This is a genomic window from Methanolobus psychrotolerans (assembly GCF_002243045.1).
GTDB classification, from domain to species: Archaea; Halobacteriota; Methanosarcinia; order Methanosarcinales; family Methanosarcinaceae; genus Methanolobus; species Methanolobus psychrotolerans.
This window is the reverse complement of record NZ_MBKP01000045.1, coordinates 1-57,046: the sequence shown is the minus strand read 5'-3', so window position 1 is coordinate 57,046 and position 57,046 is coordinate 1. Positions and strand designations below refer to the sequence as shown.

Sequence of the window (57,046 nt, the reverse complement as noted above, 5' to 3'; positions counted from 1 at the left end):
AATTGACATATACAGCTATCGGTCTTCCTGCCGGTTCAAACTTTAATGTGAATACCCGCAAATTCTTCTGGACACCCGGTTATGACGATGCCGGCACCTATATTGTCACCTTTAGAGTAAGTGATGGTTCACTCACAGATTCCGAGACTATCTCTATAAGTGTTGGCTCTGTTAACAGGGCCCCTGAAATTTATCCGATAGGTGATCGAACCGTTGATGAAGGCTCAATTCTGAGCTTCATAGTAAGCGCCAGTGATCCGGACCTTGATCAGCTTAGTTATTCTGCCACCGGCATGCCCGCAGGCTCCAGTTTTAATGCTAACACCCGGGAATTCACCTGGGCCCCGGGATATGATGATTCCGGCATTTTCAGTATTACCTTAACAGTAAGCGATGGCAGCCTGTCAGATTCTGAGACCATAAGTATAAACGTGGTGCATGTCAACCGTCCTCCGGTGCTGATGGTAATAGGCTCCCGTATCATCGATGAGAATGAAGCTCTCACAATTACCATGATCGCAAGCGATGACGATGATGACACACTCTATTATTCAGTGTATGACCTGCCGGAAGGCTCACAAATAGACGAATCCGCTGGCGTATTTACCTGGACTCCTACTTATGAACAGACTGGCAGCTATCAGGTAAAATTCATAGTTTCGGACGGATTAGCGGAAGATACTGAAGATGTAAAGGTCACTGTGAATGACGTCAACCGGCCTCCGGTGTTTGACCTGCCTGCCCAGATCAATGTAGCTGAAAACACAGCTCTGTTTCTCCGTTTGAACGCTTCTGATCCGGATGGTGATTATCTCTCATACTCAACGGGTGTTTCCTTTGGTTCATTGCAGGGAGATGTCTTTACATGGACCCCGGGTTATGAGGATGAAGGTATCTACACGGTACTCTTCACGGTAGATGATGGTGAATTTGAGATTAGTAAAACGTCGATCATCAATGTCACAAACTCGAATTCAGCACCCGTGCTTTACTCCATTTCAGATACACTTGTCAATGAACTTGAAACGGTAATAATTGAACTGGAGGCAGTAGATATTGATGGTGATGAACTGATATTTTTCAAGGATGTTGACTACGGTAACCTTGATGACAAAGTTTTCACCTGGATCCCCGATATAAACGACAGTGGCTTCCATCGGATCACCTTCACGGTATCTGATGGTGAGCTTAGTGACTCAAAAATTGCTACCATTGCGGTTGGTAATACCAATATCCCACCGGTCATAATGCCTATGAAGACCCAACATGTACGGGAAAATGAGGCCATAACATTCATTGTGAATGCTTCTGATCGGGATAATGAACCACTGACGTATAATGCGTCCGGACTTCCACTGGGATCACATCTTGAAAGTACCACTGGTATTTTCACTTGGACTCCCACATATGATCAGTCAGGTACATATACGGTCGAGTTCAGGGTCTCTGATAAGATATACACCGCAATAGATACTGTTATCATTAATGTGGAAAATGTAAATCGTGCACCGGTATTCGATAGTATTCCCATACATGCTGTAAATGAGACAGAGACATTGAGAATAAATCTAAGTGCAGCAGATCAGGATGGCGACTGGGTTTCTTTCTCGACCACATTCGGTTCTGGAAAGGTCACAGGTAATGTATTCACCTGGACTCCGGGTTATTATGACAGTGGTGACTATTATATTGAGTTCAATGTTACCGATGGCTCCCTCACAGACACCACTACGGTTCATGTGAAGGTAGCCCAGACCAATATGCCTCCCGAGATTGAAGCAATAGGTTCCTATTCTCTGTATGAGAATGAGACTCTGCAGTTCTTTGTAAATGCAACGGACGGCGATAATGACTCACTGGCCTACTCTGCCCTTGGAGTGCCAAAAGGTGCCTCTTTTGATCCTTCTACAAGACAGTTCACATGGAAACCGGATTACACTCAGTCAGGTACATATTCTATAGAATTCCGGGTAAGCGATGGGGAATTGAATGTATCAGAGGCAGTTTCTATAAGGGTATATAATGTAGACATGAGTCCAAATACCGATCTAAGCGGTTTCCCAACATCCGACAGTAGTAGTGGATCGGGTGGTGGTGCTTCAAGCGGAGCTGAAGATTACAATAATGTTGCCTTCAAGGATTACTCTATTAAATATGTGACAATGGGAAAGGATATTGTGTTCGAGTTTCCCAATGCGGATAATGACATTGAGTACGTGAAGTTCTCTCCACTAAAGGCAGCAGCTCAGGTAAAAGCAATAATTGAGATCCTGAAGGACCGTTCAACTCTTGTCAGCAGCAATCCTCCTGAAAATGTTTACCGGCATATCAATATATGGGTAGGTGATACCAAATTCAATTCAGGTGGCTATATATCATCGGCAGAGATTAGTTTTAAGGTCAAGAAAAAATGGCTTACTGAAAATAATGCAGATCCTTTGTCCACAAAGCTATACAGATATTCGGATGGTTCCTGGAAAGAGCTGCAAACTTCACGGATAGGATCAGATGTCAATTATTATTACTACAAGGCTCAGACGCCAGGATTCTCTCCGTTTGCAATCGTAAGCACAGGTAGTACCCCGGTTGCCGTGAGCACAGAAGTATCTACGAGCACTGCAGCTGAACGTTTAAAATTCAGTTCTGACAGTGAATCAACATTGAATTCGATAAACACTGATCCCGATGCATTTGCACGGAATGCAGCTTTGCAGCCCTCTCCGGCAGAACCGTTCAATGCCACTATCTTCTTTATAGGTATTATCGGGATTCTTGCAATTGGTTCTGTGCTGGGTTACAGATCAAGACATGAATCTGTAGTACTTTCCAGATATTATAATATCACAAATGTGTTTTTAGTCGGTATTAAAAATGCAGCGGAGTGGGTAAAATATAAGTTTAGCTCAGACTCAATACATAAGGATTATGCAGTTCTCTCTGAAAAATGGCAAGAGGTCAAAACAGCTGATTACAGGTCAATCTATGAAAAGAAAGTTGCTGAGATAAAGGAAAGGCAGAAATACTAAATTCAACAGTGAATTTTCACCATTTCCTGTTTTTCTATTTCCCTTAATTATATCTATTATTGGACAGTATTAATAAAAAGGGAAAAAATCTCAGGGAGAAATCATGCTGGAAAAAATGTTCAATCCGGATTCTGTAGCTGTGATCGGTGCTTCCAGAACAAAAGGCAAGGTGGGAAGGGCTGTACTTGAAAACCTGATGCAGAACCCCAAACTTAAGATCATACCTATAAATCCCAATGTTGATGAGATACTAGGACTTCCATGTTATCCTAATATTATGGATGTGCCGGAGGAATCCAAAGCTGATCTTGCAGTAATAGTGGTTCCGGCAAAGATGGTGCCTAACGCAATTAATGAATGTGGCAGGGCAGGTGTTGGGAATGTAATTGTAATATCTGCAGGTTTTAAAGAGGCTGGCATTGAAGGTGCACGCCTTGAGCGTGAATGCATTTCCGTCTGTGAGAAGTATGGCATAAATCTGATAGGTCCAAACTGCCTGGGCATTATTGACACTGCTTCCGGTCTGAACGCTTCTTTTGCAGCCAACATGGCTTATGAAGGAAACATTGCAATGATGTCCCAGTCCGGTGCGATATGTACTGTCACCCTTGACTGGGCGGAAAGGATAGGTGTCGGTTTTTCAAAGTTCATAAGTCTGGGCAACAAGGCAGTACTTGCAGAGAACGATTTTTTGCAGTTGTTCGAAAATGATCCTTCAACAGCAGTTATCGTAGCTTATCTTGAGGGTGTCAAGAATGGATCGGAATTCATAAAAATTGCACAGCGTGTGTCCCGCATAAAACCCATTATAATTGTCAAGTCAGGAAGAACTTCTGTTGGTTCCAGGGCGGTGTCTTCACATACCGGTACGCTGGCAGGTTCTGATGCTGCCTATAATGCCGCCTTTAAGCAGGGTGGTGTCATACGCGCAGATTCGCTGGAAGAGATGCTTGATTACAGCCGTGCCTTTTCCGTGTGTCCATTGCCGATGGGCAGGAATATTGCTATAATTACCAATGCTGGCGGGTTGGGTATCCTCACTGCTGATGCATGTTACAATGCAGGTCTCTCGATAGCTTCCTTTGAAGAGACCACAGTTGCACGTTTAAGGGAAAAACTGCCAGCTGCAGCTAACTTCTATGATCCGGTGGATGTCCTCGGAGATGCAGGTGCAGACCTGTATGAACATGCTCTGGATGTCGTTCTGGAAGATCTCAATGTCAATGGTGTCATTGTTCTTGTATCACCACAGGCAATGACAGATGTCCCGGGTATCGCCGAAAAGGTGGCAGAGAAGATAAAACAGTCGAAAAAACCCATACTTTGTAACTTTGCAGGTGGCAGCAGGATAGCCGCAGGTGAGGAAGTTCTCAACAGATATGGCATTCCCAATTACTCATCTTCCGAAAGGGCAGTTGCAAGTATGAATGCCCTATGTAATTATCATACTATAAAGAACCGAGAGCAAGAGCTACCGGATATGTTAAGTCACAACATCGGTTCTGCCCGCTTGTTCATAGACAATGCTTCATTAGAAAAGAGAAGGACACACGGTCTTGAGTCAATGGATATACTGAAAGCCTATGATATTCCGGTTGTGGACTCGAGAATTGCAAAAACTCTCCCGGAGGCAATAAATGCAGCAGATGATATGGGCTATCCGGTTGTCATGAAAATACTGTCTCCTGATATTTCACATAAAACCGACGTTGGGGGTATCCGCCTGAACCTTAAACATGCGGATGATGTAGAGCGTTCATATAATTCAATGATGTCTGATGTGAGGCATTACATGCCCGATGCTGTGATTACGGGTGTACAGCTCCAGAAGATGATAAGCGGAGGCAAAGAGGTGATCATAGGTATGGACAGGGATCCACAGTTTGGTCCTCTGTTAATGTTTGGCCTTGGCGGAACATATGTCGAATTCCTGAAGGATGTTTCGTTTGCAGTTGCTCCTATAAGTACGGCAGAGGCAAAGCACATGGTATCATCTATTAAGACGTATCCCCTGATAGCCGGGGTTAGGGGTGAGGTTGCATCAGATATTGATTCGATAATCCAGACCTTGCTTAAAGTCTCACAACTGGTCACGGATTTTCCGGAGATGCTGGAGTTTGAAATTAATCCTTTAATGGTCATGCCCGAAGGTCAGGGATGTGTTGCAATGGATATCAGGTTCACCCTGAAAAGTTAAATGAGTTTACTTATAAGGAAATGATAATATGGCTTCAATATTGATCAGTTCATCAGAAGAGTTCTCAGGTAAGAGTTCTATATGTATGGGTCTGGGGAAAATATTCCAGGCCAGCGGTCTGAAAGTAGGTTACATGAAACCCGTGGGGAACCTCCTTATCGATGTCCACGGCTCTCTCACGGATGAGGATTCCGAAGGTATCAGGAAACTGCTTGGAATAGATGATCCGGCCAAGTACATAACTCCTATTCATCTCACAGACAGCCTCATAGATGATGCTCTCAAAGGTGTGGAAAAGGACCTTGATGAGCGGCTTACTGAGGCTTATTCGATAATATCAAAGGATAAGGACATTGTCTTTATAGAAGGTACAGGGGGCATTGGCGGAGGTTCCATGTATGGTCTTTCTGATCCCGAAATAACCTCCAAACTTGGAACTAAAATACTTCTGGTGACACGCTTTGATTCCATTTCTGCAGTCGACCGAATATTGTGTGACATACGTATCATCGGAAACAACGATATGCTCACAGGCCTCATACTCAATGAAGTTCCGATCAGTATGATGGATAGAGTGTCCGAACTTGTGGTTCCTTTCCTTGAAAAAAAGGGTATAAAGGTCTTTGGCATCATCCCTGAAGATGATACCCTGCGTTCTGTCTTTATTTCTGAGATCGTTGAGGACCTTCGTGCAGAGGTTCTGGTGTCACCGGACAAACTTGACCAACTTGTGGAACACTATCTGGTGGGTGCGATGGAAGTCGGTTCTGCGATAAAGTACTTCAGGCGTCAGCCCAACAGTGCTGTAATTACCGGTGGTGACAGGGCAGACATACAGATGGCTGCCATCGACTCAAGGGTCAAATGTCTCATACTCACAGGTAACATGCGTCCAAGTGGTGCTGTCCTTGCAAGTGCCGAGGAAGCAGAGATACCTGTAATCCTTGTACGTGGTGATACTATGAATACCATTGAGAGAATGGAACACCTGATTGGGCATGCAAATATTAAACAGCAGGTCAAGTTGGACAGGGTTATCGAACTTATAAAAAATCATCTTGATATTCCCTCAATTGCTGAAAATATCGGTGTTAAGCTGAAAAGTTAAAATGAAAAGTTACAAGGAGATCTTCAAAATCTCCTTTCATGCCGATTCCAGCATCCTGGTTTTCTCTTTTAGCATTTCCACAACAGCAGGGTCCTGCAGTGTGCTTACATCCCCTGGGTCCTTTTCATTGGCAATAGCTTTGAGCACTCTTCTCATGATCTTGCCACTTCTTGTTTTTGGCAGGTCATCTGAGAATATTATCTGTCTGGGACGTGCAAAAGGACCTATGTTCTTCTCAGCATAGGCAGTGAGTTCTTTTTTAAGCTCATTGCTTTCCTCAATGCCTGATTTGAGGGTTACATAAGAGTATATAACTTCGCCTCTGAGCTCATCTTCTTTACCAACAACACCAGCTTCTGCAACCGAAGGATGCGATACAAGGATACTTTCAAATTCGGCACTTCCGATGCGATGTCCTGAAACCTTGATAACATCATCAACACGTCCTATTATCCAGAAATATCCATCTTCATCCTTTTTGGCCCCGTCACCAGCGAAGTAGGTCTTGTTGTCCCACTTGATCCAGTAGGTCTCTATGAAGCGTTCCTCATTTCCGAATACTGTACGGACCATACTTGGCCATGGATCCAGGATTGCCAGATAGCCATCCTGGCCTGGGGCTACTTCATTACCTTTATCATCCAGAACAGCAGCTTTTATACCAGGGATTGGTAGTGTGGCACTTCCTGGTTTTGTTGTTGTTATCCCAGGTAGTGGTGAGATCATTATCATTCCGGTCTCGGTTTGCCACCAGGTGTCAACAACTGGACACCTGCCCATCCCAATGTTTTCATGATACCACAACCATGCACCCGGATTGATAGGTTCTCCCACAGAACCGATGAGTCTGAGGGTGGATATGTCATGCATTTGAGGCCAGGATGCTCCCCATTTCATAAATGTTCTGATAGCCGTAGGTGCAGTGTAAAGTATCGTTACCTTATGTCTTTCGATTATGTCCCAGTATCTGTCCTTATCAGGATAATCCGGAGCACCTTCATATATTACGAGGGTGGTTCCATTGGACAGTGGTCCGTAGACCAGGTAGGAATGTCCGGTGATCCATCCACAGTCTGCAGTACACCAGTATATGTCCTCGTTCTTAAGGTCGAAAACGAACTTCGTTGTCGTTTGGGTTGTCACCATGTAACCACCGGTTGTGTGTACGATTCCCTTTGGTTTGCCTGTGGTGCCGCTGGTATACATCAAAAAGAGCATGTCTTCCGAGTCCATGACCTCCGGTTCACATGAACTGTCCGAATTCTCCATAGCTTCATGCCACCAGATGTCTCTTCCATCTTTCATGGTAATTTCATTTCCCATATGTCTGACAACTATGACCTGATCGATAAGCCCACAGGAACGGATGCCATCATCGACCTTGTTCTTTTGTTCTATGATTTTTCCCCTGCGTGAGTAGCCGTCACATGTTATTAGTACCCGGCTGTTTGCATTTCCTATGCGTGTGGCAAGCGAATCTCCTGAAAATGCCGCAAAAACAACACTATGCGGTGCTCCGATACGTGCACATGCAAGCATGGAGATGACAACTTCAGGTATCATGGGAAGATATATGGTTACGATATCGCCTTTTTTGACTCCCATACCTTTAAGTACATTTGCAAAACGGCAAACCTCTTCAAGCAGTTCCTTATAAGTATAGTTGCGAATGTCACCGTTCTCTCCTTCCCATATAATAGCGGTCTTGTCAGCATGCTGATCAAGGTTCACGTCAAGGCAGTTGTAGCAGGCATTGAGTTTACCCCCGATGAACCATTTAGAATGAGGTGGTTCCCATTCCAGTACCCTGTCCCATTTTCGGTACCATTCAATTCCACCAGCGTTCTCTTCCCAGAAGCTTTCCGGGTCTTCTTCGGCTCTCCTGTATATATCAGGGTCGTTGACGATGGCATTCCTGACAAAATCTTCCGGTGGTCTGAATCCGGTTATGTCCTTTTGAGATTGGTTTGCTTTTTCTCCCATAATAGCACCCACATAAAGGAAAAATGTCTCTTAAACAGAATTGTACCAATTTGTTTATATGGTTTATCATAGGGTAGAAAAAAGAAAGGGCTTTAAAACCCTAAAAGAAGGCTGAAAAATAGTAATTTATCTCTTCATTAGTTCAAGGACATCACAAACCTTGTTTATGGTATCAACTGCGGTCTTCATGCCTTCTTCATCTTCAGCAGCCGGTTTTTTGAGTATCCCTCCAAAGTGCCCGCCATCTCCGATCACTATCATTCCGTGTATGTGCATCCATTCATGTATTGACTGGATAGTTTTCTCCTGCCCTCCGTTCCTTGACCCGCCAATAGCCATGGCAGCGCCCACCTTGTTGCTAAGTTTGAAGCCATGCCTTCTATGTACGACACTCCTGTCACAAAGAGCTTTTAGCTGGGCTGTCATGGTTCCGAAATAAACAGGTGATGAAACTACAATTGCATCAGCATCTACCAGTTTATCATACACTGGTTGCATATCGTCATCTATAGGGCATCTCTTTCCTGTTGCACAAACCCCGCATGCAATGCATGGCGCGATTTTGGATGAGGATATGAATACAGTATCAGTTTCAAAACCTCTCTCATTTGCGATATCCATTACTTTCCCTATTAACATGTCATTGTTCCCGCCGGCTTTAGGGCTTCCTGATATTCCAAGTATTTTCATATGATCACCCTTGTGAAATAGGGACCAATAGATATTAGTTTTTGGTGAGGTAGTTCACGGAAAAGGTATAATAAGATTAGTTCGTTTAGACAAAAAAATTAAATTACAATTGCCTTTTATACTCTTACTAATAATTCTATATTGATCAATGGTCATTCAGGTTAAAAGAAGCGGTGATGGAATTTTGACTACCAGGGACTATCTTACGATTGATGATTTTGACGTGGACGGTAAAACCGTACTTGTGAGGGTGGATCTTAACACTCCTATGGATACTGAAGGCAATATTCTCGATGACATGAGGATAAAGAGCCATATACCTACTATAATGGATCTTGAAGATGCAAAGGTTGTACTGGTCGCTCACCAGAGCAGGGCAGGTAAAAAGGATTTTACGACCATGTTTCCTCATTCCCAGCGCATGTCCCAGTATCTTGGAAAAGAAGTGAAATATGTCGATGATATCTTTGGTACATATGCAAGATCTGCTATTTCCTCTATGGAGAAAGGTGACGTAATATTACTTGAGAATGTGAGGTTCTATTCTGAAGAAAGTATAGAACGACCTGCCAAGGACCACGCAACCACTCACATGATACGCAAACTTTTTCCGCTTATTGATATTTTTCTCAATGATGCATTTGCGGTTTCCCACAGAAGCCACCTTTCTATAATGGGTTTTACTGAGATCCTGCCAACAGGTGCCGGAAGGGTCATGGAGAAAGAAATCAGTTCACTTGATAGGGGCATCAAAGGCGGTGCAAGGCCTTGCATCTTTGTTCTTGGAGGTGTAAAGGTTGATGACTCCCTCAAAGTTGCGGAAAACGTCCTGACCAATGGCGGTGCTGACCGAGTGCTTGTTACTGGTGTTGTTGCAAATGTCATGCTTGCAGCGGCAGGCGTAGATATTGGAGAAGTGAATCTTGATTTTATCGAGTCACAGGGTTATACGAACCAGATAGAAAAGGGAAAACAGGTTCTTGAGAAGTTTGAAGGGAAAATTGGTCTTCCTCAGGATGTTGCTTTTAATGATGGCGGGAAAAGGGTTGAAGTTCACGTGAGTGAACTGCCGGATGGAAACCTGCCAATAAACGATATTGGTCTTGAGACTATTGTTACTTTTTCCGAAGAGATCAAGAATGCAAAGACTGTTGTCCTGAATGGTCCGGCAGGTCTTTCTGAGATGGAACCGTTTGCACTTGGTACACATGAGATAATCAAGGCAGCTGTCAATTCCGAGTACTCGATCGCAGGTGGTGGACATATCTCTGCGGAGGTCCGAAACCTTGGTTATGAAGACAAATTCTCACATTTAAGCACAGGTGGTGGCGCATGTATCGATTATCTTGCAGGCGAAGTTCTGCCGGGAATCGAAGCCCTGAGGGCTGCAGCCACACGATACAATCTTAACAGATGAGATACTAAATTCCTGTAAGGATAACAGGAGCGTTGTTCATGAGTGAAGGAGTAAAATTGCTTTCAGGTGCCGAAGGTCAGTCAGCTGTTCAGCTTGCCAGAGATGCTATTGAAACTTATCTTAGGACCGGGGAGATGATGGATGGTTCAGAGATCCAGCTTCCCGGGATATTTGATGAGGTAAGAGGTGTCTTTGTTACACTTACAAAAAACGGAGACCTGCGTGGCTGTATCGGTCATCCTTATGCCGATTTCCGGCTCAGGTACTCAATCACTGATTCTGCTCTCTCCGCCGCCCTGCGGGATCCCAGATTCCCTCCCGTGCGTGTTGATGAGATGAGTTGTATAAAAGTAGAGGTGACCATTCTTACCAAACCAGAACTGGTCGATGTTCCGCCAAAAGATCTCCCATCATTGATAAAGATAGGAAGGCACGGACTCATAGTCAAGAGTGGTTACAGGCAGGGCCTGCTTTTACCACAGGTGGCACCTGAAAATGATTTAGATGAAATAGAGTTTCTCAATCACACATGCATGAAGGCAGGTCTGCCCCACGATGCCTGGGTGACAGGTGCAGAAGTATACTTTTTTGAAGGGCAGATATTCTCTGAAAAAGAACCAAATGGGGAAGTCGTTGAAAAGGATTTCAACGATAAGGCATGTTCCGGGAAGTAATCCCTTCAATGCCTTTTGCCTTTTCTAATTCCCTGTTTCTTCTCAATTTAAAGATAGTTTTCAAGTAGTTTGAGAATACCTTCAATGTTTCTCTCAAGTGCATCTACCGACATCTCCATCATGAGATTGACAATACCTTCATCCCCGAATGTCCTGAAATCCGTTTTCAGTCCAATGACAGGCATCCCTTTCGCATAGGCGTATCCCATTTCCCAAGCAGTTCCCGAGTCCACATCGCTGCCACCATCCAGTACTGCCAGTACAATGTCAGATTCATCGAGTCCCCGGATATCGTTCTCAAAGATTATTCTTTGCCTGTCCTCAAGCCGGCTTGATTCAGTATCGTTCCCGTCCTCCTGAGGAAGGAACACAGAGAAACCCATTTCCGCCAGCATGTCTCTGAGAAGTACGTTAAAATCCCTCTCTGCCTGTGAAAAAAGCGGCCCAGCTAAATAGATCTGTTTTTTATCATCCATTATTATCCCGTCCTTTGATTAAGAGAAATGTATATTGTCAGTCTGCTTAATAATCGTGTTGTAAGCGGGGTGAAAATAATCTAAATATAAGACTCATCAAGGTGCCATATGATATCGATTTAAATTGCATGATGATGAAATGTAATTTATCAATTTCCGATAGGATTTATCGTGACCTCTAAAGTAAAAGTGCTACCTTTTCCAGGTTCACTATCGACACATATGTTGCCACCACGCAGAGTTACAAATTATTTTGTCAGTGCCGGGTCTATTCCCGTACCTCTGTGCTTCCAGGCAATAAAACTATCTATCTGTGAAATGGTTTGAATATATTAGTGAGATTCTGTTTCTCAATTCCAGTGTCAATTACAGAGATTTGAAGCATTTGGTTATGGGTTGATGTTTCAATTGTTATTGAATCGCCTTGTTGGTGAACTTTACAGCATTATCCAGAAGATTATGTATAATCGGGGTTAATTTTGTCTTCATCTGCATAGAATTTTTCAATGGATTCTGTTCTTTTAAAAGACATGTTAATGTTCCTTGTTTGAAGCCCTCTGAGTCATCAACTTCATAATTTCAGTGATTTTCAGTGATTAGTGTATTCAATAAAAGCATTTTGAGGGTAATTATATCCAGGTCCTCTATAATACTTTGAGAAATCAAGTATCTTGTTTACCAGTTCCAGAAGATTTTTTCTGCTATTATGGATATATTTGATGTAGGTACTTTGTGATTTGCTCAGATCTTCTGAATCCTGTTCCATCAAAACATCCGAAAATCAGATTACTGCTGTCAAAGGCGTTTTGAGTTCATGAAGAGATATTGTTAATTAAATATGGCTAACTCTTTATTTCTGTATTTCATCAAAATAAGGCCAGGGTACTTCAGCATTTCAATACTTTTCGTGTAACACTTTGACTTTCTTCTCCATCTTGCCAGAAATGCTTAACTATGTTATTGTATCCTTCTAATGTATATGTTTCAGCTTTAGATTGAGTACGAATAGCCTCTGGAAGAAACTCTGTATATCCCTCCAGTGACCGACCATGAATTCTTTAATCTCCTTCTCCTTTAATTTTCCCAGAGTTGTTGTCCAGTTTCTGTCCCTTTTCTACTAAAAGAGCAGTCGATGAATTTGTTCCCAACTCTATCAACAGCAATCCATATCCAGCAATATTATTTTTGTTACCCATATAAGTGTGCATCTCATCTAATTCAACAATATCTATCTCACTTTCGCTTTTTAGGGCCTCTACCTCGTGGCCAGATCCCTTAATCCAATTTTGAACAGAAACATGACATACTCTCAAAAATCTTCCAATTGAGCGAAATCCTAATCCTTCGAGATAGAGTTGCAAAGCTCGTCTTTTAACAAAAGTGGAACTAGCAGTTGATTTTACCTACACTGTCTAGTTCTATCCGCAATCATGGCATTTGTAACGTTGCAGTTCACTTATTTTACCATTCTTTTTGTGGTTGGAACTCTTACACCTGGGACAGTTCATACTGAAATATAGTCCCTCTTAATATAGGACTACACATGTTTACCAATGCCTTATGTATGTCCTCTCTAAAAAGGGTTCATCGATGAATGCTAAATCTTAATCACCAAACCCTTTTATCCTTCCCCCTCCAACAATTAGCAGGGGTTGCACATGTCAAGATTATCGATAGGTCTGAGAGTGTGGTGGATATTAGTCGTATTTATAGTCCTGATTCTTCTTGTGGTATTCGCATCGAATTATCTTGGGGTACGACCTACTGTAACGGGACCGGGAGTTGAGAATATAATTCTTCCCCCGGGTTTTGTCATTGATGTCTATGCCGCAGATCTTGGAAGTACCCTGCTTTCATTCGGTGGCCCGTCTCCCGGTCCCCGTATGATGATGATAAAAGACGGTCTTCTTTTTGTCACAATTCCCAACAAGGGACTTGTGGCTGCACTGCCGGACCTGGATGGGGATAATGTGGCGGATGAGGTACAGGTCTTTATCTCGGATCTGGATTATCCTCATGGGATCGACTATTATGACGGCTGGTTCTACATAGCAGAAGAGAGCAGGGTTATAAGGGTAAGGGATAATGATGGTGACGTTGTTGCGGACGAAGGCAGTATGGAAGTGATAATAGATAATCTTCCCACAGGCGGTCATTATACAAGGACTGTGAAGACCCACGATGGTGAACTTTACCTGAGCATGGGTTCTTCATGCAATGTCTGCTATGAATCCAATGCAAGAAGGGCTGCCATATCAAAGAGTGATCTTGATGGAAGCAATCTCACAGTATTTGCAAAAGGGCTTCGCAATTCAGTGGGACTGGCATTCCATCCGCTTACCGGGCAGTTATATGCCACCGAGAACGGGAGAGACTGGCTTGGTGATGACCTGCCGCCTGATGAGACCAATCTTATAAAAGAAGGCGGGGATTATGGCTGGCCGGATTGCTATGGCCAGAACATCTACGACACAGATTTCAATAATAATGAATACACTGGCAATCCATGTAACGATACAGGCAGGATACCGAGTTTTGTAAATCTTCAGGCACATTCGGCACCACTTGGGCTTACTTTCTATGATGGTGGTATGTTTCCTGAAGAATATCAGTGGGACATGTTTGTATGTTTCCACGGATCATGGAACCGGCAAGAGCCTACTGGTTACAAAATAGTCAACATTGATATGGATACCCGTACTGTTAATGATTTCGCAACTGGATGGCTCAGGGATGCGACGATCAGCGGCAGGCCAGTTGATGTGATTGTTGCGGATGATGGCTCACTTTTTGTAAGCGATGACAATTCTGGAAAAATATACCGGATATACTATACGGGTTAGCCGCTATCAAAGTAATTAATTAAGTATAAGAGTTTAATACTCTTATTATTAAGTATCTATTGAGTATCTATTGAGTATCTATTGAGTATCTATTGAGTATCTATTGAGTATCTATTGAGTATCTATTGAGTATCTATTGAGTATCTATTGAGTATCTATTGAGTATCTATTGAGTAGGATCGTTAGTAGGATTGTTACTCGCTCGTAATTATCACATATACGGGGTTATAATATCAGCATCCAGACAATCAAATCGGACATTGATTTTATAGGGGACATGACACAAGGGAGTTATTTTTCCCTGCTCTACAAGAGCACTGAAGAGTTTGTCGATATAGTAGCCTCTTTCTTTGATGCGGGTTTCAGGAACAACGAGTGTTGCATCTGGGGAGTTTCAGGACAGCTTGATACTAATGATGCGAAGACCTTGCTAAAAGAAGCTGGTCTGGATGTAGATACGTATCTTGAAAGCGGGCAGCTTATGCTTGCATCCTGCAATGAGTGTTATATTGCCGGAGAGGATGCTGTCTCTGAAATGGACCTTAAAAAATGGGAAGAAATGCATAGTATTGCAATAGCTGAAGGTTATGCAGGTCTGAGGATCGTCGATAAGTTCACCATTGTCGGAGAAGATGCCTGGCAACAGTTCGTTGAATACGAAAAAAAAGCCACAGAACTCATCAAAATGAAGGGTATAGTCGGGTTGTTCGCTTTTTTGCTAGAAGCTCGCACAAGGTCTGAGATACTTGAGATTATCGGCATGCACGATGGGACTATCATTAAGCAGAACGACAGGTGGACACTGCTCCAAAGTTCCTCCTCCTGTAAAACCATTCAAAAAGAGACCCATTTTCCCGATGATATGCTTGAGAATGTATGGACCGGCGTCTGGGCTGTGGATAAGCATGACAATATCGTTTACTTTAACAAAGGCATGGAATCCATTTCTGGTCTGTCAAAAGGTGACGTGTTCGGGAAAAAGCTTGTCAGTTTCATACCTCACCACGCCGGCGAGGGCGAATTAGCTTTTATTGATGTTTTTCAGATGGTAAAGGAGAGTCTTGAATCAAGAAGTTATGATATTTTCCCTTTCATCAAACCCGACGGCCAGTTCATATATCACAGCGGTTTTCTGCTTCCTCTGACAGATGATGAAGGCAATTATGGCGGTATGCTCGGGACCATTGGTAAGCTTGTGGAACAAAAGATCGACCATAAGACCATGCAAGATAAGTTCAAATCGATCCAAAAGCTGGAGGATATTTACCGAAAAAGTCCGGTTGTTGCTTTCCTCTGGATTTCTGAAGATGATTGGCCAGTAGTTTTTGTTTCCGAGAATATTTCTCAGTTCGGTTACAGTGCTGATGATCTGATATCTGGTGAAATAAAATATGGTGACATCATTCATCCGGATGATCTGAATTATGTCCGAACAGATGTTTCTCAGCTTGAAGTTCAGGGTAAGATGTTCTTTTCAAAAGAGTACCGTTTGATAACGAAATCAGGTGAAGTCAGATGGGTCACTGAGAGGTCGTATCTTATCAGGGATGAAAAAGGAAATCCTGCATATTATCAAGGTATTATAATTGACATAACCGAAAGGAAAAAGGCCGAAGAGGCCGCCCTTGAGTCTGAGATGAAATACCGCCTTATCTTTGAGAACTCTCCCCTGGGCCTTTTCCACTTCAATGAAAAAGGCATCATCACTCACTGCAATGAGAAGTTCCTGGAAATAATGCATCTCAGAAGGAAAGAGGATGTTATTGGCTTCAACATTATAGATTCCATCGTAGACATAAGAATGAAAGAGGCGGTAGATCAAGTCCTCTCAGGAAAGCAGGGTTATTTTGAAGGTAAATACCATACAGTTTTGAGTGATGTTACAATCATCATTAAGGCATATTTTAGTCCTAATATCTCAGCTGATGGAACTTTACATTGTGGTATAGGGGTATTTGAGGATATCTCGGAACGCAAAAAGACAGAAGAAGCCTTCTTTGAAGCTGAGAAGAAATACCGTCTTATCTTTGAGAATTCTCCCCTTGGAATATTCCATTTTAATGCTGAAGGCATTGTTACTCATTGCAACGAGAAATTCCTGCAGATAATAGGCCTGGAGAAAAAAGAAGACATCATCGGTTTTAACATGGTCCGAAGGATAAAGGATACGATGATGAAACAGGCGATTGAAGATGTTCTTTCCAGGAAAACAGGACATTTTGAAGGTAAATATCATACGGTTATCAGCGGAAAGGATGTCTACCTCAAGGCTGATTACAGTCCAAATGTTGCAGAAGATGGTACTTTCCTTGGTGGTATTGGTATTTTTGGGGATATATCGGTACGTAAAAAAGCGGAAGAGGCTTTGCGTCTTGATGAATCAAGACTTGAAGCACTTTTGAAGATCAACCAGCTGACTGACACTTCTCTTAAGGAGATTGCTGATTTTGTGCAGGAAGAAGCTGTCAGGCTTACTCAGAGTAAGATAGGTTATCTTGCTTTCCTAAATGAGGAAGGTACAGTTCTTACTGTGTATTCCTGGTCACAGAATATAATGAAGGAATGCAAGGTAAAGGGAATGAAGCTTGAATATCCTCTCGATAGCACCGGCTTGTGGGGTGAATCCATTAGGCAGAAAAAAGCTATCATAATCAATGATTTTGATGCTCCCAATCCAATGAAGCATGGTTATCCGGAAGGTCATATTCCTTTGAAACGCTACATGAATATCCCAATATTTGATGGCAAGAAAATAGTTGGTGCGGCAGGTGTTGGAAATAAAGAAGAAGAGTATAATAAATCTGATCTAAGGCAACTGACATTGTTCATGGAAGGCATGTGGAGACTTATACAACGTAAAAAAGCTGAGGATACGCTGCGGGAATATGCTGATGAGCTATCCAGGGTCAATGCCGAGCTATCAATGGCAAATGCCGAACTTTCCTTGGCCAACGAGGAATTGAAATCACTTGACAGGATGAAGGATGATTTCCTTTCCAATGTAAGCCATGAGTTTAAGACACCTCTTACCTCGATACAGGGATACAGCCAGTTGATAGCGGATGAGACTCTGGGTTCTGTTAACGAGCAGCAGAAAAAGGCGGAGGATACCGTTATAAGGAATTCAGAACGTCTACGCCGACTTGTGGATTCCTTGTTATATCTCAGCAGGGCACAGTCTGGAAAGCTGAATTATTCATTTGAGAACATAAATCTTGCAGATGTTATTGATAATTCGATTCAGGACCTTGCACTTCAGGCAGATGGGAAGGGTATCAAACTTGTGAGGGATATTCCCACAGATCTTCCCACTGTAACTGCTGACCGTGATAAGATGATGGATGTCTTTGTCAATCTGATAGACAATGCTATAAAATTCACACCGCAAGATGGAAAGGTCACTATTTCTGCACACGCCACAGAGGATTCCATGTATGTGACTGTGCAGGATACTGGCATCGGTATTCCTGCAGACAAGATCCCTAAACTTTTCGAACGCTTCTATCAGGTTGATTCGTCTGTGAGGAGACGATATGGGGGTACGGGTCTTGGTCTATACATCTGTAAAAAGATAATTGAGGATCACAAGGGTGATATCCATGTCACAAGTGAAGAGGGAAAAGGGACAACAATGCATATGCGTCTTCCTTTGCATCAGTAATCATTCAGTAGGCTGAATGTCGATGGCTATTTATTTGTAAGTCCTTTTAGTATAGATGTATAAATTAAGGTTGGATCATTACTCTGGATCGTATCTTTGATCAGGCAATAATACTCATATCTGCTAATCCATGGTGAAAAAATGAAAGTGATAATAATAGGTGGTTTTCTTGGAAGCGGAAAAACAACGACTCTGAGGAACCTTGGTAAACATTTGATTGACAAAGGGCACAAGATAGCCATAATTGTCAATGAGGTGGGTGAGGTCGGTATAGACGGTGATACCATCTCAAGCAGCGGACTTGTAACAAAAGAGCTGACAAGCGGTTGTATTTGCTGTTCCCTTAAGATCAGTATGGAGTTCACTTTGCAGACCATCATTGAGGATTATGAACCGGATGTGGTTATTATTGAACCAACGGGAATCGCTTTCCCTCTTCAGATCAAGGAACATATCGAACTTATGGATCTGGGTGAGGTTTCATTTGCTCCGGTGGTTTCCATCGTTGATGCCAGCAGATTTGGCATGGAATGGAAACAGATCCCGAAGTTTATTGAGAACCAGATTAAGGAATCTGAGATTGTTTGTATCAATAAGATAGACCTTGTGGACAGTGAAGCGATTGCAACTTCAACCCAGATGGTCCTTGGAATAAATCCTGATGCGATAGTTGTGGAATTCTCAGCAAAGAACTCAGATGAAAAATTTGAGAGATTCATGGACTTGCTGACTGGTGAAAGTGAAATAAGGCAGGAACGCGAGGACCTGAACTCCATGGAGGTTTCAGGTGTGGGTGCCTATGCAGGAGAGTATTCCATCAAGTCGGAAGCTATGCACCCGGATACTGTCACAACAATGCTAGTCCATATTTTAATGGATATAAGGGATAAGGTGAAACAGATAAATCCCGAGTTCATAGGCCATGTTAAGATAAGTTTCAAGTTCATGGAAGGTCTTGTCAAGGGCAGCCTGACATCTTCTGATGGTGAACCGGTTGTTGAGATACTTGATGAGAAGGGAGATGGTGAGGAGCATCTCAAGTTCCTCAGTGCGGTAACGAAAGTCCGGAAGGAGGAACTTGTGGAGATCGTTGATGAATGCATCCAGAAAATTCTGGTAAAGGAAGGTATTTCATTTGAGAAGATTAGTTTCCAGGTCCATGATGAACCAAATTTGATATGTCTGCATGTCTGATTTACATGCTTTACAGCAGGAATAATTGTTCCTGCTTTTTTCATGTCAATGAATAAATATCATTGGAACGTCTTCTCTTTTATGAAACAGAATCCTGAACTTGAAGTAATGGAATCGCTTTCAAAGACCATTCTTGTAGCTGCAAGAACTGCACCGAAGGGCAAAGGTGTTGATGACATTGTGACCTTCCTGCTGGATGATTCCGACAGGATGCAACTTGCTGATAAAATGGAAGAGCTCAGTGATATCAAGGATATGAAATTCCTGATACGTGATGCAAAGAATATAAGGGATGCCGATTCACTGATCCTCATCGGTCTGAAGTCTTCTGGCGTGAGTTCACTTAACTGCGGAGCATGTGGATTTAAGACATGCAAGGAAATGGTTGAGCAAAAAAAGATCAAAGTTGAGTTCACTGGTCCGCATTGTATGATAAAATACATGGATCTTGGCATTGCTGTTGGCTCTGCGGTGGCGAAGGCAAAAGATATGTGCATCGATAACAGAGTGCTATATTCGGCAGGTGCTGCTGCATGTTACTTTGACATGGTCGATGCAGATGTTGCAATGGCTATTCCTTTGAGTGTGAAGGGGAAGAACATCTTCTTTGACAGGCTATCCACACGTTAGATGCGGTATGCTCTTGATACTGATGATGTGCGGAGGCCAGCTGAATGCATCTTGTTTTGGACTACACTTGTACCGCTGGAACAAACAATAGATTATATAGTCTCTATAGGTTAACTTTATCTTTGCTGCATCTGGAAATAGGCTATATGACATCTAGTAGTGGAAAAATAAAAGTGCTGTTTATTTGTGTACATAACAGTGGAAGAAGTCAGATGGCTGAAGAATATTTGAAAAGGATTGGCGGAGATAGATTTGAAGTTGAAAGTGCCGGATATAAGCCTACAAGTCTGCATCCCTTAATTCTTAGAGTTATGGGGGAGGATGGTTTTGATCTAAGTGGAAAGAAAACTCAATCATCCTGGGATCTTTTTAAAGAAGGGAGATTATTCAAATATGTAATTACGGTGTGTGACAGGGCAAATGAGGAAGAGTGTCCACTATTTCCCAAACCATTTGTCCAGTTGAACTGGCCTTACCCTGACCCGGAATCCTTTACAGGTAGTGAAGCGGAAAAACTGGAACAAGCCCGGATGCTGAGGGATTCTATTAAAGAGAAGGTAGAACAGTTCGTTGGGGAAATGACCAGTGCGTAAAGCCTGATACATCAATGATCATAATCGGGATGTGAAGATTATCACTACTAATAAAATGACAAAAATAAGCTCACAGGAGCAGAATAAGAAACAGATTCTCTTTTTATGCTATCATAATTCTGCCAGATCCCAGATGGCTGAAGGACTCTTGAGGGCTATTTATGGATATCTCTACGAGGTTTATAGTGCTGGTATAGAAGCAAAGGATGTTGATCCCCGTGCTGTGTTTGTCATGAGGGAAATTGGTATCGATATCTCTGCTCAGCGTTCAAAAACGTTCCATGAATATCAGGATATGGTGTTTGACCTTGTGGTTACGGTCTGTGATCGTGCTAAACAGGCCTGCCCTATCTGCAGCACACCAGAGGTGGCTGGTCCCGGGATCTTGAACGAACAGCCATGGGCAAAAAAAGTAATTCACAAAAGTTTTGAGGATCCTGCCAGAGCCACGGGGTCAGATGAGGACCAGCTCAATGTATTCCGGCAGATCAGGGATGATATAAAGGGGTGGATTTCCCTTACATTCGGGTAATGGTTCTACCAACAGTTTCTCAGGTAATGCAAGCAAATGCTAATGGCACACCACCATCTGCCTTTATCCGCGTCCATCTTTACGCTTGGATATGTTCTTGCAAAGTTCCTGAAACTGAGCTATCAGGACGCAGCTCCCTCTTCAATGATCGGAGCATCGAACCACTTCGAGGTGTATCGTCATGTCTACAATTCTGTTTTGTTTTTGGCATTATTGGCAGACTTGAAAGTATCCCAGGAACATACTCATTGATTTTACTTCTGCTTAATAATTGAAAGCCCAGAATGAAGATTATTGTACTTTTTATTATTACTTATTCTTAATATTTTGAGATTATACAAAAATGTATAACTAGAATTATAGCATATTGTGAGTAAGGGTGTTCTGGAAATTATGCAATTGTTCTGTATCTCTTTTTCACAGAGATATGTATTTGAAAAAAAATTAAAAAAGGAGTGAGTGAATGAAAAAAATACAAGTCATATTAATGTTATTGTTAACGATACTTATACCGGTTGCAAGTGCTGATATAGTTTATGATCTCGATATCAAGGTCAATGAATATAATGCGAATGCCGAATATGTGCCTTCTTACCTTGAATCTCTCTTAGGGAATGAGGTTATCAAACTGGTAATTGTTACCGACGATGGTGAAGAGAAATACATTAAGGCGATTACAGAAGACGCATACATCACTTATTTTGAAGAAGTTGACGAGGACACGGATTTTGATGCAACGATGATCGTAGGAGCAAATGAAGCTACGGTAAGATCAATCATTAGATCGTCAGACCCATTGAAGGAGTTCATTGCTGCAAAGGACAATGGCGAAATCGTAATTGAGCCTGTAGGTTTTGTAAATTCTGTGAAGTACACCGTTGCCAATGTGGTCATGAAAGTATCATCATTGTTCGGTTTTTGATGATTTGGTTTGAATTGGGAATGTTCTGGGGATGGTTAAGTGACCATCCAGGATTTATTTTTGGGATAATTAGGAAAGCTTTGTTTTTAGAGAAATCCGACTAAAATAGAAAATATATTTCTTCACGTTTTGATGATTGTGGTAAAACAGATTTTCTAGATGATGATAAAAGCACATTATTTTGTTCAAATTAGCATTGTCGCACAATAGGCTTGGGATATAGGTAACTGTAAAAAACGGAACTTTAAACTATAATATACACTATTCACAGACATCAAAAAAATCAGAAAAATGGAACTCTTTTTTATTTTATAATGGCTTTCAAAATGGAAAGTTAGATATAATATCAAGGTAAATATATTACAACAGTGTACTGACATATTGAGGCACGTAAAACTCTCCATAATGTAGTGGGTGAAGCAAACCTTACAGGATATTCAAAAGAAGCATTTTATGATCTAATAGATACCTTTTTTGTAGTAAGGGGAAAAATTTCAAAACAGCATGCACGAAAAGTAAAAGTATCTTTTGAACTTGAATCTGCAAAATGTCGTTTATCGGCTTCTAAGTCAGATATAATACTTGGAGACTTTGAAAAAGTTAAAATGCGGATCGAGATTACTTTTTAAATATGGTTGATGAAATAGCCAATGAAAAAACCTTCATAGAAAAGGTTCTTGAAAGCATTAAAATAAATATCAATGAAATTAATTTCTTTAAGATTCAGAAATAGAACTATATGTTAATTTTTTCACTGCCTGAGTATTCAAATTCAATTCCCCAGTTTCCCTTATTATTCTATGCATATCCCACAATGTAGTCTTAGAAACTCCTAACTCCTTAGCTTCAGATACCGATAGGTTGAGAATACTATCCATAATCTCTTGCTTGTTGATAAACTCCTGAGCTTTCTTCACATCAAGAACCTGCTCATCAATGTTATTGGCTTCTTTGCCGATGTAAACAATAGATTCAGCTTTAACATGTTTTCTTTCCAGTATTCCTGCTTCCCCATTAAATTTAGATTTGTGCTGGCTTTCAACAAAATATTTATTGATATAAAAGTGAATAACTTTTGCATGGAAGAAACACCAAAACCAAGTATGCAATCATCCAAAGTCACTGAACGTATAAACGCAAAAGCATTTGAATTACTCGAGATGCATCCAGAAGGTCTGCATTGGTCAGAACTGCTCTCAAAGATCAAGGCATCAGATCCAACTTTTCATCCGAAAACGGTCAACGGGTGCATCTGGAAACTTGTCAAAAACTTCCCAGATAGGATTTACAAGCCATCGAAAGGGCTTTTCCGTTTACTGATCTATAAATAGACCTTCTTCTAACATGAGCACTTGGAGTAACCGGGTTATCAGCTTCAGTATTCTTCTTCATCTAATGGAGAGTCCTTTTGAGACTCCTATTTCCTTCCATTCGGTATAGTCAATAGCAAGAATCTCCTTTCTCAACAAATCAGTATCCTCTCTTCCAACAACCAAAGCGCAACCATTATAGCACTACAATCACTTCTCTATCATATATTTGATAACAACTTTGTAGTGATAACTATGATAAGCGCAGGAATTATCGGTGCATCGGGGTATACTGGCGGAGAGCTTATGCGTTTGCTCCTGAACCATCCCGAGGTCAATATTACAGTGGCTACTTCAAGGAAGCTTGCAGGTAACGATGTTTGTGACAGCCACCCGCATCTGAGGGGGCTTTTGGACCTTGAGTTCCAGAATGCCACTCCTGAAGAGGTAAGGTCACGCTGCGATGTGGTATTTGTGGCTGTGCCACATGGTACTGCAATGGATATAGTGCCACAGCTCATTGACGGGAAGACGAAGGTCATAGATCTCAGTGCAGATTACAGGCTTAAGACCGATGTGTTCGAATCAGTTTACAGGCTCAAACACAAGGATCCCCGAGATGCTGTATTTGGTCTGCCGGAGCTGCATCCTGAGGTTGCCAGCGAGACATTTGTTGCAAATCCGGGATGCTTCCCAACAGGTGCGGTGCTGGCTGCTGCACCACTGGCAAAAGCAGGACTTATCAGCTCCGTAGTATTTGACTCTAAATCAGGCATCACAGGTGCGGGAGTTGAGCCTTCGCAGACATCTCACTATCCGAACATGGCTGAGAACGTACAGGCATACAAACTTACCACCCACAGGCACGTTGCAGAATTCGTGCAGGAGCTCCACCGCCTGGACAATTCCCTGACAAATATCAGTTTCACTCCTCATGTAGTTCCGTCCATCAGGGGCATACTCACCACATCCCACATTTTCACAAAAGAGAAACTGAAACTGGAGGAGGTGAAGTCACTTTATGAGGAGATGTATGCGGGCAAGCCATTTGTGCGTGTCATCAAGGGCATTCCCACACTTGGTGCTGTTCGTGGCTCCAATTTCTGCGACATTGGACTTGAAGTCGATAAGAACAACAACCGCATAGTCGTGGTCTCAGCCATTGACAACCTTGTAAAAGGTGCATCAGGTCAGGCAATACAGAACATGAACCTCATGTGTGGTTTTAATGAGACCGATGGACTCTGGAATGCTGCAACCTTCCCGTAAGGTGCAAATCCTGAAATATTATGGTAAAGTAAGGTATACTCATGAAAGTAAAAGATGTAATGAACCCAGAAGTTGTTACCTGTGCTCCGGCTGATACTATCAGGGCTGTAGCGCAACTCCTGAAGCAGAACAGTATCAGTGGTTTGCCGGTTGTGGATGAAGGCGAGGTAGTTGGTATCGTTTCTGAGGGAGATATCCTTAAGTTGCTTAAAGTCCCCGAACACACAGGACTCTGGCTTCCAAGCCCGTTCGAGGTTATTGAAGTACCTATCCGGGAGCTGCTCAACTGGGAAGAGACCAAGAACATGCTTGAGGATGTGGGTTCAAAATCAATTACTGAGATCATGAAAAAACACGTTTACACAGTAAGTCCCGAGGACTCGATACAGGAAGCCTCCGCAGTCATTACCAGGCACAAGATAAACCGTCTTCCTGTTGTGGATGAGGACGGACAGCTTGTTGGTATTGTTACACGTGGTGACATCATTGACGGTCTTGGACAATTGTAAAATGGGACATTTTAAGAAGGAATACCATGAAGTTCATTGAAGGCGGTATTTGTGCGGTAAAGGGCGTGCGTGCCGGCGGCATCAAACCCGGAAAGATGGGAATTGCAGTCATACAGGCAGAAGGCAATGCTGCCGGAGCTTACACCAGGAACAAGGTAATTGCAGCACCATTGATGGTTACAAGGGAGCGTATCTCCAAAACCGGCAGGCTTTCCGGTGTTATTGTGAACAGTGGCAATGCAAATGCTTTCACAGGCGAGCAGGGTATGGTGGATGCGCGGATCATGGCATCCATGCTTGCATCAAAGCTGGGAGTTGACGAGGAGCTTATTGGAGTGTCTTCCACAGGTGTCGTGGGACGCAAGCTCGACACCGGCTGGATAGGTGCACATCTTCAGGAAGCACTGGATTCCATGGGCGAGGATGCAGATGCCAGCATGAGGGCAGCACGTGCCATCATGACAACTGACACCGTTCCCAAGGAGATAGCCATCGAGATGGACTCCGGTATCCGCATAGCAGGCATTGCCAAGGGTTCAGGCATGATCGAGCCGAATATGGGTACCATGCTTTCTTTTGTCTACACTGATGCAGATATCCCTGCACAGATATTGCAATCATGCCTCACCACTTCCGTGGACAAGAGCTTCAATATGATAGTCGTGGATGGCGATACAAGTTGCAACGACATGGTACTGCTGACAGCCACCGGCAAGTCCGGTATCAGTCCCGATATAGCTGATTTCCAGTCCGGTCTTGACCTTGTGCTCACCGAACTTGCCAAGATGATAGCCATCGACGGTGAAGGCGCCACCAAGCTCATAGAATCCAAGGTCACAGGCGCACCCACAGAAGAGGATGCCCGCCTTGTAGCTAAATCAATAGTCCGCTCTCCTCTGGTTAAGTCCGCCATCTTCGGGCAGGATCCCAACTGGGGTCGTATCGTGGTGGCTGCAGGCTATTCCGGTGCTGATATGGACCAGACAAAGATATCCCTCTCCTTTTCATCAGGAACCGAGGTCATCGAGCTGGTAAAAGACGGCAAAGTAGTCCGAAACGACGAAGCATCCTTGGCTCAGTTAAAGTCCATCATGTCCCAGGATGAGGTTGTTATAATCACCGACCTCGGCATGGGCAGTAAGAATGCCACCGCATGGGGCTGTGACCTGACGTATGATTATGTCAGGATCAATGCAGATTATACGACATGAATTTTATGATTCTGTTTGAATCATAATTCTATTTTTCATTCTAATGCAGAAATACTGCTTTTTTGCTATCTTATAACCATCTGGATATTCAAATATCGGCTATCTAAACCCCATCCATCGTTTATATATACAGTATAAACATAATTTATATCAATTGGGTGAAATAATGGAGATTGCCGATTGGGAGACACGGTATTTAGAAGCTGTTTCTAATGTGAGGGAGCAGCTTGGGAATGTGCAGGGTGTGTTTGTGGCTTATAACAGCAATGTTGATGCCATGAAACATATCAGGGAAGAAGAGCTCAAAAAGCTCATTGGTATAATCGGACAGGACAAATTACGGGAAAGGATAGTTGAATATCCCCGGGAGATTAAGGACCCTGTAGATTTTATGGCCCGTCTTATCATAGCCATGCGGGACGGAAAAGCGGCGGAAGTGCCCACTTATACCACCGACATTCATGAATGGTTAATGGACAACCTTGTGTTTGATTCTGCCCGGATGGGCGGGCAGGCAGGTATCATGTCCAATCTACTGGTAACCCTTGGCGTGAAGAACGTCATCACCTATGTACCCTGGCTCTCAAGGGAGCAGGCAGAATACTTTGTGGACTCTCCCAACCTGAAACATCCTGTTATTGAGAATGGTAAACTCATCCTGAAGCATCCGAAGGAAGCATACGATCCACAGCAAAAACCCAAGATCAACTGGATTATTGAATTCTCCAAAGGCATGAAATTCCGCTGTGCAGGCGAAGAGTTCGAAGTTCCGAGGGACAATCGCCTGATAATCTCATCCCGGCCCAATTGGTTACGCATCGACATGAGTCCTGAGATGTATGAACAACTCCCGGACATCAGGGAAAGCATAGACGGTGCAATACTTGCAGGCTACCAGATGATCAAAGAAGAATACGAGGATGGTACAACATATCGTGATTATGTCCAGCGGGCAGTTAGTGTCATAGAACGTCTGAAAGGTTGCAATCCCCAGATGCGTATACATGTGGAATTCACGTCCATACAGAACAAGGTTATCCGCAAGGCCCTGCTTACGGATATTGTTAAAAAACATGTAACTTCCCTTGGTCTTGACACCGTGGAAGTTGCAAATGCCCTCAACGTACTTGGGTATGAGGAACTGGCATATTCTGTAATAAATAAAGGTGAGAACAGTATTGTTTCTCTCTATGAAGGTGCTGTCAGGCTTCTCAAGGAACTTGAACTGCAAAGGGTGCACATCCACTCATTGGGGTTCTATATATGCGTGGTATCAAAGGACCATCCTCTTGGTGCAGATGATCAGAGACAGGCCCTGCTTTTCGCCTCAGCACTTGCAGCAACACAGGCAACACTTGGCTCGATCAAAGACCTTGATGATATTTCTGTTGGCCTGGGAGTACCTGTTTACGATCAGGGATACGATGACCTCATAGAACTCGAAAAGTACCTTGTGAGAAGAGGTATCTGCACAGCCGAGGATTTCGAAGACGGGTGCATCAGTGCCGATGGCCACAACCTTATAATCGTTCCTTCAAAGGTTGTAAAAGACCCGGTTGCAACTGTAGGAATTGGTGATGCTATTTCAGCCGGAGCCTTTGTTGCATTGCTTGCAAAAATGCCAAAAATAAACATATGCAAAATAACGGAGTAACCGGATGAACATTCTCTGTGCCTACAATGCCAATATAGATTCCATATGTCACATTGACAGCCAGGAACTTTCCCGGATGCTTTCAGACCAGACAGGAACTGAAGTTAAGGAAAAATTGGCAAATCCTCCGGGTTCCATATCCTCAAAGTCGGATTTCCTCACAGGCCTGGTTCTATGCATGCGAGATGGCACGGGTGCAGAATGGCTTATCCATGAAAGGGACGTATTTGAATGGCTCAGGCAGACTTTTCTCAATGACTCTTTCATGAGGATGGGGGGCAATATGGGTATAATGGCCAACGTCCTCTCAGAACTTGGCGCTTCAAAGGTGATACCGAACGTTGCCAGTCTCTCAAAGTTGCAGGCATCTTTTTTTTCTCACAAGGCTATCTTTCATCCTTATAATGGAAGACTGTACAGCAGCAAGGAAATAGCCAGTGTCCTGCCAGTCGATGCCAGCAGGCCTGAACTCATTCATTTCGTGTTCGATTTCAAAAAAGGTGATATGATTACGCTTTTAGGTGAAAGCATCCTGGTCCCAAGGGAGAATAGGTTCATAGCAACCTATGACCCTTTAAACTTCCAGATTTACATTGATGAGCACTTCCGGGATTATTCTCTGAAACATGCAGGAGAGATGGATGGGGCAATAGTTTCCGGTTTTCACATGTTACAGGAAAGTGAAGAAGGTCCGGGTAAATCCGATTATAAGAACAGGCTGGATATGACCCTCGGGCAACTTCAAAGCTGGAAAAATGTAAGGAAGGGCCTTCATATCCACGTAGAGTTCGGACATTTCTCATCCGCAAAGATAGCAACCTATGCGTTCTCTATTCTAGCTCCAATCGTTGACCGTATAGGAATGAACGAAGATGAACTTGCCATGCTTGCCCAGGTAAACGGGATAGATCCAAAACCCATACTTTCAATGGATTCGGTAGCAATTGCAGAATCTTCCATTAAGCTCTGCAGTGACTTCGGGTTGTGCCGGATGCTTGTGCATACGAGGGAATTCGTGATTTCCGTGTCATGCAGGAAAGAAGACGATCCTGAAAAAATGATTGCTGTAATGAATTTCGGAGCTTCATGTGCTGCCGCTTTTGCCTGCTCCGGCAAGCTTGGTGACAGGCAGACCATGCTGGCTATAGCCTCCAATATACGGGAAAGTGAGTATGGAAAAGCAGAATCTTCCAGACTTGCAAAACGCATAGACCATGAGTGTAAGTGTAGCGCTGTATGCGGGATACACATGTCTTATCTGGTGGCCATAGTTCCGACACGTATATGTGATGAGCCTGTTTCAACCGTGGGACTTGGGGACACTATATCAGCCGCCATTTTTTTAAGGGAGCTCGAACTCAACTCTTGACATGTACACTCTTTTCTCCGAGAACTTCAACCTTAACTACACTCTTGATTGTGGTCAGGTATTCCGATGGGACTACATCGATGACTGGTGGACCGGGGTTGTGAATGGTCATGTTGCACGACTTCAGCAGGACAGTAAAAGCGGTGAGGTACTGGTGGATTCAAAGCTTCCAAAGAGCTTCTTTGAGAATTATTTCCGTTTTGACGATGACCTCGATGCTATAATACAGGAGGTCAATAAGGATGATTTTATGGATGAAGCCATAAGAAAGTATATGGGACTTCGTCTTATCAGGCAGGAACCATGGGAATGTCTCATATCCTATATGCTTGCAACTGCCTGGAGCATCCCGAACATCAAAAGGGGGATTTCCATGATGTGCAAAAACTATGGGGAGGAAATAGTGGAAGGTTACTACAGTTTTCCTGAGCCTCGTTCACTTATCCATGCATGTGATGATGACATGCGAGCCTGCAAACTTGGTTTCAGGGGAGGCCGTGTTATCAAGGCTGCAAGACATGTGGAAGATGGGAATCTGGTACTTGACGATATTTTTGGATTGGATTACGATGCTGCAAAACAGAGGCTGATGTTCCTTGAAGGAATAGGGGAGAAAGTCGCAGATTGCATACTTCTTTTTGCATTTGATAAAATGGAAGCCTTTCCTGTGGATACACATGTGGAAAAAGTTGTAAGGACAGTCTACGGTCATGATGATTTCTTCAACGGGAACGCCACAAAAAGTAAGATCGGTAACTGGGGTCGCATGTATTTCGGACGATACTGTGGTTATGCACAGCAGTATTTCTTCTATCAGAAAAGGCTTGAAGGAATTTGAGTCTCAGGGAGGGGTAGTGTGAGGGTATTATTTACCTTGTTCCCATTTGCGCAGGAATCTCCTGAAATCAGGTTCCTCTATTTTTGCTATATCGGTACCTTCAAGAATAGTAAAGCCTTCCGTTACTGCTTTTCCGATGTGTTTCCCAAGTGAGCAGTTTTTGATTCTCTCTATGAGGAGTTCCTTTGCAGTTGTGAACTTCCTTTTGATATCGGCAACATAGAATCCGTCTTCGATGTACAGGGAAAAGAGTTCATCTGAATTCTCATATTTTGCCTTAAATCCAAGGGAATGTTCACTGACCCATACCGGTGGTCCCATATGTTTTTTGACAAGGGGGAGTCTGGATGAAACTAGCTCTATAAGGACAATGGCATCTTCTTTTGCCCAGTATCCGGAGTTCAATACCTGGAAATCGTAGTCTTCAAACAATGCACGGACAGAGTGTTGCATTTTGTCAAGTTGTGGGTAGAGTATGTCATCCACAAGGTCCGGGGTTTTGAAAACAATAGCAATAAAAGAGCTTCCTCTTGAGTTCATCATGTCGGTGATCTCAATTTCCTGCATAGGCTCAGGTGTTTTCGGGAAAAAGAAATCTTCGGAAGGTTTTTCTGTATATGTCCTGCAGGCATCGATGAATTGTGCGAAACGGTTCAGGGAAAGAGCAGCGGCCACATTCCTCTTTGGGTCAGTGGGATCGATGACAACAAGAGGTTCTTCGTGTTTAATGGTTCCATGTTCCATTATGTCGATTGTCAGACCCGGCTTCCAGTTACAGGCGTTTCTGATCGTATTGCGGAAAGAACCATAATTTACTATAAGAAGTTCTGTAAGGTAACCTGAGAATCCCTGGGTCCGAAGTTCCGAACCATAGGTTCCGGTGCCTTTCATGAACTGTTTCATAATCAGGACGTCATCTTCACGACCAGGGATGCACATCTTGATGAATTCATTGTGGAAAGGTGTCCTGTCAACCGCAGATATGATACATGATGCAGAGTCCACTGCAAAACAGGGCACAAGGTCAACATCGAATCCTTTGTACTCAATGTTCAGATAGGGATGTTCTGCATAGCGTTCCTCTACGTTTTGCCCGTCCTTTGCAACTTCCCTGGCAATGAGAAGACCGTTAGTTTCCAGTTCTTCACGGCTGGTGGTTGCAGGAAAGGAGATGAAAACGTCTAGGTCGTGCGTACCGGATATCCAGGTGTTCCTTGCTGCAGAGCCTACTAATTTAGGTATGACTCCGGATATTTCCAGATGTCTTGCTGCTGCACTGACCTTTGCAAGCAGTTCTGCAGCTATTCCTTCTAGTTCCTTCTTTTCTTCAGGAATGGGTTTAATCCTGTCAAGTACCTGTTCTTCCAGTGTCATTTTAAATATTGAATACGAATGTCAGTATTAACAATTAATTGTTGAGGATTAGTTTGAAACATGATGCAAGTTACTGAAAAAGCAAATATGTGCTCTCTTTCATAAGGCCGGAAAAAGGGTTAGCAAATCCCTATATTTTCTTTCTTTATGACATGGTTGTAGTTCTTGTAACCTAGTATGTCAACTATCATATCGGTGTGCTGGCCTTTGACCTTTTCCAGTTCTTCGGAAGTGTAGTCTGTGATACCTTTTGCAAAGACGTGTCCTTCACAGACAATTTCAACTATTTCTCCCCTACTAAAATCACCGTGAACGGACACCACACCGGATGGAAGAAGGCTCATGCTGTTAAGTATTGCATCTTTGGCACCGGTATCGACTTCAATGGAGCCACATGATTTAGAGAGTAGTATCCAGCGTATCCTGTTCTTGTAGACTTCCCGGTTTGCCAGGAAAAGTGTTCCTATGTTTTCCCCGTCAAGAACTTTTGTGACAACGTTCTCGGTGGCGCTGTTAGTGATCACAAGGTAGCATCCTGACATATGGCATATCTTTGCAGCCTCAAGTTTTGTTCTCATACCACCGACTCCTTTCATGCTTGTAGGATTGCCGCCATAGCTTTCGATCTCGGGAGTGATCTCTTCTACAAGGCTCAGGAGTGTTGCATCGTTGTTGCGTTTGGGGTTCTTGTCGTAAAGGCCGTCAATGTCAGAAAGAATGATGAGCAGGTCAGCTTCTGTCTTGCTGGCAACCATTGCGGACAGTTTGTCATTGTCACCGAACGTTGCTTCAATTTCGTTAACACAGGTGCTGTCGTTCTCATTGATGATCGGTATGACTCCGTAGCTCAGGAGGGTGGATATACTGTTCCTGAGGTTAAGGTATGTAAGCCTGTTGGAGAATGATTCGTAGGTAAGGAGTATCTGGGCTACTTTGAGGTTGTGCTTTGCAAAGGAATTGCTCCATTCCTGCATGAGTACACCCTGACCAACGGCGGCACATGCCTGTCTGACCGGTATTTCCTTTGGCCTGCTGTCAAAGTCCAGTATGTCTATTCCGATACCGATGGCGCCGGAGCTTACAAGGATTACCTTTTTTCCTGCTTCGTGGAGTCTTGCAACCTGTGCAGCCATGTTGTCCATGAACTGGCGGTTGAGCTTGCCGTCTTCGGTGTTGATGGATGATGTGCCTATTTTTACGACTATCCGGTTCACATCTTTAAAGAGCTCTTTCCTGTCATTCAAAAGTGATGCCCCTGTGTCTTGTCCTGTTTTTTGTTTGTTGTTATCAGTTACTTTCTGGAAAGGGCATCGCAAGCTATTTTGTTGAGCCTGCGGTGTGTGTATTTCTTTGCCTCTGGTCCTACGTAGTCTGCAACCTTGTCACCGTTGCCTACAAGGATGTACTTGTAAATGAGCAGTCCTTCCATACCAACAGGTCCGCGTGCATGTATCTTGTTGGTACTGATGCCGACTTCTGCACCTTTTCCATAACGAAAACCATCTGCAAATCTGGTGGATGCGTTGATCATGACGCTTGACGAGTCGACCAGATCAGTGAATCTCTTCTTCCGGAGGTCGTTTTCGGTTATTATAGCATCGGTGTGATGGGAGCCATAGTTGTTGATGTGTTCAATGGCTTCTTCCATTGAGTTTACTATCTTTATGGAGAGTATCAGGTCGTTGTACTCTGTCCTCCAGTCATCTTCTGTGGCCCTGCCTGCGCTTTTAATGAAGTCTATTTCTTCCAGTATCTTAAAAGATGCGTCGTCACAGCGCATTTCAACACAGGCTTCATCGTACATCCTTGCCATTTTTGGAAGGAATTTTTCTGCTATCTTTGCGTTGATAAGCAGGGTCTCCATTGCGTTACAGACTGCAGGGTACTGGGCTTTAGAGTCAAAACAGACATCATATGCTTTTTTGAGGTCTGCCTCGTCATCGACATATACATGACATATGCCGTCTGCGTGGCCGAGGACCGGTATCTTTGTGTTGTTCTGCATGTACTTTACAAATGCATTGGAGCCTCTTGGGATGAGAAGGTCGATGTATGCATCCATGCTGAGGATGTCGTTGACCTCTTCCCTTGTTTCCATTAGCTGGAATGCGCCTTTTGTCATTCCTTTTACGGATTCTGCGGCCTGGTTCAAGAGGTCGAAAATGACACGGTTGGAGTTGAGTGCCTCGCTTCCACCTTTGAATATGGTGGCATTCCCGCTTTTCAGGCACAGTGCCATGACCTGTGGCACGACATCAGGACGTGCTTCAAATATAACTCCGATAAGTCCGATAGGACAGCTTACCTTGTAGAGCTCAAGCCCTTCATCAAGCTCAAGGGCATCCATGGTTTGACCCACAGGGTCCTTTAGGTTGATCACATCACGGATACCGTCTATCATTCCGCTGATCTTGCTGTCGCTTACCTTAAGCCTGTCCACAAGAGCCTGTGACAGTTCACCTTTCCTTCTCAGCTTCTCAGCAGCTTCAATGTCCTTCTGGTTTGCTGCAAGTATCTGATCGCGATTATCGTCAAGTGCCTTTGCCATTGCTTCAAGAGCGGCATTCTTTGTGTCAGTGCTGACACTTGCAAGGATAATGGATGCCTTCTTTGCTTCAATGACCTTTTCTTCAATTTCCATAACCATGAAATAAACCACCCTGGGTTTCTTAAAAGAGGGATGTATGTACTATATAATATAGTGATATTGCACATAGTTCTTTGGTTTTATACTTATCGATTATGAGTTCTGTCGAAATCTTCGATCTCATTAACCGCAGATGCACGCAGATAAACACAGATGTGAATAACGTCATCTGCGTGCATCTGTGTTTATCTGTGGTTCAAAAATTATCTTATTTTGGATTATTATATTATTTGACTAGTGATGTTGCACAGCAAAATTCAATGCAATCAAAAGAAAGCACATAAATATGAGACTAATTATACTCTCTATGAAAACTTTGAACTCATTCGAATATTAATTATGGTTGGATAGATGGCAGATATTGAGATCAAACGGGGTTATGAAGTCCTGCCTGACAATAGTGTGAGGTTTGGAATAAGAGTGATCAACAATAGCACTGCTGCCATTTTGGAAGTTGAGATCATCCTGGATTACCCCGAATCTCTTTTCAGCTTACAGGATGACAGGATACAGAAACTTGGCAATATTCCGCCTGCAAAGGAACGTACTGCTAAATTCGTACTCAAACCTCTGGGCTGTGTTCATAAAGAATACATCGAAGCCACTGTCAAGTATAACGATCATGAGTATGAAAAGCATCTGCTCAGCATGCGCCGTAAGGAAATTCACTGTGTTTGTCCTTTCCTGCGTGCAATGTCCATGGGCACAGGCAGGTTCCTGGAACTTTCCTCCGGTGGTCACTCGGCGGAAGCCGGCATGAATTTTGAGGGTGTAAGTGTGGATCAGGTGCTGTCATTCCTGATGCAGACCTGCACCAATCGCCTGTACAAAGTTGAAGAGCGCTCTGTGGATGGCGGCAGAATTCTGTATCTGTCCAGTGAATCCATCGGTGAGAAGGCGTATTACTTGCTTACTGTCCTGATAAAAGGAAAGGAAGGACAGACCCAGGTGATGCTGCGTGCAGTATCCGATAAAACTCACGGCCTGCAGGGTTTTCTCAATGAGATCGTCTCCGAACTCAAGCACCTTGTGAGCACTGTAAGGTCCGCAAGGGAGATCGGCGTCATCCGGCACGAACAGGTCATCAATATCATAGATTCCGTGGTCCAGCGCAGCAACTTTTCCATGGACGGCGGTCCGTCCTCAATGAACGTAAGGGACAGCGTCGTGCAGAGAAGCGGAATGGAGTCTTCCTCTGCATCTGTCAATGTGCAGGACAGTGTCGTGCAGCACACTACCATAAAAGCAGACGCCGCTAGAAAAGAAGAAGAGCGCCTGCACAGGGAACGGGAAGAGCAGGAGCGCCGTGAGAAGGAGGAAGTGGAGCGGCGCAGGAGAGAGGAAGAACGCAAGGCTCAGGAAGCCGCCCGCCTGAAAGCTGCCAGAGAAGAGGAAGAAAGAGCGCGGCGCAGAAAAGAGGAGGAGCAAAGAAAAGTCCTGGAAGCTGAGAAAAAGAGAAAAGAAGAAGAAGAGTTCCGCAAGTGGCAGGATTCAGCAAAAAGATCGCTGGAAAGGGAGCAACAGGCCCCGAAGCCGACAGTTGTCCCGCCGGTATCGGTGCCCTCAAAGCCAGCCCCCGCTCCCGTGAGGCGGCCTGTTGCGCCTCCCAAGGAGAGAAATGCAGGCCGTAAATTGCTTTTTATTCCCGTATTGATCATTATCGTTATTGCAGGCTACTGGATGTTCTCGCCGCTGCTGGCGGACAATTCAGGGAATCAGAATGCTGTTGTTCCCCAGAAGACCGAGGTCGTTGATCCTTCACCGGCTGCTACTGAGGCTGAGCTTGCGGCCGCCAATCCTTCACCAGCCGTTACTCAAACCACACCCGCGGTCACCGAGGAGAAAGCTACCTCAACTGCCAGTAAGCAGACCACCCCCAAGACCTACACCAACTCCATTGGCATGGAGTTCGTGCTGATTCCGGCGGGCGAGTTTGAGATGGGTTCAGATGATGGAGATTCCGATGAAAGACCCGTTCACGAAGTGACCATCGGGAAGGCCTACTATCTTGGCAAGTATGAAGTGACTCAGGAGCAGTGGGTTGAGATAATGGGTAACAATCCATCGCGTTTTAAAGGTGACAATAATCCTGTTGAACAGGTTTCATGGAATGATGTACAGGAGTTCGTCAAGAAGCTGAACGCAAAGGAAGGCACGGACAAGTACCGCCTTCCATCTGAAGCTGAGTGGGAGTATGCTGCAAGGGCAGGCACGACCACGAGGTATTCATTTGGGGATAGTGAATCAAAACTTGGAGATTATGCCTGGTATGGTGGTAATTCAGGAGATAAGACACATCCTGTTGGTCAGAAGAAGCCGAATCCCTGGGGTTTGTATGATATGCACGGCAATGTCTGGGAATGGTGCCAGGACAGGTGGCATGATTCTTATGAGAATGCACCTACTGATGGTAGTGCCTGGGAAGATGGAAGTAGCTCCGGCCGGGTCAGACGTGGCGGTAGCTGGGTCAGCGACGCCAGGTACTGTCGGTCAGCAAGTCGCAACGGCAGCAACCCGGACTGCAGCAGCGACAGCATCGGTTTCCGTCTTCTCAGGGCAGTGTAGCCACTTACTGCTTTACCACTTTACAACTTTATTGAAAAATTACTTTACAAAAGAAAAAATGCGGCTGAAGCCCGAGCAGGTGCGTGCGTAGCCGCACAGGCGAGGTGCGCAAGCCGCGCCAAAAATCTATTGTGAGAAAAAAAGCATGCTCAAAATATTCACCATCAAGTATGAGGAAAAGTCCGAGAGTTTCCCGGACGCTGCGATGTGCAACTTTCTTGCGGACAAGGATATTCTGAGATGGGAAAGCAACTTTTTTGAGCGCAAGAATGAGTACTTCTGGACCGTGCTTGTTGAATATACGCAGCTTGTACCTTCGGAAGGTGGCAATGCCCGGAAGCAGCAGGAAAACAAAGACGAAGGGTACAAGAAGATACTGAGCGAAAATGACTGGCCGCTGTTCAAGGTGCTCCGGGAGTGGAGAGCTGAAAGGAGCAAGGAGGAGGGAGTGCCGCCTTACATAATATGCAACAATATGCAGCTTGCCAAGGTCGCGGTGACGCGGCCCTTGTCGCTCAATGCCCTGCAGGCCATCGAGGGCATCGGCAAGGGGAAGACGGAAAAATACGGCAGGGACATCCTCGGGATAATCGCATCGCACGGTCAGCAGGTTGCAGAGGAAACGAAGGAGGAGGAGCCGGAGGATGGATGACGAACTGCAGTTATTTGTCAAGTGGACGGATTTTCTGAAATGGCTGCTCAATACTACTGAGAAATTCCCTAAAAAAGTGAGGTTCACTTTTACCACACGAATAGACAACCTTGCTCTTGACATACTTGAAGACATCATCGAGTTCAGATACGATACATATGCAAGGAAAACCGGCTTTAAGATGATCAATATCAAGTTCGAGAAGCTCAGGATACTCCTGCGCATCTGCCATGAACAACATTATCTCTCCAACAAACAGTTCGAATATGCAATGATACACATCAACGAGGTGGGCAGGATGACTGGTGCCTGGCTCAGGGGAAGTGCACAGGCTTGAAGCGCTATGGCAACCTGTACCCGGAAATAACATCTTTCGATAACCTCCACGCCGCTGCAAAAACGGCTATCAAGGGCAAGAAAGACAGGGCAAGGGTATCACAGTTTTATTTCAACATGGAAACCGAGCTTTTGTGCCTGCAGGAAGAACTCCTTAACCGGACATACGCACCACGTCCATTGAGAAGATTCCAGATTAGGGAGCCTAAACTCAGGGAAATAGCTGCGTCGGACATCAGGGACAGGGTAGTGCATCATGCTCTGTGCCGGATCATCGAACCCCTGCTGGAAAAGAGCTACATTTATCACAGCTATGCCTGCAGGACAGGTAAAGGGACGCATCGCGCCATAAAACAGGCTCAGACTTATTCCCGCAAGAATAAGTATTTTCTTAAATGTGATATCAGGAAGTTCTTCGAAACCATTGACCAAAGCATCTTAAAAGCAATGTTCTCTACAAAGTTCAAGGACCCTGATCTTCTATGGCTTCTGCACACTATTATTGACTCCCCGCAGTCCGATATCCCCGGAAAGGGCATCCCCATAGGCAATCTTACAAGCCAGCATTTCGCTAATTTTTATCTCAACAGTCTCGATCACTATGTGAAAGATACTCTCAGGGTCAGGTATTACCTCAGGTATATGGACGATTTCATCCTCTTCGCAGACGAAAAAGAGGAATTGCACCTTCTTCACTCCTTCATCAATGATTTCCTGAGAACGGAACTTAAACTGGAACTCAAGGCAACAGCAACGGTCATTGCTCCGGTTTCCCAGGGATTGTCGTTCCTCGGATGCAGGATATTTCCGCACCTCCTTCGTATAAAGCAGGAAAACAAAAGAAGGGCGCTGAAAAAGTTGAAATTGAGACATAATGAGTTTTTGGAAGGTCTAATTTCCGAAGAGACGTACACACGATCTATCATGAGCATCACGGAACACTTAAAAATCGGGAATACCTATCATCTAAGGAAAGACATCTTCAACAGGATGTACTTTCAGGGTTAGTGATCGGAAGTAGCTCCAACCGGGTCAAACGTGGCGGTAGCTGGAACAACAACGCCAGGAACTGTCGGTCAGCAAATCGCAACAACAACAACCCGGACAACAGCAACAACAACATCGGTTTCCGTCTTCTCAGCTCAGTATCTTGCCGGAAGAACGTTGTTCAGGGATAATGTTCCAGAGCAATGATAATGACCAGACCACGACCCAGTGCCAGTTAATTGGACAAAAAGCAAGACTCCACTGCTTCAAGTAGGCTAAATCTTCGAAAGCGGCGGTGGAATTTGTTTTAAAGTATAGTATCAACTAATTGATTCCAACCTCACTTTCTATTTTTTAAAAATGCAACCAAATTCCTCCTCTTCTATCACACAGTAACACGATTCTGTATTTCTTAGATGTTTTTATCAATAAGTAAGGGCTAGCAGGAGATTATCATGAGCACACGCGAGTACAGGCGCTGGAAAACGTTGCAAATGAATACAAATGCCTAGTCCCTATCGGTGAATAAGGAAAAGCGATTACTCGTTTTCCCTCTTCCATGAACGGTGCATGAGGATTTCCTGAGTTTATCTACAAACTCTTCGCTATCAATATCAAAATCCCATGCTCCCAGAGATGATTCTACAATTTCTTTTGGGTCTGTTGTACTCTTTTTCCTGAGCATGCTGAGGATTGTGTGCAGTTCATTATCAATATTGTGAAGCATGTTCTCAATGTCCGCTGATGAACTCATATTATTTAATCCGTTTTGATTCTGTATAAATGTAATGTTTCTTTTGCGGGTCAATCATGAGAATATCATATTTATTTTTTCTGATTTTTCAGTGCTATTCTTTGTTCTAAGCAAAGAATCCTTTACTTAGAATGTTGAGCAGACTTCTAAGTAAAGGTGGCTTTACATAACATGTAAATTAAACAGGACTGTTTTGATAATTCACAAGGGTATATGAAACCAATCACTTTTCTTTAAAAACATCAAATCCTCTTCCTCTGTCACACAGTAACACGATTCTGTTTTTCTTAGATATCTTTATCACTAATTATTAAGTAAGGGCTAGCAGGAGATTATCATGAGCACACGCGAGTACATGCTGGGAAACGTTGCAATTGCACGCGGTATCGTGGAAGGTGGCGGACAGGTCATATCCGGGTATCCTGGGACACCGTCATCTGAGATTATCGGTACACTGGCAGCAATGAAGGAAAGGGATTTTTACGTAGAGTGGTCGGTCAATGAGAAGGTTGCCTTTGAAGTGGCAGCCGGTGCTGCGATGGCTGGTGTGCGTTCCGTAGTCACCATGAAGCATGTCGGGCTTAACGTTGCAGCAGACCCGTTAATGACTCTCGCATACACGGGTGTCAAGGGTAGTATGATAATAATTGTTGCAGATGACCCTTCATGCCATTCATCGCAGAATGAGCAGGACACCCGCAGGTACTCACAATTTTCACTTATTCCATGTCTGGACCCGTCAACACCACAGGAAGCAAAGGACATGATAACCTATGCATTCGAGTTATCGAATAAGGTTCAGATGCCTGTTATTTTCAGGCCCACAACACGTATCTCTCATGGGAAATCCGATGTGGAACTTGGACCTGTAAATGAAACAAAGCCTGTGGCAGACTTCCGGAAGGAACTCGAAAGATGGGTAATGGTCCCTAAGAATGCCAGGGTGCAGCATGTTCACCTGCTTGAACTGCAAAAGGACATCCTCAGGGAACTCGAGGATTCTCCCTGGAACGAGCTGGAAATCCGGGAAGGTGCAAAGCTCGGTGTCATAGCATCAGGAATTGCTTCTGTCTATGCTAAAGAAGCACTCATTAAACTGGGTATAAACGCCTCATTCCTCAAGATAGGCACCTATCCTGTTCCTGAGCACAAGATCCGGACCATCATTGAGAATTCAGATCGCGTTCTTGTTTTCGAGGAAATGGAGCCTGTCGTTGAAGAGCAGGTCAGGATAATAGCACAGCAGGCAGGTTCAGGAGTGGAAATAACCGGCAAGATGCAGGGTCCTGTTCCAAGAGTGTTCGAGCTGAACACCGATATATGTGCAGATGTCCTTGCAGAAGTCCTCGGACTTGAAAGGACTGATGTTCCGGCTGATGTAGGAGAAGATTTTGATTACAATGCATGCAGGATCGACCTTCCTATGCGTCCTCCTGTCATGTGTCCGGGATGCTCTCACAGGGCAACTTTCCACGTCATGAAAAAAGTGTATGGTAAGGATGCCATCTTCCCGAGCGATATCGGTTGTTACACTCTAGGGATCCAGAGTGGTACAGTTGATACCACGCTTTGTATGGGTGGAAGTATAACTGTTGCAAGTGGGATGTACCAGGCCGGGGAGAAAAAACCTATATGCTGTTCAATTGGTGACTCCACATTCTTCCACACAGGTATGAACGGCCTGCTCAATGCAATCTATAATAAAGCTGACATCACCGTAACCATCGTGGACAACCGTATAACCGCAATGACCGGTCATCAGCCAAATCCAGGAATGGGTATGACTGCAACAGGTGAGCAAACAGTGGAAGTATCTCTTGAAGCCCTATGCAGAGGACTTGGTGCGGAGTTTGTGGAAGTTGTAGATCCTTATGACCTTCAGCAGACTGAAGAGGTCTTCAAAAGGGCAAAAAGTTATAAAGGTACGTCTGTTGTCATTACCAGACAGTATTGTGTCATCGATGCAAAACGTGCCGGTGTTCGAAGGAAGCCATTTACTATCGATGCTGACAAATGTACGGGCTGTAGGATATGTGTAAATCTAGGTTGCCCTGCAATTGAATTTGATGGAAAGTCCAAAAAGGCATCTATCAATAACATGTGCACTGGCTGTGGAGTATGTTCCCGCATGTGCAAGTTCGATGCTATCTCGGAGGTGAAGAAATGAGTGCGCCCGGAATATCCCAATTTGACCTTGTCATCGCCGGCGTTGGTGGACAGGGTGCTATACTTGCATCCGATATCATAGGAAAGGCAGCTGTGAAGGAAAACATGCCTGTGCGTGCAGCAGAAACTCACGGAATGGCACAGCGTGGCGGTTCTGTAGTTAATCACATAAGACTTGGTTGTGAACTTGGTTCCATGATCCCTCTGAAAGGTGCAGATGTACTGTTTGCCCTTGAACCGAGTGAGGCATTGAGGTATCTTGAGTATCTTTCCGATGATGGTGTCATAATAGTGAATACTGATCCAATACTTCCGGTAACTGTAACTTCAGGTTTATGCACTTATCCGGATGTTGCTACTATTATTTTAAAACTCAAAGAGACCCATGAAGTTAAAGCTTTCAACGCCACTGAGCTTGCAAAAGAGGCAGGACATGCACAGTCCATGAATGTTGTCATGGTGGGTGCTGTCTCAAATTACCTGCCAATACCTGTTGAAACCCTGCTTGAATGTGTCAGGGAACTGGTCCCTCAAAAAACGATCGATATTAATATAAAAGCATTTGAACTGGGCAGGTCCCAGGTACAGGGATGATCTTGCCGGTCATCCTTCATCTTTTTTGATATGCTGTTTGATGTTAGCTATTTCTTATATTTTCAGATATATTTTATGCTATGTTTCCTTAGCATACATCTAAATACAAGCACAATATATGGCGCATTGTGCAGGTATCTTAAAAATGGAGCGCATGATGGGCATACCTTTTGGTTTGTGTATTATTTCTCTTCTTCTACTGTACGTCTTTTTCCTTACTAGCCAGGTCCTGTTCTCATTGTCCGTGACCTCCAATGCCATTCCGGGGCAGTTGCGTATGGCAGGTGCATATAATATATGCAAATAATGGATGATGTTCTCTCTAAAGTCGCTCTTTTCGGATACCGGAGGTAGCATATGCAGTTAAAGGCGATTCCTTCCGATTTTCAGGTTGATGAGGTATACATTCCGCAGATATTCTCCGAAGAGGGTACATGGCGTGTGTATCTGTTGATGAAGCAGAAGTATAATACTATGGATGCTCTTCGGATGCTGGCAAAGAACAGCGGGGTCCCGCTGGATAAATTCTCCTATGCAGGGCTTAAGGACAGGCAAGCCATAACCCGGCAGCTTATAGCAGTGGAAGGTAGTGACATATCCTACGATAAAGCAGGTCTGACCCTGCAGTATCTTGGCAGGATGGACCATCCATTATCCGGGAAAGATGTCAAAGGAAATCGTTTTCGTATAGTTATACGTAAGGTTCCGCAATCGCAGTTAAAGGCATTTGAAGGGAGTTGTGAGAGTGTTTCCAGGTTTGGAATCATCAATTATTTTGATTCACAGCGATTCGGGTGCCTTCGTAACGGGCAAGGTTTTGCTATGCGTTACATACTCCTTGGACACTATGAGATTGCGTTCAGGATGATAGTCGCTTCATTTTCAGCAGAGGGGGAGGAGTCCCGGGTTAAACGAACAATCCAGGATAACTGGGGTAACTGGACCTATCTTGCCAGGGTGTTGCGTATGCATCATTATGGCAGGAGTATGGCTCATCTTTCCAGGCGTCCCTGGGACTTCAAAGGTGCGCTCTCTCTTCTTCCGGAGTTTGAACGGACCCTCCCTCTTTTTGCTTACCAGAGTTATTTATGGAATTCTGCAGTTTCACGTTTTCTGGAAAAGAATATTACAATGGACAGGTTAGTATCTATAGATTATGTCGCAGGGGAACTGTTATTCTACGACAGGCTCGATAAACTGAAACTTGAGGAGTTCAAAAACCTGAGTTTCCCCCTTCCCGGTCATAACTTAAAAAAACTACTGCATCCGGAACAGAGAGAAGCTTATGAGTCTGTTCTGAGGTCAGAAGGTATTTCTGTTTCTCAGTTAGGTTTGAAGACTCATGGTTTTTACTTAAAAGAAGAACATCGTCCTTTACTCGTGTTCCCGGAACATCTCCGGATACTTGAGGTCAGCCCGGATGAGCTTAGCAGAGAAGGGGGTATGATGAAAGTGGTCATGTCTTTCGAGCTACCTCGTGGAGCATATGCAACTCTTGTTATCTGTCGGATATTCGAGGCAGTTAATAGATTGGCAATGGTCCAGGCATGTGCTTTTTGAATGGATCTGATTGTTTTCTTGTAGCATTAAGCAAAAGTCAGGGTATAGAGCATAAGCTGTAAAATCACATATTTTTTTAGATTAATTATGTGCATTTTTAATGTGTGCAGACACACTCAAATCTCTTTTTTATATTATGCATCTTATTTTTACCAAAGTCTTTAAATTATATTGTTTCGTATCATATAGTACCGAAAATTTGGGAGGCTTTTTATGGTATCTGTTGGTCAGAAACTGTTAGATGTTCCTTTTGGGGACATGATAAAAGAAATGGCTTTTGCCATTGCAGAGGGGCAGACCGCTCTTGACATAAATTCTATTAATGTCGCGCAGGCCCTTGCAGGAACAGAACTTGAGGCTGGAAGTGTTATTCTCTATATAGAGGAAACAGTTGACGAGGATGGGAATGTGACTGCCACTAATGTGGTAACTAACGATAAACCCATGTCATTGTTAACTTATGGGCTGGAACCACGTTTCTATGAATTCACCGAGTCTATCATTGAGGTCAAAATGACCATTTCAATGAAGATGGAGTATTCAACAGAAAAGAAATATGGCAGGGAGTTCAAGTTCACTAACCAGTCAAAGATAAGTGGAAGTTACAAATCTAGTGGACTTGCAGGTCTTCTTTTCGGCAAAGCTAAGGTCAGTGCCGAGAACACTACCAATGTTGCATATACTTCAACCTACAATGCAACATATAAATCAAAGTATACTTTCAGTGAAGAAGGTACAAGCTTGCTGCGCACAACCTTAAAACCAGTGCCACCACCGGAGAGAGCTATTCCAACCGTCAGGGTCAAAGAGAGTTCTTCTCAATAAGGCAGGTATAATATGGATCAATGCAGGAATGTCTGCATTGATTAATTTTTCATAGATTATTGAAGGAGGTAATACTTTGCCATCTATTGGTAGCGAGAATATTGAAGAGGTTCTTGTCAGTCCGCTTTCAACCATATTGAGTGAAATGGGTAAGTCCATTGCACAGACACAAAGAGCACTTGACCGCAATTCCATTGATACCCAGATTGAACTTTCCACTGATGAAGTACTTAATGAATATAATCTGGAAGCCACATGGTATCATATACCGGAAGTGGATATTGAGCTTAAAATGGCCCTGTCAATGAAATATGAGGAAGAAAGGGATTCAAAGAATCGTGTAAGGGGATACAGACCAGTCCTTAATGCAGCACCTTTGAATGCTTCCTATAATTCACTTAATTCATATGCTGTAGAGGGTTCAAGTGTTCTTAAGGCCAAAATAGTATCAGTTCCTCCGTCTTCCAGGAATGTGGAAGAATGATCTATGGAGGGGTGGAATGAGCGACATTAAAGAACTCAGGCAGAATATTGAACGTTTAAACAAGTCAACTACAGTTGCATTGAAAAATCAGAGCTATGAACTGATCCAGAAGAACATTGTGACGATAGAATCTGAATTTGAGGCTGCCCGGAAAGAACTCTCATCTAAGAATGAGGTACTGGAGCAGGTAAAAAGGCAAAATCTTATTTTGGAACAGGATTATTCCATTCTTAATGTCAGGGTACGGGAGCTATTGAAAGAGAAGGCTGAGGTTGAGAAGAAACTGGAACAACTTTCACGTACAAGGCCACACCTGTCTTCTGCAAATCTTGTGAAGGCATTCCGTGACTCCCTTGAGCAGATGGATGAAAGTATGAATACTGGGTCATCAAGGGTAAGTTATAGTGTAAGTTCCATGAACATCAAACTAAGGACGAATATCGCTGTTCAGGATAATGAATTACGCTTCCAGCTTCCAAAAGCGGATGATGTTATTCCTGCTGATAACCTTAGCCAGGTTGAATTCACTATAAAACCGTCATTTAAAGAACCTGTGTTCTCCGGTTATGTGGATGTACCTGATGTGCTTGGGCTGGATATTGATGCCGCTGTATCTATATTAAAGGATGCAGGTTTTGTGCAGGGTGAGGTTATTGAAAAGGACAGCAGTCTTGTTCAGGGAACGGTTCTGTCCCAGATACCTTCGGGTAGCTCGGTTGCAAAACCCGGGGATGCCGTGGATATGGTTATGTCTAAAATAATGTCCGTTGCAGTTCCCAATGTTGTCGGAATGACTCAGGAAGCTGCCAAGAAGACTCTGGAAACAGGAAAACTTACTCTCGGAAAAGTGACTGAACAGGCTGACTCTTCAAAGTCGGGGACTGTTCTCAGACAGTCTGTACCTTCTGGTGAGTATGTGGGCGTAGGTGCAGTGATTGATATTGTGGTTGCCAGTTCTATGGTAGTGTTTGCTGCAGTTTCAGGGAAGGAAGCAGCAGGTACCAGGCCTGTAATTGCAGGGGCTGTAAAGGATGTCAAAACAGTATCTTCCAATAACCCGTCGAGTAAAGTAATATCTACAAGAAAATCAATTTCCGGGAAGGTATAGATTGAATGCCTGTTGAAACGCATATTGTAAGGGTTGCAGATAATGCAACTCCTTCACAGATAGAGTTAATTCTCAAAACTCTTGTCAGTGTGGGTGGGCGTGTTGAGGTTGTTGCCAGCAGAAGCATAATTGCCACTTTCAATTCTGAATATGCTGATCTGGTAAAGAGAAAACCGGGTGTGCAACTGGTCGGTGGTGTCAATTTCAGAGGCAGAACTGTCCGGAAAATAGTAAAACGTAGTTCTGCATGATTCCGGAATCAGATTTATTAGAATACATAAAGAATTGCCTACGAAAATAATACAGAAATCACAGGTTTATGCATGTGATATGTTCTTTTATTTGCTCTCTCATTTCTTCGTTATTAAGGGCAAAATCTATAATGGCTTTTACGTATTCTACTTTATCACCGGTATCGTATCTTTTGCCTGTGAACTTGTATGCATATATTTTCTGCTGTTCTTTCAAAAGGCGTATACCGTCCGTAAGTTGTATCTCGTTACCGACTCCGGCGGTTGTTTCTTTAATGCAGTCAAGTATTTCCGGTGTGAATACGTATCTTCCAATCGCACCTATGTTAGACGGGGCATCTTCGGGTTTTGGCTTTTCGACAATGTCTTCAAGTATGTATAGTGATTCGTCCATAGCCTTTCCTTTAATTATCCCGTAACTTCCTGTTTTTTCAATAGGGACTTCCTCTACTGCTATTGTTGAGCGTCCGTACTTCTGGAAATTATCTATTAGCTGTTTGGTGCATGGTTTTTTGTTTACGATGATATCATCACCAAGAAGTACGGCAAAAGGCTCATCGTTGATGTGTTTCTTTGCGGTAAGGATGGCGTCTCCAAGTCCTCTTGGTTCTTTTTGCCTGATGTAATGGATGTCTACCATGGAGGAAATGTCCTGTATTATCTTTAATTGTTTCTCATTGTTCTTTTGGCGGAGGTGGTTCTCCAGTTCAGGTGAGTCATCAAAGTAATCCTCTATGGACCTTTTGCTTCTGCCTGTAATGAATATTATGTCATCGATCCCGGAGGCTATAGCTTCCTCGACAACATAATGGATCACAGGTTTATCAATGATCGGCAACATTTCCTTTGGCATGGACTTTGTTGCCGGTAAGAATCTGGTGCCCATTCCTGCAACAGGTATTACTGCTTTTTTAATATCCACATTTTCACTTCATTCTATTATGTAATTTGTAAGGTCGTAATGCAAAGTCTTTGTACTGGGTCTATAGATGTATATAATGGTACTTTAATATTCTTCCATTACTTCTTCAGTTGTAATTGCAGATGCAGTCCTGTTTTTCTACAATGGTGTGGTAGTGTTATATTGTAGTCTGGCTTTATAGTGTATTATATTATGGTGTATTATATTATGTCTCAATCTGCTCTTTATAAGAATGCAGGAACTGAGGCATCATATTCGCTTGTTTTTTAAACGGTGTTTTTGCAAAGGTTTTATATAGAATATATACCTTTAATGGCGCAACGTTGGATTACATTGGAATATGGATATCTGACCGAATTAAGATTACAGTGCGAAAAAGTCGGATTTAACATAAAGTATAATGGGCCTCTTCAAGAATGCCCGCTTACACATAAAGTGTTAATACTGCGGTGTTTAAATCTTTTCGAGATGACCACTCAGTAATGCCTTTGGCATGCAATGGTCCGTTGATGACTGGAGGAATGTGCAGGTTCGGTGTTGAATGCGTACTATGTGAGTACGTGGAGTCCGTCGATATCATGTATACTTCATGCTCATTGCGGTTCCTGCCTGACTTTCTCGCGTAAATTGGCCTTGTAAAGTTGCATTGGCCTCTAAGTAAATGTGAAATTAGGAGAATAAGAATGGCAAAAGGACACAGACCAAGACGAGGTTCACTCGCTTTCAGTCCACGCGTAAGAGCAAAAAGCCACATACCAAGGTTTAACTCATGGCCGCAGGCTGCTGGAGAACCAAAGCTCCAGGACTTTGCAGGTTATAAGGTAGCTATGACCCATGTGGTAATGATTGATGACGTTAAGAATAGCCTCACAGAGGGTATGGAGATATCAGTTCCGGTAACTGTAGTAGAAACTCCTGCTGTCCGTGTTGCTGCAGTCCGTGCCTACACCAACTCTGTATATGGTGAGAAAGCACTTTCTGAAGCTTGGGCTACTGATCTTGATGAAAGTCTTGGTAAGACAATAACACTGCCAAAGACATCAAATATGGAATCAGCTCTTGTAAATATCCAGAGTCAGATTGATGAAGGCAACGTAACAGACATTAAAGTGGTTACTTACACTTTACCAAAGAAGCTGACCGGTGTTCCTAAGAAGAACTCTGATATCATGGAAACCGCAGTGAGTGGTTCTGATGTAAAGGCAAAGTTCGAGTATGCAAAATCCATACTTGGCTCAGAAATAAAGATTAGCGATGTTTTCAACGAAGGCGTATTTGTTGATGTAGCAGCTATCACAACAGGTAAAGGTACTCAGGGTCCTGTAAAGAGATGGGGTGTCAGCCTGATGAAGGGTAAGCACTCACGTCAGGGGAGTCTCAGGCAGACTGGTACACTTGGTCCTTTCCATCCAGCTCATGTGAACTGGAGAGTTCCTCAGATGGGTCAGATGGGTTATCACCAGAGAACCGAATACAACAAACGTATCCTTAAGGTAGGTGCGGATGGAGACGAAATTACTCCGGCAGGTGGTTTCCTTAACTACGGTCTTGTCCGTGGTGAATATATCCTTATCAAAGGAAGTATTCCAGGACCTTCAAAGAGGCTTGTTAGGCTCAGGGATCCAATGAGGTCAAAGGTACCTGCTATGAGTGAACCACAGATCGTTCACGTAAGCACGCAGTCGAAGCAGGGGTGAACTGAATGGTTACAGCAAAAATTATAGATTTATCAGGAAATGCGAAGGGAGAAATTGAACTTCCTGACGTATTCGATGAGGCATACAGGCCTGATCTTATAAAAAGAGCAGTTCTTGCAGCTCAGGGGAACAGGTACCAGCCATATGGTTCGAAAATGTACGCCGGTATGGAGACTTCCGCATCATCATGGGGTTCAGGCAGAGGTGTTGCCCAGATCCCAAGGATAGCTAATGGAAGCCGTGCTGCAAGAGTTCCTCACGCTGTAGGTGGTAGGAGAGCACATCCTCCAAAGCCTGAAGCTGACCGGACTGAAAAGGTCAACAAAAAGGAAAGACGTATGGCTATACGCTCTGCGATCGCTGCTACAATTGACGCAGAACTTGTAAAAGGTCGTGGGCACAGATTCAATGCACAGCTTCCATTGGTAGCTGCAGATGAACTGGAAAACGTTGAAAAGACAAAGGATGTTGTAAGTTTCTTGCAGAATGCAGGTGTTTATGACGACGTACTTCGTGCAAAGGACGGAAGGAACATCCGTGCAGGAAAGGGTAAGCTTCGTGGAAGGAGATACAAGAACAAGAAGAGTCTCCTTATTGTTGCAACATGTGACAGCCCACTGATGAAATCTGCAAGGAACCTTTCAGGCGTGGATGTCGTATCAGTTAATGCATTGAATGCTGAACTCCTTGCACCGGGAACGCATGCAGGCAGATTAGTAGTCTGGACGGAGTCTGCAATATCCTCACTTGGAGGAATGTTCGAATGAACGTCATAAAGTATCCTTTTATCACTGAAAAAGCGATGATGCTGCTGGAAGACAATAAACTTCAGTTTATTGTTGATACCCGCGCGAACAAAAAGCAGATCAAGGCCGATGTAATGAAGATGTACGGGTTCCCTGTGTCATCTGTTTGTACAATGAGCACTATGAAAGGTCTGAAGAAAGCTATCGTCACTTTTGAAGGCACAGACGCAGCCCATGAGATAGCGACCAGAATAGGTCTTATGTGAGGTGAATTAACATGGGTAAGAGAATCATATCACAAAACAGAGGTCGTGGATCTCCAACTTACAGAGCTCCATCACACAAGTACAAAGCTGCACTTAAGCATCCGCGTGTCGATGAAGACTGCACAGTGTATGGTACAGTTATTGAGATTACTCATGATCCGGCTCGTTCCGCACCTATTGTGAAAGTTTCCTTTGACAATGGTGAAGAGCGCCTGATCATTGCACCTGAGGGTATCGCCGTAGGCGAAAAAATAGCATGTGGAATCTCAGCTGAGATTAAACCTGGTAACATTCTGCCTCTTGCAGAGATCCCGGAAGGTATACCAGTATGTAACATTGAGTCAAAGCCAAACGATGGTGGACAGTTTGCACGTGCTTCAGGTGTCTATGCAACGGTTGTATCTCACGATCGTGGTAAGACAGTTGTTCAAATGCCATCAGGTGAGATGAAGTGGTTAAACCCCAAATGCCGTGCAACGATTGGTATTGTTGCTGGTGGTGGCAGGGTTGACAGGCCTTTCCTTAAGGCTGGTAAAAAGTACCACAAGATGAAGACAAGGGCTGCAAAGTATCCTCGTGTATCAGGTATTGCTATGAATGCTGTTGACCACCCCTTCGGTGGAGGTAACCGCAAGCATCCTGGTAAGCCGACAACTGTCGGAAGGAATGCTCCTCCTGGTCGTAAGGTCGGTCAGATCGCAGCACGCAGGACCGGAAAGCGTTAACCGGAGGTTATGACATGGCAAAGAAATCATCATCAAGATTACCAAAACGAAAAGGTGAATATACATACCGTGGAAAAACGGTAACAGAACTCCAGGCTATCAGCAATGATGAGTTTGTTGAGATGCTTCCTGCACGTGAGCGCCGTACAATTAATAGGGGCTATAACGAAGGCAGGAAGGATTTTGTTCAACATCTCAAGGATGGCAGGGATAATTTGAGGACTCATTACAGGGATATCATTATATTCCCTGAAATGGTCGGCAAAAATATAGAAGTGTATAACGGCAAGTCATTCGTGGCTTTTGAGATACAGCCTGAAATGATCGGACACAGGTTCGGAGAGTTCTCACCAACCCGCCCAAAAGTTTCCCATGGAAGCGCTGGTGTAGGAGCAACCCGTTCAAGCAAGTTCGTACCGCTTAAATAAGGTGAGATTATGGCAAGAATTGGATATTCTATAGAATTGGACCCTAAAGTAAGCTCTAAAGCAATGGGTGCTGAACTTCACATCTCCCCAAAGAAGTCACGCGAACTTGGTAAGGCCATCAAAGGCATGCGTACCACTGTAGCAAAGAAATACCTTGAAGACGTTGTTATCCTGAAACAGGCGGTTCCTTTCAAGAGGCACCACGATGGTTCCGGACACAGAAAAGGCCCAATGGCAAATGGTAGGTACCCTGTGAAGGTCGCTGAGGCTTTCCTGAAGATATTGGAGAACGCCAAGAACAATGCCGAATACAAAGGACTTGATCCGGAGCACATGTACATTGCGCATGTCGCTTCAAAGCGTGGACGTGTAATCCATGGCATGAGGCCAAGGGCTCGCGGACGCGGCAGTCCTAATAACACGGACACTGTTAATGTCGAGATTATTTTGAATGAGGTGCGTTAATGGCAATAGAGAAGAAGTTCGTTCAGGAGGGCTACGTAAAAGCCTCAATGAATGAATATTTCGCAAAACAGCTCAGCAAAGCAGGTTACGGCGGTATGGATATAAACCGTACTCCAATGGGTACCCAGATAACCATCTATGCTGAAAAGCCAGGTATGGTCATTGGTAAAGCTGGTAAGGTCATCCGTAAACTTACCCGTGACATCGATAGGATGTACGATATGGATAATCCCCAGATCGATGCTCAGGAAGTTAAAAGGCCAGAGCTCAATGCCCAGATGATGGCTACACGTCTTGCTTCTTCAATTGAGAGAGGCTGGTATTTCAGAAAAGCCGGTCATAATACCCTTAGGGCTATTATGAACTCAGGTGCTCTGGGCTGTGAGATAGTTATCTCAGGTAAATTGACAGGTGCAAGGTCAAGGGTTGAAAAACTCGTTGATGGATACATTAAACACGCCGGAAAACCTGTTGATGATATTGTAGACGAGGGTTTTGCAGTGGCTATTAAGAAGCTCGGAACCCTTGGCTGTAAAGTTAGAATCATTCCCCCGGGTGCAGTATTACCTGATTCTTTTGATATCAGAAAGGTTGTAGAGGATGAAAAGGTCGAGGCTGTTGCAAAGGAAATTGTAAAGGCCGATATCTCAAAACTCGTAGACAAGAAATCAGAAGGCGAGGTTGCAGACGAGGAGGAAACAGTAGAAGTTGCTAAAGTTGCAGAAACAGGAGTCGTTGAAGAAGCTTCAGCTGAGGAAGTTGAGGAAGAATCCTGTGCATATGAGGCATCTGAAGCTGATGATGATTCTATTCCGATAGAAGATCTCGGAGATGAACAGCGCAGGCTGGTTGATGGTGTATGGCAGCATAAGCATGAAAGCTATGATTACTGGCATCCAGTTGCACGTGTCCACAAGGAGGAGAAGTAATGGCAATTCTTCGATTAAACGAGATCAGGGATATGTCCCCGGAAGAAAGGATGGACGAACTCGACAAAATGAGGGATGAACTCATTCGCGAGCGCGCTCTTTCATCTGCTGGAGGAGCTCCTGACAATCCAGGCAGGATTGGTGAACTTAGGAGAACCGTTGCCAGGATAAAGACCATCCAGCGGGAAATGAAGGAGATCTGATTTGGAGATCACTCCTTCTAAACTGGTGTTCCATGAGCTAATAGGATTGTATGTAGAATTAATAGAGTCTACGAATCCGACACTAAACGATATACGCGGCAAAGTGGTTGACGAGACAAAAAACATGATAATTGTTCAAACAGAGGACGGAACTGAAAAAATGATTCCGAAAAAGAGTACATCCTTTGTGTTTCGGATACCTGCCCAATTATCCGGTAAGCATGCTGAAAGGTATGTTAAAGTGAATGGAAACCTTCTGCTCTCACAACCTGAGAATAGAACAAAGAACATAAGAAAAATACACATGAGGTAATAATCATGGTTAAAGATATTGGATTGGATGTCCCCACTCCTGAAAAGGAGTGTGACGATGTCAATTGTCCTTTCCATGGAGAACTCCCGGTTCGCGGACAGGTCCTTGTAGGGACTGTTGTCAGCGACAAAATGGACAAGACAGTGGTCATCCAGCGTAGGCACGAGATGCTAATTAAGAAATATCAGAGATATGAAAAGAGGCAATCCAAGATTCACGCACATAATCCACCCTGCATTGATGCAAAGGTAGGGGATGTTGTGACAGTGGCTGAATGCAGGCCTCTTAGTAAGACTAAATCCTATGTAGTCATTAAAGCGGAGGCACAGGAATGAGAGGAATTAGATCCAAAGTTCCCCGTGCACTTAACGCTGGTGCTAAAATCGACTGTGTGGACAATACTGGTGCACGTGTAGTTGAGATTATCTCCGTAAAGGGCTACAGGGGTGTTAAGAACAGACATCCTCGAGCTGGTGTTGGTAACATGTGCGTGGTTTCTGTGAAGAAAGGAACTCCGGAAATGCGCAAGCAGGTTCTTCTTGCAGTAATCGTGCGCCAGAAGCAGGAAATACGTCGTCCTGATGGTCTGAGGGTTTCCTTTGAAGATAATGCAGTTGTCATTGTTGATGCAGACGGTATCCCAAAAGGAACTGACATTAAAGGGCCTGTTGCCAGGGAAGCCGCAGAAAGGTATCCAAAGATAGGTACTACGGCATCTATTGTACTGTGAGGTGTGAAATATGGTATCAAATCAACCAAGAAAACAGAGAAAAGCAAGATACAATGCTCCTCTGCACATCAAGCAGAAATACATGGGTGCTCTTCTTTCCAAGGACCTCCGTGACAAATATGGTCGTCGTACGGCGAATGTAATTGTTGGCGACACTGTAAGGGTAATGCGTGGAGATCATGCAGGAACTTCCGGAAAGGTGGAAGCAATTTCGCTGAAGCACGGAACGATTGTTGTAGAAGGAGTGACAGTTTCAAAAGCAGATGGAACCGAGGTTGCAAGACCTGTCTACCCTTCAAATGTGATGATCACAACCCTTGAAATGAAGGACAAACACAGAGAAGAAGTTATTAATAACAGGTGATTTTGTGGGCAAACATCAGAAGAGAATATCTGTCCCTAACAGCTGGCAGGTATCGAAGAAATCCAACAAATGGGTCACATCAACAAGACCGGGTCCACATAACAAGCAGCAGAGCATTCCTTTGAGTGTAGTCTTGAGGGATATGTTGGGTGTTGTAGACACCCGTGCAGAAGCAAAGCGCGTTCTTTCCGAAGGAAAGATACTTGTTGATGGCGTTATCAGAAAAGACCTCAGGTTTCCTGTAGGACTTTTAGATGTAATTTCAATACCCCTTGAAAGTGTGGCATATCGCATGCTACTGGACCGCAAGGGAAGACTTGAACTTTATAAACTTGCAGATTCCAATGCAAACAAACTTTGCAGGATCAACGGCAAGACAATCTTAAAAGGTGGAGCTGTACAGCTAAATCTTAATGACGGTACAAATCTCCTGGGATCCAATGAATATAAGGCCAAGGATTCACTCATCCTCTCACTGCCTGACAAGAAAGTTGTCAAGCACATTAAATATCAGGTTGGTAACCTTGCTATGATCATTGGTGGAAGACACACAGGTGAGATTGGTACTATTAAAGAGATCAATACTGTAAGGAGCTCTAAACACAACACAGTTGCAATATCCGGTGACTATGAGTTTGAGACAATCGAAGATTTCATTGTCGTTATAGGCGAGAAGGAACCTGAAATAAAACTAGGTGGTGAAGTCGTTGAGTAATCCAATGAGAACACCAGTTATTGAAAAGGTTGTTGTTCATATGGGTGTCGGTGAAAGTGGTCAGCATCTTGTTGATGCCGAAGGCATTCTTGGCGAAATAACCGGGCAGTCTGTTGTCAGGACCTATTCAAAAAGAACTCTTCCGGCATTTGGTATAAAGAAGAATGAACCAATAGGCTGTAAGGTCACTCTCAGGGCTGACCGGGCAGAAGAGTTCCTTAAGACATCATTAAGTATTGTAGAGAGCAAGCTCAGATTATCCCAATTTGATAAATACGGAAACGTTGCCTTTGGTATTGAGGAACATACTGACTTCCCAGGTATGAGGTATGATCCAAACATAGGCATATTTGGTATGGATATCAATGTTGTTGTCAACCGTCCAGGTTACAGGATCAACAAAAGAAGGATTGTTAAGAGGAAAATTCCTACATCTCACAAGATTACAAAAGAGGATACAATTGCTTTCTTCAAAGACGCATACTCCGTGGAGGTAATATAAATGGTTCAAACCACTAAGAGCTTTGGAAAAGTAGCAAGCGAATGCAAGAGATGTGGAAGAAAGCAGGGCCTTGTAAGGAAATATGATATTTACCTTTGCAGGCACTGTTTCCGTGAGATTGCCCACGATATGGGATTTGAAAAGTATACGTGAGGTGTAAGAAATGGTATTATTAGATCCGCTTGCTGACGCTTTGTCTACAATAAAGAACGCAGAGGCAGTTGGTAAAGATTCCTGTATCATCAAACCCGCATCAAAACTCATAGGTACTGTCCTGAAAGTTATGCAGGACCGTGGCTATGTAGGTGAATTTGAGTTCATTGAAGATGGAAAAGCGGGAATTTACAAGGTAGAACTTATTGGTAGGATCAACAAGTGTGGTGCTATCAAGCCACGTTATTCAGTGGGAGCTGCAGAATTTGAACGATGGGAAAAGCAGTATCTCCCTGCAAAGAACTTCGGAGCATTGATATTGACAACCTCTCATGGTGTAATGTCACAGTACGAAGCTCGTGAGAATAACATTGGTGGACAGTTACTTGCATATGTGTACTGATGGATGTGATGTCACATGGCAAAAGAAATAAAGACAATAATCAGTATCCCCCAAGGTGTGACCGTTACATTCGAAGGTCATACTTTCACTGCATCTGGTCCAAAAGGCAAGAATGAAAGAGACTTTTGGTATCCTGGAGTGAAGATCGAGGTCACAGGCTCTGAGGTCATTGTAGACTCAACTGTCACAAAGAAGACCCAGAGGGCAATGGTCGGAACCTTTGCTTCACATATTAGTAACATGATGAAAGGTGTCGCAGAGGGATTTGAATATCGCATGAAGGTCGTTTACGCTCACTTCCCTATGCAACTCAAGGTTGATGGAAAACGGTTAATGATCAGTAATTTCCTTGGAGAGAAAAAACCAAGATCTGCAAAGATCCTTGGTTTAAGTAGTGTCAAGGCTACAGCTGATGAGGTAATTGTTACAGGTATCAACAGGGAGGATGTCGGGCAGACAGCAGCTAATATCGAGCAGGCAACCAGAATCAAGAGATTCGACCCGCGTGTATTTCAGGACGGAATATATACAGTGGAGAAGATTGTGTAGGTGATTTGAATGGATGATAAAACTAAACGCCTTTTTAAGGTAAGAAAAATCCAGAAGCACAAGAAACCTGATTTCAAGAGAACAGACTGTCATAAGTATAAGCGTCTGGATTCTAACTGGAGACGTCCAAGAGGTCTTCAGGGTAAACAGCGCAGGCACTACAAATCAAAAGGTGCTCTTGCTCAGGTAGGCTACGGAAGCCCTGCTGTTGTAAAAGGTTTGCACCCGTCCGGATATGCAGAGGTCCTTGTCTTCACAGTTGCAGAACTTGATAATGTAAATGCAGTTGAAGAAGCTATCAGGATCGCTGCAAAAGTTGGTGGCAGAAAGAAGGCGCTCATTGAGGCAAAAGCTGCAGAGCTTTCCATTAAGATCCTTAACCCGACAAGAGGTGAATAAGATGACCGATTTGTCAAACCAGAAACGAATTGCTTCTGAAGTATTGGGTTGCGGACTTCACAGGGTCTGGCTGGATCCAGAAGCATCAGCAGACATTGCAGTTGCTATTACAAGGGCTGACATCCGTG

62 protein-coding genes and 1 pseudogene (1 of these 63 cut by a window edge) are annotated in these 57,046 nt (G+C 43.7%); 52 read left to right on the top strand and 11 right to left on the bottom strand.

Going from position 1 to position 57,046, the window contains the following annotated elements; all coding sequences use genetic code 11:
* From BB781_RS12890 to BB781_RS12880, 3 genes are all read left to right on the top strand, one after another.
* Positions 1-3,026: part of a putative Ig domain-containing protein coding region (locus BB781_RS12890; protein WP_129582714.1), annotated on the top strand (this coding region is incomplete at its 5' end). 2,703 nt of the annotated region lie to the left of the window's left edge; the window shows 3,026 of its 5,729 annotated nt.
* A gap of 103 nt (positions 3,027-3,129) precedes the next feature.
* Positions 3,130-5,223, top strand: a complete 2,094-nt coding sequence (locus BB781_RS12885) for an acetate--CoA ligase family protein (protein WP_094228889.1) — start codon at positions 3,130-3,132, stop codon at positions 5,221-5,223.
* A 28-nt stretch (positions 5,224-5,251) separates the two neighbouring features.
* Positions 5,252-6,331, top strand: a complete 1,080-nt coding sequence (locus BB781_RS12880) for a phosphotransacetylase family protein (protein WP_094228888.1) — start codon at positions 5,252-5,254, stop codon at positions 6,329-6,331.
* Between the two features lie 36 nt (positions 6,332-6,367).
* Here the strand turns inward: BB781_RS12880 and acs are convergent, their stop codons facing one another.
* Entirely contained in the window at positions 6,368-8,314 is a 1,947-nt protein-coding gene (gene acs, locus BB781_RS12875) for an acetate--CoA ligase (RefSeq protein ID WP_094228887.1), read from the bottom strand.
* A gap of 126 nt (positions 8,315-8,440) precedes the next feature.
* Positions 8,441-9,004: a flavodoxin family protein gene (locus BB781_RS12870; protein WP_094228886.1), complete on the bottom strand. Its 564-nt coding sequence runs from the start codon at positions 9,002-9,004 to the stop codon at positions 8,441-8,443.
* Between the two features lie 184 nt (positions 9,005-9,188).
* Here BB781_RS12870 and BB781_RS12865 point away from each other — a divergent pair, with 184 nt between their 5' ends.
* Both BB781_RS12865 and BB781_RS12860 read left to right on the top strand, forming a co-directional pair.
* The gene (locus tag BB781_RS12865; protein WP_394335342.1) at positions 9,189-10,421 is read left to right on the top strand and encodes a phosphoglycerate kinase; all 1,233 of its coding nucleotides are present in this window, start codon (positions 9,189-9,191) and stop codon (positions 10,419-10,421) included.
* Positions 10,422-10,459: 38 nt separating this feature from the next.
* Positions 10,460-11,095, top strand: a complete 636-nt coding sequence (locus BB781_RS12860; protein ID WP_394335341.1) for a TIGR00296 family protein — start codon at positions 10,460-10,462, stop codon at positions 11,093-11,095.
* 47 nt (positions 11,096-11,142) lie between these two features.
* Here the strand turns inward: BB781_RS12860 and BB781_RS12855 are convergent, their stop codons facing one another.
* Positions 11,143-11,571: a nucleoside 2-deoxyribosyltransferase gene (locus BB781_RS12855; protein WP_094228884.1), complete on the bottom strand. Its 429-nt coding sequence runs from the start codon at positions 11,569-11,571 to the stop codon at positions 11,143-11,145.
* A gap of 828 nt (positions 11,572-12,399) precedes the next feature.
* Positions 12,400-13,079, bottom strand: a pseudogene (locus BB781_RS12850) (IS1 family transposase).
* Positions 13,080-13,229: 150 nt separating this feature from the next.
* Between BB781_RS12850 and BB781_RS12845 the strand changes: the two are divergent.
* From BB781_RS12845 to BB781_RS12805, 9 genes are all read left to right on the top strand, one after another.
* The gene (locus BB781_RS12845; protein ID WP_094228883.1) at positions 13,230-14,414 is read left to right on the top strand and encodes a PQQ-dependent sugar dehydrogenase; all 1,185 of its coding nucleotides are present in this window, start codon (positions 13,230-13,232) and stop codon (positions 14,412-14,414) included.
* Positions 14,415-14,691: 277 nt separating this feature from the next.
* Positions 14,692-18,075 (top strand): PAS domain S-box protein, encoded by a 3,384-nt coding sequence (locus BB781_RS12840; RefSeq protein ID WP_094228882.1) that lies wholly within the window; start codon positions 14,692-14,694, stop codon positions 18,073-18,075.
* Positions 18,076-18,216: 141 nt separating this feature from the next.
* A complete protein-coding gene (locus BB781_RS12835) occupies positions 18,217-19,269 on the top strand; it encodes a GTP-binding protein (RefSeq protein WP_094228881.1) in 1,053 nt (350 codons plus the stop codon).
* 81 nt (positions 19,270-19,350) lie between these two features.
* Positions 19,351-19,899 (top strand): ferredoxin domain-containing protein, encoded by a 549-nt coding sequence (locus BB781_RS12830; RefSeq protein WP_094228895.1) that lies wholly within the window; start codon positions 19,351-19,353, stop codon positions 19,897-19,899.
* Positions 19,900-20,045: 146 nt separating this feature from the next.
* Positions 20,046-20,492 carry an arsenate reductase ArsC gene (locus BB781_RS12825; RefSeq protein WP_094228894.1) on the top strand — a complete coding sequence of 149 codons (447 nt, stop codon included), beginning with the start codon at positions 20,046-20,048 and terminating at the stop codon, positions 20,490-20,492.
* Between the two features lie 55 nt (positions 20,493-20,547).
* On the top strand, positions 20,548-21,024 hold the full coding sequence (locus tag BB781_RS12820) for an arsenate reductase ArsC (RefSeq protein ID WP_094228880.1): 477 nt from the start codon (positions 20,548-20,550) through the stop codon (positions 21,022-21,024).
* Positions 21,025-21,060: 36 nt separating this feature from the next.
* Positions 21,061-21,276, top strand: coding sequence for a hypothetical protein (locus tag BB781_RS12815; protein ID WP_094228879.1), 216 nt, complete (start codon positions 21,061-21,063; stop codon positions 21,274-21,276).
* A gap of 211 nt (positions 21,277-21,487) precedes the next feature.
* On the top strand, positions 21,488-21,946 hold the full coding sequence (locus tag BB781_RS12810) for a hypothetical protein (RefSeq protein ID WP_094228878.1): 459 nt from the start codon (positions 21,488-21,490) through the stop codon (positions 21,944-21,946).
* Between the two features lie 410 nt (positions 21,947-22,356).
* Entirely contained in the window at positions 22,357-22,575 is a 219-nt protein-coding gene (locus BB781_RS12805) for a hypothetical protein (RefSeq protein WP_094228877.1), read from the top strand.
* An 87-nt stretch (positions 22,576-22,662) separates the two neighbouring features.
* Here the strand turns inward: BB781_RS12805 and BB781_RS12800 are convergent, their stop codons facing one another.
* A complete protein-coding gene (locus BB781_RS12800; RefSeq protein WP_094228876.1) occupies positions 22,663-23,055 on the bottom strand; it encodes a hypothetical protein in 393 nt (130 codons plus the stop codon).
* On the opposite strand from BB781_RS12800, the gene BB781_RS12795 reads away from it, so the two are divergent.
* From BB781_RS12795 to BB781_RS12765, 7 genes are all read left to right on the top strand, one after another.
* Positions 23,050-23,277, top strand: coding sequence for a hypothetical protein (locus BB781_RS12795; protein ID WP_094228875.1), 228 nt, complete (start codon positions 23,050-23,052; stop codon positions 23,275-23,277). The genes BB781_RS12800 and BB781_RS12795 overlap by 6 nt on opposite strands.
* 234 nt (positions 23,278-23,511) lie before the next feature.
* A complete protein-coding gene (gene argC, locus BB781_RS12790) occupies positions 23,512-24,525 on the top strand; it encodes an N-acetyl-gamma-glutamyl-phosphate reductase (protein ID WP_094228874.1) in 1,014 nt (337 codons plus the stop codon).
* 41 nt (positions 24,526-24,566) lie between these two features.
* Positions 24,567-25,034 carry a CBS domain-containing protein gene (locus BB781_RS12785; protein WP_094228873.1) on the top strand — a complete coding sequence of 156 codons (468 nt, stop codon included), beginning with the start codon at positions 24,567-24,569 and terminating at the stop codon, positions 25,032-25,034.
* 26 nt (positions 25,035-25,060) lie between these two features.
* Positions 25,061-26,245, top strand: coding sequence for a bifunctional ornithine acetyltransferase/N-acetylglutamate synthase (gene argJ, locus BB781_RS12780; RefSeq protein ID WP_094228872.1), 1,185 nt, complete (start codon positions 25,061-25,063; stop codon positions 26,243-26,245).
* Positions 26,246-26,411: 166 nt separating this feature from the next.
* The gene (gene pfkC, locus BB781_RS12775; RefSeq protein ID WP_094228871.1) at positions 26,412-27,899 is read left to right on the top strand and encodes an ADP-specific phosphofructokinase; all 1,488 of its coding nucleotides are present in this window, start codon (positions 26,412-26,414) and stop codon (positions 27,897-27,899) included.
* 4 nt (positions 27,900-27,903) lie between these two features.
* On the top strand, positions 27,904-29,268 hold the full coding sequence (locus tag BB781_RS12770) for an ADP-dependent glucokinase/phosphofructokinase (protein ID WP_094228870.1): 1,365 nt from the start codon (positions 27,904-27,906) through the stop codon (positions 29,266-29,268).
* Position 29,269: 1 nt separating this feature from the next.
* Positions 29,270-30,106, top strand: coding sequence for a DNA-3-methyladenine glycosylase family protein (locus BB781_RS12765; RefSeq protein WP_094228869.1), 837 nt, complete (start codon positions 29,270-29,272; stop codon positions 30,104-30,106).
* Positions 30,107-30,133: 27 nt separating this feature from the next.
* On the opposite strand, the gene cca is transcribed toward BB781_RS12765, so the two are convergent.
* The 3 genes from cca to BB781_RS12750 form a co-directional block, all read right to left on the bottom strand.
* The gene (cca, locus tag BB781_RS12760; RefSeq protein WP_094228868.1) at positions 30,134-31,480 is read right to left on the bottom strand and encodes a CCA tRNA nucleotidyltransferase; all 1,347 of its coding nucleotides are present in this window, start codon (positions 31,478-31,480) and stop codon (positions 30,134-30,136) included.
* Positions 31,481-31,599: 119 nt separating this feature from the next.
* Positions 31,600-32,724: a glutamate 5-kinase gene (gene proB, locus BB781_RS12755; RefSeq protein WP_094228893.1), complete on the bottom strand. Its 1,125-nt coding sequence runs from the start codon at positions 32,722-32,724 to the stop codon at positions 31,600-31,602.
* 47 nt (positions 32,725-32,771) lie between these two features.
* Positions 32,772-34,127, bottom strand: coding sequence for a glutamate-5-semialdehyde dehydrogenase (locus tag BB781_RS12750; RefSeq protein WP_094228867.1), 1,356 nt, complete (start codon positions 34,125-34,127; stop codon positions 32,772-32,774).
* 351 nt (positions 34,128-34,478) lie between these two features.
* Here BB781_RS12750 and BB781_RS16420 point away from each other — a divergent pair, with 351 nt between their 5' ends.
* From BB781_RS16420 to BB781_RS15425, 5 genes are all read left to right on the top strand, one after another.
* A complete protein-coding gene (locus tag BB781_RS16420) occupies positions 34,479-36,692 on the top strand; it encodes a formylglycine-generating enzyme family protein (protein ID WP_340637528.1) in 2,214 nt (737 codons plus the stop codon).
* Between the two features lie 145 nt (positions 36,693-36,837).
* Positions 36,838-37,344: an HRDC domain-containing protein gene (locus BB781_RS12740; protein WP_094228866.1), complete on the top strand. Its 507-nt coding sequence runs from the start codon at positions 36,838-36,840 to the stop codon at positions 37,342-37,344.
* A complete protein-coding gene (gene avd / locus BB781_RS12735) occupies positions 37,337-37,681 on the top strand; it encodes a diversity-generating retroelement protein Avd (protein WP_094228865.1) in 345 nt (114 codons plus the stop codon). Before BB781_RS12740 ends, avd begins: the two co-directional genes overlap by 8 nt.
* A complete protein-coding gene (locus BB781_RS12730) occupies positions 37,678-38,688 on the top strand; it encodes an RNA-directed DNA polymerase (protein WP_094228864.1) in 1,011 nt (336 codons plus the stop codon). The genes avd and BB781_RS12730 overlap by 4 nt, the downstream gene beginning before the upstream one ends.
* Complete coding sequence (locus tag BB781_RS15425; RefSeq protein ID WP_164997883.1) at positions 38,688-38,858, top strand: SUMF1/EgtB/PvdO family nonheme iron enzyme; 171 nt, start codon at positions 38,688-38,690, stop codon at positions 38,856-38,858. The genes BB781_RS12730 and BB781_RS15425 overlap by 1 nt, the downstream gene beginning before the upstream one ends.
* 317 nt (positions 38,859-39,175) lie before the next feature.
* Here the strand turns inward: BB781_RS15425 and BB781_RS12725 are convergent, their stop codons facing one another.
* Entirely contained in the window at positions 39,176-39,421 is a 246-nt protein-coding gene (locus BB781_RS12725; protein ID WP_094228863.1) for a hypothetical protein, read from the bottom strand.
* Between the two features lie 337 nt (positions 39,422-39,758).
* Between BB781_RS12725 and iorA the strand changes: the two genes are divergently transcribed.
* Both iorA and BB781_RS12715 read left to right on the top strand, forming a co-directional pair.
* Complete coding sequence (iorA, locus tag BB781_RS12720) at positions 39,759-41,588, top strand: indolepyruvate ferredoxin oxidoreductase subunit alpha (RefSeq protein WP_094228862.1); 1,830 nt, start codon at positions 39,759-39,761, stop codon at positions 41,586-41,588.
* Complete coding sequence (locus BB781_RS12715; RefSeq protein ID WP_094228861.1) at positions 41,585-42,181, top strand: indolepyruvate oxidoreductase subunit beta; 597 nt, start codon at positions 41,585-41,587, stop codon at positions 42,179-42,181. The genes iorA and BB781_RS12715 overlap by 4 nt, the downstream gene beginning before the upstream one ends.
* Positions 42,182-42,280: 99 nt before the next feature.
* Here BB781_RS12715 and BB781_RS15420 read toward each other — a convergent pair whose 3' ends face one another.
* Positions 42,281-42,538 carry a hypothetical protein gene (locus BB781_RS15420; protein ID WP_129582713.1) on the bottom strand — a complete coding sequence of 86 codons (258 nt, stop codon included), beginning with the start codon at positions 42,536-42,538 and terminating at the stop codon, positions 42,281-42,283.
* On the opposite strand from BB781_RS15420, the gene truD reads away from it, so the two are divergent.
* The 5 genes from truD to BB781_RS12690 all read left to right on the top strand — a co-directional run bounded on the left by truD (position 42,539) and on the right by BB781_RS12690 (position 46,409).
* Positions 42,539-43,741 (top strand): tRNA pseudouridine(13) synthase TruD, encoded by a 1,203-nt coding sequence (gene truD, locus BB781_RS12710; RefSeq protein WP_094228860.1) that lies wholly within the window; start codon positions 42,539-42,541, stop codon positions 43,739-43,741. It abuts the gene before it with no gap.
* 213 nt (positions 43,742-43,954) lie between these two features.
* Positions 43,955-44,566 (top strand): hypothetical protein, encoded by a 612-nt coding sequence (locus BB781_RS12705; RefSeq protein WP_094228859.1) that lies wholly within the window; start codon positions 43,955-43,957, stop codon positions 44,564-44,566.
* A 76-nt stretch (positions 44,567-44,642) separates the two neighbouring features.
* Positions 44,643-45,050: a hypothetical protein gene (locus BB781_RS12700; protein ID WP_242492660.1), complete on the top strand. Its 408-nt coding sequence runs from the start codon at positions 44,643-44,645 to the stop codon at positions 45,048-45,050.
* A 16-nt stretch (positions 45,051-45,066) separates the two neighbouring features.
* The gene (locus tag BB781_RS12695) at positions 45,067-46,158 is read left to right on the top strand and encodes a PASTA domain-containing protein (protein ID WP_164997882.1); all 1,092 of its coding nucleotides are present in this window, start codon (positions 45,067-45,069) and stop codon (positions 46,156-46,158) included.
* Positions 46,159-46,163: 5 nt separating this feature from the next.
* Positions 46,164-46,409: a hypothetical protein gene (locus BB781_RS12690; RefSeq protein ID WP_094228857.1), complete on the top strand. Its 246-nt coding sequence runs from the start codon at positions 46,164-46,166 to the stop codon at positions 46,407-46,409.
* A 58-nt stretch (positions 46,410-46,467) separates the two neighbouring features.
* Here the strand turns inward: BB781_RS12690 and galU are convergent, their stop codons facing one another.
* Complete coding sequence (gene galU / locus BB781_RS12685) at positions 46,468-47,331, bottom strand: UTP--glucose-1-phosphate uridylyltransferase GalU (protein WP_094228856.1); 864 nt, start codon at positions 47,329-47,331, stop codon at positions 46,468-46,470.
* 683 nt (positions 47,332-48,014) lie between these two features.
* Here galU and rpl3p point away from each other — a divergent pair.
* From rpl3p to BB781_RS16495, 19 genes are all read left to right on the top strand, one after another.
* Positions 48,015-49,028 (top strand): 50S ribosomal protein L3, encoded by a 1,014-nt coding sequence (gene rpl3p / locus BB781_RS12680; protein ID WP_094228855.1) that lies wholly within the window; start codon positions 48,015-48,017, stop codon positions 49,026-49,028.
* 5 nt (positions 49,029-49,033) lie between these two features.
* A complete protein-coding gene (gene rpl4p / locus BB781_RS12675; RefSeq protein WP_094228854.1) occupies positions 49,034-49,795 on the top strand; it encodes a 50S ribosomal protein L4 in 762 nt (253 codons plus the stop codon).
* The gene (locus tag BB781_RS12670; RefSeq protein WP_094228853.1) at positions 49,792-50,040 is read left to right on the top strand and encodes a 50S ribosomal protein L23; all 249 of its coding nucleotides are present in this window, start codon (positions 49,792-49,794) and stop codon (positions 50,038-50,040) included. The genes rpl4p and BB781_RS12670 overlap by 4 nt, the downstream gene beginning before the upstream one ends.
* An 11-nt stretch (positions 50,041-50,051) precedes the next feature.
* Positions 50,052-50,765 carry a 50S ribosomal protein L2 gene (locus BB781_RS12665; RefSeq protein ID WP_094228852.1) on the top strand — a complete coding sequence of 238 codons (714 nt, stop codon included), beginning with the start codon at positions 50,052-50,054 and terminating at the stop codon, positions 50,763-50,765.
* A gap of 14 nt (positions 50,766-50,779) precedes the next feature.
* Positions 50,780-51,193 carry a 30S ribosomal protein S19 gene (locus BB781_RS12660; RefSeq protein WP_094228851.1) on the top strand — a complete coding sequence of 138 codons (414 nt, stop codon included), beginning with the start codon at positions 50,780-50,782 and terminating at the stop codon, positions 51,191-51,193.
* A gap of 9 nt (positions 51,194-51,202) precedes the next feature.
* The gene (locus BB781_RS12655; RefSeq protein WP_094228850.1) at positions 51,203-51,658 is read left to right on the top strand and encodes a 50S ribosomal protein L22; all 456 of its coding nucleotides are present in this window, start codon (positions 51,203-51,205) and stop codon (positions 51,656-51,658) included.
* Entirely contained in the window at positions 51,658-52,587 is a 930-nt protein-coding gene (locus tag BB781_RS12650; protein ID WP_094228849.1) for a 30S ribosomal protein S3, read from the top strand. The genes BB781_RS12655 and BB781_RS12650 overlap by 1 nt, the downstream gene beginning before the upstream one ends.
* Positions 52,587-52,790: a 50S ribosomal protein L29 gene (gene rpmC / locus BB781_RS12645; protein WP_094228848.1), complete on the top strand. Its 204-nt coding sequence runs from the start codon at positions 52,587-52,589 to the stop codon at positions 52,788-52,790. The genes BB781_RS12650 and rpmC overlap by 1 nt, the downstream gene beginning before the upstream one ends.
* 1 nt (position 52,791) lies before the next feature.
* The gene (gene rnp1 / locus BB781_RS12640; RefSeq protein ID WP_094228847.1) at positions 52,792-53,103 is read left to right on the top strand and encodes a ribonuclease P protein component 1; all 312 of its coding nucleotides are present in this window, start codon (positions 52,792-52,794) and stop codon (positions 53,101-53,103) included.
* Between the two features lie 5 nt (positions 53,104-53,108).
* The gene (locus BB781_RS12635) at positions 53,109-53,438 is read left to right on the top strand and encodes a 30S ribosomal protein S17 (RefSeq protein WP_094228846.1); all 330 of its coding nucleotides are present in this window, start codon (positions 53,109-53,111) and stop codon (positions 53,436-53,438) included.
* Positions 53,435-53,833 carry a 50S ribosomal protein L14 gene (locus BB781_RS12630; protein ID WP_094228845.1) on the top strand — a complete coding sequence of 133 codons (399 nt, stop codon included), beginning with the start codon at positions 53,435-53,437 and terminating at the stop codon, positions 53,831-53,833. Before BB781_RS12635 ends, BB781_RS12630 begins: the two co-directional genes overlap by 4 nt.
* A 10-nt stretch (positions 53,834-53,843) precedes the next feature.
* Positions 53,844-54,197, top strand: a complete 354-nt coding sequence (rplX, locus tag BB781_RS12625) for a 50S ribosomal protein L24 (RefSeq protein WP_094228844.1) — start codon at positions 53,844-53,846, stop codon at positions 54,195-54,197.
* 4 nt (positions 54,198-54,201) lie between these two features.
* Entirely contained in the window at positions 54,202-54,912 is a 711-nt protein-coding gene (locus BB781_RS12620) for a 30S ribosomal protein S4e (RefSeq protein WP_094228843.1), read from the top strand.
* A 4-nt stretch (positions 54,913-54,916) separates the two neighbouring features.
* Complete coding sequence (locus tag BB781_RS12615) at positions 54,917-55,414, top strand: 50S ribosomal protein L5 (RefSeq protein ID WP_094228890.1); 498 nt, start codon at positions 54,917-54,919, stop codon at positions 55,412-55,414.
* Positions 55,415-55,567 carry a 30S ribosomal protein S14 gene (locus BB781_RS12610; RefSeq protein ID WP_094228842.1) on the top strand — a complete coding sequence of 51 codons (153 nt, stop codon included), beginning with the start codon at positions 55,415-55,417 and terminating at the stop codon, positions 55,565-55,567.
* Between the two features lie 10 nt (positions 55,568-55,577).
* Entirely contained in the window at positions 55,578-55,970 is a 393-nt protein-coding gene (locus BB781_RS12605) for a 30S ribosomal protein S8 (protein ID WP_094228841.1), read from the top strand.
* A gap of 15 nt (positions 55,971-55,985) precedes the next feature.
* Positions 55,986-56,519, top strand: a complete 534-nt coding sequence (locus tag BB781_RS12600; protein WP_094228840.1) for a 50S ribosomal protein L6 — start codon at positions 55,986-55,988, stop codon at positions 56,517-56,519.
* Positions 56,520-56,528: 9 nt separating this feature from the next.
* Positions 56,529-56,918, top strand: coding sequence for a 50S ribosomal protein L32e (locus tag BB781_RS12595; protein WP_094228839.1), 390 nt, complete (start codon positions 56,529-56,531; stop codon positions 56,916-56,918).
* Positions 56,800-57,046: 50S ribosomal protein L19e domain-containing protein (locus BB781_RS16495; protein WP_394335340.1), on the top strand; the 247-nt coding region annotated here is incomplete at its 3' end. The genes BB781_RS12595 and BB781_RS16495, both read left to right, overlap by 119 nt.

What these genes read in the sequence shown, in the direction of transcription:
- BB781_RS15420 (WP_129582713.1), bottom strand. Translation starts at nt 42,538, where the DNA reads ATGCTACCTCCGGTATCCGAAAAGAGCGACTTTAGAGAGAACATCATC.
- BB781_RS12715 (WP_094228861.1), top strand. Translation starts at nt 41,585, where the DNA reads ATGAGTGCGCCCGGAATATCCCAATTTGACCTTGTCATCGCCGGCGTT.
- BB781_RS12785 (WP_094228873.1), top strand. Translation starts at nt 24,567, where the DNA reads ATGAAAGTAAAAGATGTAATGAACCCAGAAGTTGTTACCTGTGCTCCG.
- BB781_RS12750 (WP_094228867.1), bottom strand. Translation starts at nt 34,127, where the DNA reads ATGGTTATGGAAATTGAAGAAAAGGTCATTGAAGCAAAGAAGGCATCC.
- BB781_RS12610 (WP_094228842.1), top strand. Translation starts at nt 55,415, where the DNA reads ATGGTTCAAACCACTAAGAGCTTTGGAAAAGTAGCAAGCGAATGCAAG.
- BB781_RS12615 (WP_094228890.1), top strand. Translation starts at nt 54,917, where the DNA reads ATGAGAACACCAGTTATTGAAAAGGTTGTTGTTCATATGGGTGTCGGT.
- truD (WP_094228860.1), top strand. Translation starts at nt 42,539, where the DNA reads ATGCAGTTAAAGGCGATTCCTTCCGATTTTCAGGTTGATGAGGTATAC.
- BB781_RS12845 (WP_094228883.1), top strand. Translation starts at nt 13,230, where the DNA reads ATGTCAAGATTATCGATAGGTCTGAGAGTGTGGTGGATATTAGTCGTA.
- BB781_RS12595 (WP_094228839.1), top strand. Translation starts at nt 56,529, where the DNA reads ATGGATGATAAAACTAAACGCCTTTTTAAGGTAAGAAAAATCCAGAAG.
- rpl4p (WP_094228854.1), top strand. Translation starts at nt 49,034, where the DNA reads ATGGTTACAGCAAAAATTATAGATTTATCAGGAAATGCGAAGGGAGAA.
- BB781_RS12740 (WP_094228866.1), top strand. Translation starts at nt 36,838, where the DNA reads ATGCTCAAAATATTCACCATCAAGTATGAGGAAAAGTCCGAGAGTTTC.
- BB781_RS12870 (WP_094228886.1), bottom strand. Translation starts at nt 9,004, where the DNA reads ATGAAAATACTTGGAATATCAGGAAGCCCTAAAGCCGGCGGGAACAAT.
- BB781_RS12835 (WP_094228881.1), top strand. Translation starts at nt 18,217, where the DNA reads ATGAAAGTGATAATAATAGGTGGTTTTCTTGGAAGCGGAAAAACAACG.
- BB781_RS12605 (WP_094228841.1), top strand. Translation starts at nt 55,578, where the DNA reads ATGGTATTATTAGATCCGCTTGCTGACGCTTTGTCTACAATAAAGAAC.
- BB781_RS12705 (WP_094228859.1), top strand. Translation starts at nt 43,955, where the DNA reads ATGGTATCTGTTGGTCAGAAACTGTTAGATGTTCCTTTTGGGGACATG.
- BB781_RS12695 (WP_164997882.1), top strand. Translation starts at nt 45,067, where the DNA reads ATGAGCGACATTAAAGAACTCAGGCAGAATATTGAACGTTTAAACAAG.
- BB781_RS12665 (WP_094228852.1), top strand. Translation starts at nt 50,052, where the DNA reads ATGGGTAAGAGAATCATATCACAAAACAGAGGTCGTGGATCTCCAACT.
- BB781_RS12670 (WP_094228853.1), top strand. Translation starts at nt 49,792, where the DNA reads ATGAACGTCATAAAGTATCCTTTTATCACTGAAAAAGCGATGATGCTG.
- BB781_RS12880 (WP_094228888.1), top strand. Translation starts at nt 5,252, where the DNA reads ATGGCTTCAATATTGATCAGTTCATCAGAAGAGTTCTCAGGTAAGAGT.
- BB781_RS12885 (WP_094228889.1), top strand. Translation starts at nt 3,130, where the DNA reads ATGCTGGAAAAAATGTTCAATCCGGATTCTGTAGCTGTGATCGGTGCT.
- BB781_RS12815 (WP_094228879.1), top strand. Translation starts at nt 21,061, where the DNA reads ATGCTAATGGCACACCACCATCTGCCTTTATCCGCGTCCATCTTTACG.
- pfkC (WP_094228871.1), top strand. Translation starts at nt 26,412, where the DNA reads ATGGAGATTGCCGATTGGGAGACACGGTATTTAGAAGCTGTTTCTAAT.
- cca (WP_094228868.1), bottom strand. Translation starts at nt 31,480, where the DNA reads ATGACACTGGAAGAACAGGTACTTGACAGGATTAAACCCATTCCTGAA.
- avd (WP_094228865.1), top strand. Translation starts at nt 37,337, where the DNA reads ATGGATGACGAACTGCAGTTATTTGTCAAGTGGACGGATTTTCTGAAA.
- argC (WP_094228874.1), top strand. Translation starts at nt 23,512, where the DNA reads ATGATAAGCGCAGGAATTATCGGTGCATCGGGGTATACTGGCGGAGAG.
- BB781_RS12795 (WP_094228875.1), top strand. Translation starts at nt 23,050, where the DNA reads ATGCAATCATCCAAAGTCACTGAACGTATAAACGCAAAAGCATTTGAA.
- BB781_RS12825 (WP_094228894.1), top strand. Translation starts at nt 20,046, where the DNA reads ATGACATCTAGTAGTGGAAAAATAAAAGTGCTGTTTATTTGTGTACAT.
- BB781_RS12820 (WP_094228880.1), top strand. Translation starts at nt 20,548, where the DNA reads ATGACAAAAATAAGCTCACAGGAGCAGAATAAGAAACAGATTCTCTTT.
- BB781_RS12655 (WP_094228850.1), top strand. Translation starts at nt 51,203, where the DNA reads ATGGCAAGAATTGGATATTCTATAGAATTGGACCCTAAAGTAAGCTCT.
- BB781_RS12810 (WP_094228878.1), top strand. Translation starts at nt 21,488, where the DNA reads ATGAAAAAAATACAAGTCATATTAATGTTATTGTTAACGATACTTATA.
- BB781_RS12770 (WP_094228870.1), top strand. Translation starts at nt 27,904, where the DNA reads ATGAACATTCTCTGTGCCTACAATGCCAATATAGATTCCATATGTCAC.
- iorA (WP_094228862.1), top strand. Translation starts at nt 39,759, where the DNA reads ATGAGCACACGCGAGTACATGCTGGGAAACGTTGCAATTGCACGCGGT.
- rplX (WP_094228844.1), top strand. Translation starts at nt 53,844, where the DNA reads ATGGTATCAAATCAACCAAGAAAACAGAGAAAAGCAAGATACAATGCT.
- rpmC (WP_094228848.1), top strand. Translation starts at nt 52,587, where the DNA reads ATGGCAATTCTTCGATTAAACGAGATCAGGGATATGTCCCCGGAAGAA.
- BB781_RS12855 (WP_094228884.1), bottom strand. Translation starts at nt 11,571, where the DNA reads ATGGATGATAAAAAACAGATCTATTTAGCTGGGCCGCTTTTTTCACAG.
- BB781_RS12765 (WP_094228869.1), top strand. Translation starts at nt 29,270, where the DNA reads ATGTACACTCTTTTCTCCGAGAACTTCAACCTTAACTACACTCTTGAT.
- BB781_RS12635 (WP_094228846.1), top strand. Translation starts at nt 53,109, where the DNA reads ATGGTTAAAGATATTGGATTGGATGTCCCCACTCCTGAAAAGGAGTGT.
- BB781_RS16420 (WP_340637528.1), top strand. Translation starts at nt 34,479, where the DNA reads ATGGCAGATATTGAGATCAAACGGGGTTATGAAGTCCTGCCTGACAAT.
- BB781_RS12840 (WP_094228882.1), top strand. Translation starts at nt 14,692, where the DNA reads ATGACACAAGGGAGTTATTTTTCCCTGCTCTACAAGAGCACTGAAGAG.
- BB781_RS12630 (WP_094228845.1), top strand. Translation starts at nt 53,435, where the DNA reads ATGAGAGGAATTAGATCCAAAGTTCCCCGTGCACTTAACGCTGGTGCT.
- BB781_RS12650 (WP_094228849.1), top strand. Translation starts at nt 51,658, where the DNA reads ATGGCAATAGAGAAGAAGTTCGTTCAGGAGGGCTACGTAAAAGCCTCA.
- BB781_RS12690 (WP_094228857.1), top strand. Translation starts at nt 46,164, where the DNA reads ATGCCTGTTGAAACGCATATTGTAAGGGTTGCAGATAATGCAACTCCT.
- rpl3p (WP_094228855.1), top strand. Translation starts at nt 48,015, where the DNA reads ATGGCAAAAGGACACAGACCAAGACGAGGTTCACTCGCTTTCAGTCCA.
- BB781_RS12860 (WP_394335341.1), top strand. Translation starts at nt 10,460, where the DNA reads ATGAGTGAAGGAGTAAAATTGCTTTCAGGTGCCGAAGGTCAGTCAGCT.
- argJ (WP_094228872.1), top strand. Translation starts at nt 25,061, where the DNA reads ATGAAGTTCATTGAAGGCGGTATTTGTGCGGTAAAGGGCGTGCGTGCC.
- BB781_RS12660 (WP_094228851.1), top strand. Translation starts at nt 50,780, where the DNA reads ATGGCAAAGAAATCATCATCAAGATTACCAAAACGAAAAGGTGAATAT.
- BB781_RS12725 (WP_094228863.1), bottom strand. Translation starts at nt 39,421, where the DNA reads ATGAGTTCATCAGCGGACATTGAGAACATGCTTCACAATATTGATAAT.
- BB781_RS12830 (WP_094228895.1), top strand. Translation starts at nt 19,351, where the DNA reads ATGAAACAGAATCCTGAACTTGAAGTAATGGAATCGCTTTCAAAGACC.
- BB781_RS12600 (WP_094228840.1), top strand. Translation starts at nt 55,986, where the DNA reads ATGGCAAAAGAAATAAAGACAATAATCAGTATCCCCCAAGGTGTGACC.
- acs (WP_094228887.1), bottom strand. Translation starts at nt 8,314, where the DNA reads ATGGGAGAAAAAGCAAACCAATCTCAAAAGGACATAACCGGATTCAGA.